Origin of the sequence: Hymenobacter sp., from assembly GCF_036388155.1 — a bacterium.
In the GTDB taxonomy this organism is placed as follows: domain Bacteria; phylum Bacteroidota; class Bacteroidia; order Cytophagales; family Hymenobacteraceae; genus Hymenobacter.
This window is the reverse complement of record NZ_DASVSI010000094.1, coordinates 1-50,602: the sequence shown is the minus strand read 5'-3', so window position 1 is coordinate 50,602 and position 50,602 is coordinate 1. Positions and strand designations below refer to the sequence as shown.

49 protein-coding genes are annotated in these 50,602 nt (G+C 60.4%); 33 read left to right on the top strand and 16 right to left on the bottom strand.

Features of this window, described 5'->3' with window-relative positions:
- The 5 genes from VF629_RS13145 to VF629_RS13125 all read right to left on the bottom strand — a co-directional run.
- A partial coding sequence (locus tag VF629_RS13145; protein WP_331058942.1) for a LytTR family DNA-binding domain-containing protein occupies positions 1–695 on the bottom strand: 695 nt, incomplete at its 3' end.
- A 6-nt stretch (positions 696–701) separates the two neighbouring features.
- Positions 702–1,463, bottom strand: coding sequence for a sensor histidine kinase (locus tag VF629_RS13140; protein ID WP_331058941.1), 762 nt, complete (start codon positions 1,461–1,463; stop codon positions 702–704).
- The gene (locus VF629_RS13135) at positions 1,438–2,013 is read right to left on the bottom strand and encodes a sensor histidine kinase (RefSeq protein WP_331058946.1); all 576 of its coding nucleotides are present in this window, start codon (positions 2,011–2,013) and stop codon (positions 1,438–1,440) included. The genes VF629_RS13140 and VF629_RS13135 overlap by 26 nt, the downstream gene beginning before the upstream one ends.
- Positions 2,014–2,064: 51 nt before the next feature.
- On the bottom strand, positions 2,065–2,193 hold the full coding sequence (locus VF629_RS13130; RefSeq protein WP_331058940.1) for a hypothetical protein: 129 nt from the start codon (positions 2,191–2,193) through the stop codon (positions 2,065–2,067).
- An 8-nt stretch (positions 2,194–2,201) separates the two neighbouring features.
- A complete protein-coding gene (locus VF629_RS13125) occupies positions 2,202–2,420 on the bottom strand; it encodes a hypothetical protein (RefSeq protein ID WP_331058939.1) in 219 nt (72 codons plus the stop codon).
- A gap of 443 nt (positions 2,421–2,863) precedes the next feature.
- On the opposite strand from VF629_RS13125, the gene VF629_RS13120 reads away from it, so the two are divergent.
- A complete protein-coding gene (locus VF629_RS13120; RefSeq protein ID WP_331058938.1) occupies positions 2,864–3,229 on the top strand; it encodes a hypothetical protein in 366 nt (121 codons plus the stop codon).
- Between the two features lie 103 nt (positions 3,230–3,332).
- Here VF629_RS13120 and VF629_RS13115 read toward each other — a convergent pair whose 3' ends face one another.
- From VF629_RS13115 to VF629_RS13105, 3 genes are all read right to left on the bottom strand, one after another.
- Entirely contained in the window at positions 3,333–4,577 is a 1,245-nt protein-coding gene (locus VF629_RS13115; protein WP_331058937.1) for a BamA/TamA family outer membrane protein, read from the bottom strand.
- A gap of 113 nt (positions 4,578–4,690) precedes the next feature.
- Positions 4,691–5,002 carry a (2Fe-2S) ferredoxin domain-containing protein gene (locus tag VF629_RS13110; protein ID WP_331058936.1) on the bottom strand — a complete coding sequence of 104 codons (312 nt, stop codon included), beginning with the start codon at positions 5,000–5,002 and terminating at the stop codon, positions 4,691–4,693.
- A gap of 95 nt (positions 5,003–5,097) precedes the next feature.
- The gene (locus tag VF629_RS13105) at positions 5,098–5,505 is read right to left on the bottom strand and encodes a metalloregulator ArsR/SmtB family transcription factor (RefSeq protein WP_331058935.1); all 408 of its coding nucleotides are present in this window, start codon (positions 5,503–5,505) and stop codon (positions 5,098–5,100) included.
- A 100-nt stretch (positions 5,506–5,605) separates the two neighbouring features.
- On the opposite strand from VF629_RS13105, the gene VF629_RS13100 reads away from it, so the two are divergent.
- Complete coding sequence (locus VF629_RS13100) at positions 5,606–6,292, top strand: carboxypeptidase-like regulatory domain-containing protein (RefSeq protein ID WP_331058934.1); 687 nt, start codon at positions 5,606–5,608, stop codon at positions 6,290–6,292.
- A 205-nt stretch (positions 6,293–6,497) separates the two neighbouring features.
- Positions 6,498–7,877, top strand: a complete 1,380-nt coding sequence (locus tag VF629_RS13095) for an NAD(P)/FAD-dependent oxidoreductase (protein ID WP_331058933.1) — start codon at positions 6,498–6,500, stop codon at positions 7,875–7,877.
- 285 nt (positions 7,878–8,162) lie between these two features.
- Here VF629_RS13095 and VF629_RS13090 read toward each other — a convergent pair whose 3' ends face one another.
- The 5 genes from VF629_RS13090 to VF629_RS13070 form a co-directional block, all read right to left on the bottom strand.
- Positions 8,163–9,449 (bottom strand): pitrilysin family protein, encoded by a 1,287-nt coding sequence (locus VF629_RS13090; protein ID WP_331058932.1) that lies wholly within the window; start codon positions 9,447–9,449, stop codon positions 8,163–8,165.
- Positions 9,450–9,640: 191 nt separating this feature from the next.
- Positions 9,641–10,894 (bottom strand): type IX secretion system outer membrane channel protein PorV, encoded by a 1,254-nt coding sequence (gene porV, locus VF629_RS13085; protein WP_331058931.1) that lies wholly within the window; start codon positions 10,892–10,894, stop codon positions 9,641–9,643.
- 49 nt (positions 10,895–10,943) lie between these two features.
- Positions 10,944–14,990 carry a type IX secretion system sortase PorU gene (porU, locus tag VF629_RS13080; protein ID WP_331058930.1) on the bottom strand — a complete coding sequence of 1,349 codons (4,047 nt, stop codon included), beginning with the start codon at positions 14,988–14,990 and terminating at the stop codon, positions 10,944–10,946.
- A gap of 139 nt (positions 14,991–15,129) precedes the next feature.
- On the bottom strand, positions 15,130–15,825 hold the full coding sequence (locus tag VF629_RS13075; protein ID WP_331058929.1) for a CDP-alcohol phosphatidyltransferase family protein: 696 nt from the start codon (positions 15,823–15,825) through the stop codon (positions 15,130–15,132).
- A 115-nt stretch (positions 15,826–15,940) separates the two neighbouring features.
- Positions 15,941–16,582 (bottom strand): MBL fold metallo-hydrolase, encoded by a 642-nt coding sequence (locus VF629_RS13070; RefSeq protein WP_331058928.1) that lies wholly within the window; start codon positions 16,580–16,582, stop codon positions 15,941–15,943.
- A gap of 320 nt (positions 16,583–16,902) precedes the next feature.
- Here VF629_RS13070 and VF629_RS13065 point away from each other — a divergent pair, with 320 nt between their 5' ends.
- The 10 genes from VF629_RS13065 (at position 16,903) to ccsA (VF629_RS13020) (ending at position 28,425) form a co-directional block, all read left to right on the top strand.
- Positions 16,903–17,979, top strand: a complete 1,077-nt coding sequence (locus VF629_RS13065; RefSeq protein ID WP_331058927.1) for an FAD-binding oxidoreductase — start codon at positions 16,903–16,905, stop codon at positions 17,977–17,979.
- Positions 17,980–18,161: 182 nt separating this feature from the next.
- Complete coding sequence (locus VF629_RS13060; RefSeq protein WP_331058926.1) at positions 18,162–21,509, top strand: hypothetical protein; 3,348 nt, start codon at positions 18,162–18,164, stop codon at positions 21,507–21,509.
- A gap of 170 nt (positions 21,510–21,679) precedes the next feature.
- Complete coding sequence (locus VF629_RS13055; RefSeq protein ID WP_331058945.1) at positions 21,680–22,348, top strand: ABC transporter permease; 669 nt, start codon at positions 21,680–21,682, stop codon at positions 22,346–22,348.
- 21 nt (positions 22,349–22,369) lie between these two features.
- Positions 22,370–23,125, top strand: a complete 756-nt coding sequence (gene ccsA / locus VF629_RS13050) for a cytochrome c biogenesis protein CcsA (RefSeq protein ID WP_331058925.1) — start codon at positions 22,370–22,372, stop codon at positions 23,123–23,125.
- Positions 23,115–23,357, top strand: coding sequence for a CcmD family protein (locus tag VF629_RS13045; RefSeq protein WP_331058924.1), 243 nt, complete (start codon positions 23,115–23,117; stop codon positions 23,355–23,357). Before ccsA (VF629_RS13050) ends, VF629_RS13045 begins: the two co-directional genes overlap by 11 nt.
- A gap of 40 nt (positions 23,358–23,397) precedes the next feature.
- Positions 23,398–23,826, top strand: coding sequence for a cytochrome c maturation protein CcmE (locus VF629_RS13040; protein WP_331058923.1), 429 nt, complete (start codon positions 23,398–23,400; stop codon positions 23,824–23,826).
- A gap of 3 nt (positions 23,827–23,829) precedes the next feature.
- Positions 23,830–24,990 (top strand): hypothetical protein, encoded by a 1,161-nt coding sequence (locus VF629_RS13035; RefSeq protein ID WP_331058922.1) that lies wholly within the window; start codon positions 23,830–23,832, stop codon positions 24,988–24,990.
- 61 nt (positions 24,991–25,051) lie between these two features.
- Entirely contained in the window at positions 25,052–25,471 is a 420-nt protein-coding gene (locus VF629_RS13030; protein ID WP_331058921.1) for a nucleotidyltransferase substrate binding protein, read from the top strand.
- A gap of 4 nt (positions 25,472–25,475) precedes the next feature.
- Positions 25,476–25,808 carry a nucleotidyltransferase domain-containing protein gene (locus VF629_RS13025; RefSeq protein WP_331058920.1) on the top strand — a complete coding sequence of 111 codons (333 nt, stop codon included), beginning with the start codon at positions 25,476–25,478 and terminating at the stop codon, positions 25,806–25,808.
- Between the two features lie 16 nt (positions 25,809–25,824).
- Positions 25,825–28,425 (top strand): cytochrome c biogenesis protein CcsA, encoded by a 2,601-nt coding sequence (gene ccsA / locus VF629_RS13020; protein WP_331058919.1) that lies wholly within the window; start codon positions 25,825–25,827, stop codon positions 28,423–28,425.
- A gap of 331 nt (positions 28,426–28,756) precedes the next feature.
- Here ccsA (VF629_RS13020) and VF629_RS13015 read toward each other — a convergent pair whose 3' ends face one another.
- A complete protein-coding gene (locus VF629_RS13015) occupies positions 28,757–32,359 on the bottom strand; it encodes a T9SS type A sorting domain-containing protein (RefSeq protein WP_331058918.1) in 3,603 nt (1,200 codons plus the stop codon).
- Positions 32,360–32,712: 353 nt separating this feature from the next.
- On the opposite strand from VF629_RS13015, the gene VF629_RS13010 reads away from it, so the two are divergent.
- From VF629_RS13010 to pruA, 8 genes are all read left to right on the top strand, one after another.
- Entirely contained in the window at positions 32,713–33,507 is a 795-nt protein-coding gene (locus VF629_RS13010; RefSeq protein WP_331058917.1) for a Rossmann-like and DUF2520 domain-containing protein, read from the top strand.
- 69 nt (positions 33,508–33,576) lie between these two features.
- Entirely contained in the window at positions 33,577–33,912 is a 336-nt protein-coding gene (locus VF629_RS13005; protein WP_331058916.1) for a 2Fe-2S iron-sulfur cluster-binding protein, read from the top strand.
- 119 nt (positions 33,913–34,031) lie between these two features.
- The gene (iscX, locus tag VF629_RS13000; protein WP_331058915.1) at positions 34,032–34,268 is read left to right on the top strand and encodes a Fe-S cluster assembly protein IscX; all 237 of its coding nucleotides are present in this window, start codon (positions 34,032–34,034) and stop codon (positions 34,266–34,268) included.
- Between the two features lie 142 nt (positions 34,269–34,410).
- Positions 34,411–34,605 carry a cold-shock protein gene (locus tag VF629_RS12995; RefSeq protein WP_068188929.1) on the top strand — a complete coding sequence of 65 codons (195 nt, stop codon included), beginning with the start codon at positions 34,411–34,413 and terminating at the stop codon, positions 34,603–34,605.
- Positions 34,606–34,738: 133 nt separating this feature from the next.
- Positions 34,739–35,671, top strand: a complete 933-nt coding sequence (locus tag VF629_RS12990; RefSeq protein ID WP_331058914.1) for a geranylgeranylglycerol-phosphate geranylgeranyltransferase — start codon at positions 34,739–34,741, stop codon at positions 35,669–35,671.
- 135 nt (positions 35,672–35,806) lie between these two features.
- Positions 35,807–36,499, top strand: coding sequence for a YjjG family noncanonical pyrimidine nucleotidase (locus VF629_RS12985; protein WP_331058913.1), 693 nt, complete (start codon positions 35,807–35,809; stop codon positions 36,497–36,499).
- A 140-nt stretch (positions 36,500–36,639) separates the two neighbouring features.
- A complete protein-coding gene (locus tag VF629_RS12980) occupies positions 36,640–37,188 on the top strand; it encodes a hypothetical protein (protein ID WP_331058912.1) in 549 nt (182 codons plus the stop codon).
- Positions 37,189–37,670: 482 nt separating this feature from the next.
- On the top strand, positions 37,671–39,338 hold the full coding sequence (pruA, locus tag VF629_RS12975) for an L-glutamate gamma-semialdehyde dehydrogenase (protein WP_331058911.1): 1,668 nt from the start codon (positions 37,671–37,673) through the stop codon (positions 39,336–39,338).
- Between the two features lie 75 nt (positions 39,339–39,413).
- Here the strand turns inward: pruA and VF629_RS12970 are convergent, their stop codons facing one another.
- Positions 39,414–40,040 (bottom strand): Uma2 family endonuclease, encoded by a 627-nt coding sequence (locus VF629_RS12970; RefSeq protein WP_331058910.1) that lies wholly within the window; start codon positions 40,038–40,040, stop codon positions 39,414–39,416.
- A 129-nt stretch (positions 40,041–40,169) separates the two neighbouring features.
- Here VF629_RS12970 and VF629_RS12965 point away from each other — a divergent pair, with 129 nt between their 5' ends.
- The 11 genes from VF629_RS12965 (at position 40,170) to VF629_RS12915 (ending at position 48,948) form a co-directional block, all read left to right on the top strand.
- Positions 40,170–40,562: an NADH-quinone oxidoreductase subunit A gene (locus tag VF629_RS12965; protein ID WP_331058909.1), complete on the top strand. Its 393-nt coding sequence runs from the start codon at positions 40,170–40,172 to the stop codon at positions 40,560–40,562.
- Between the two features lie 76 nt (positions 40,563–40,638).
- Positions 40,639–41,193 (top strand): NADH-quinone oxidoreductase subunit B, encoded by a 555-nt coding sequence (locus tag VF629_RS12960; RefSeq protein ID WP_092674994.1) that lies wholly within the window; start codon positions 40,639–40,641, stop codon positions 41,191–41,193.
- A 96-nt stretch (positions 41,194–41,289) separates the two neighbouring features.
- Complete coding sequence (locus tag VF629_RS12955) at positions 41,290–41,850, top strand: NADH-quinone oxidoreductase subunit C (RefSeq protein ID WP_331058908.1); 561 nt, start codon at positions 41,290–41,292, stop codon at positions 41,848–41,850.
- Positions 41,851–42,047: 197 nt separating this feature from the next.
- A complete protein-coding gene (locus VF629_RS12950) occupies positions 42,048–43,235 on the top strand; it encodes an NADH-quinone oxidoreductase subunit D (protein ID WP_331058944.1) in 1,188 nt (395 codons plus the stop codon).
- 21 nt (positions 43,236–43,256) lie between these two features.
- Entirely contained in the window at positions 43,257–43,829 is a 573-nt protein-coding gene (locus tag VF629_RS12945) for an NAD(P)H-dependent oxidoreductase subunit E (protein ID WP_331058907.1), read from the top strand.
- Positions 43,830–43,833: 4 nt separating this feature from the next.
- Positions 43,834–44,052 (top strand): hypothetical protein, encoded by a 219-nt coding sequence (locus VF629_RS12940; protein ID WP_331058906.1) that lies wholly within the window; start codon positions 43,834–43,836, stop codon positions 44,050–44,052.
- A gap of 12 nt (positions 44,053–44,064) precedes the next feature.
- Positions 44,065–45,405 carry an NADH-quinone oxidoreductase subunit NuoF gene (nuoF, locus tag VF629_RS12935; RefSeq protein ID WP_331058905.1) on the top strand — a complete coding sequence of 447 codons (1,341 nt, stop codon included), beginning with the start codon at positions 44,065–44,067 and terminating at the stop codon, positions 45,403–45,405.
- Between the two features lie 118 nt (positions 45,406–45,523).
- Positions 45,524–46,540: a 2Fe-2S iron-sulfur cluster-binding protein gene (locus tag VF629_RS12930; RefSeq protein ID WP_331058904.1), complete on the top strand. Its 1,017-nt coding sequence runs from the start codon at positions 45,524–45,526 to the stop codon at positions 46,538–46,540.
- Between the two features lie 146 nt (positions 46,541–46,686).
- Positions 46,687–47,781 (top strand): NADH-quinone oxidoreductase subunit NuoH, encoded by a 1,095-nt coding sequence (gene nuoH, locus VF629_RS12925; RefSeq protein ID WP_331058903.1) that lies wholly within the window; start codon positions 46,687–46,689, stop codon positions 47,779–47,781.
- 5 nt (positions 47,782–47,786) lie between these two features.
- Positions 47,787–48,371, top strand: coding sequence for an NADH-quinone oxidoreductase subunit I (locus VF629_RS12920; protein WP_331058902.1), 585 nt, complete (start codon positions 47,787–47,789; stop codon positions 48,369–48,371).
- Between the two features lie 61 nt (positions 48,372–48,432).
- Complete coding sequence (locus VF629_RS12915; protein WP_331058943.1) at positions 48,433–48,948, top strand: NADH-quinone oxidoreductase subunit J; 516 nt, start codon at positions 48,433–48,435, stop codon at positions 48,946–48,948.
- 137 nt (positions 48,949–49,085) lie between these two features.
- Here the strand turns inward: VF629_RS12915 and VF629_RS12910 are convergent, their stop codons facing one another.
- Positions 49,086–49,271, bottom strand: coding sequence for a hypothetical protein (locus VF629_RS12910; protein ID WP_331058901.1), 186 nt, complete (start codon positions 49,269–49,271; stop codon positions 49,086–49,088).
- 230 nt (positions 49,272–49,501) lie between these two features.
- Between VF629_RS12910 and VF629_RS12905 the strand changes: the two genes are divergently transcribed.
- Entirely contained in the window at positions 49,502–50,317 is an 816-nt protein-coding gene (locus VF629_RS12905; protein WP_331058900.1) for an IS5 family transposase, read from the top strand.
- Positions 50,318–50,602: the final 285 nt, after the last annotated feature.

Here is a 50,602-nt window from a genome sequence, read left to right as displayed (position 1 = left end):
GGGCGGAACAGCGGGCCGATGGGCAGCTCTTGCTGGGCAATTTCGATGTGGCGGGCGCTGTAGGTCCGAATCTTGTCCAGGGCCACGATGAAGGAGCGGTGAATGCGCAGGAAATTGCTGACCGACCGCTTTTCCCCCATGCCGTTGATGGTTTGCTTCACCACCAGCGGCGGGCCCGCCAGGCGGTGAATCTTCACGTAGTCCTTCAGCCCTTCCACGTACAGGATGTCGCGCAGCACCACCTTCACCATCTTGCGGTCGATGCGCAGGTACAGAAACGCTTCGGGGTTGGCGGCGTAGGCCGGGGCCGGGGTGGCGGCCGCAGCGGCGGGCGCGGCCGGGGCAACGGGGCTGGCTTTGGCCACGGCTTTGAGGAAGCGTTCGAGCGAGATGGGCTTGAGCAGGTAGTCGGCGGCGTCGAGCTCGAAGCCCTCGTAGGCGTACTCGCGGTAGGCGGTGGTGAAGATGACCTGCGGCGGGTGGCGCAGGCTGCGCAGGAGGTCGGTGCCCAGCACCTTGGGCATCTTGATGTCGAGAAACAGCAGGTCGATGGGCCGTTCTTGCAGCACGTGAAAAGCCTGCACGGCGTTGCCGCAGCAGGCCACCAGCTCCAGGTGGGCCACTTCCCGGATGTGGGCGGCGAGCACCTCCAGGGCGGGGGGCTCGTCGTCAACCAATAAGTATTGTAGTTTCATGGCCGTTCAGGAATCGGCGGACAGGAGCTGAGCTGGGCTCACGGGGACGAGGGCTGGCTTGGCGGGTGTTAAGCGCAGGTGCAGCACCACCAGGGTGTCGGGCTCGGTCATCACCCGCATTTCGTGCTGGTTGGGGTAGAGGCGCACCAGCCGCTCGCGGATGCTGCCCAGGTCGGCGGCGGCCACCTCGGGGCCCACGTTGGGGTAGCTGCTGCTGACTTTGAAGGCAAGGCAATGCGGCTTGGCCACCAAATCGATGCTCACCCACGAGCATTCCAGCGCGGGCTGAGTGGCGTGCCGAAACGCATTTTCCACGAAGGGCAGCAGCAACGGGGCCACGGCGTGCAGCTCGAGCGGCTCGCTGAAGTTGAGCGACACGTCGATGCCCGCGCCCAGGCGCAGGCGCTCCAGGGCCACGTAGTTGCGCATCATGTCCACTTCGTCGGCCAGGGGCACGGCGGCCTGCGGGCTTTCGTAGAGCATGTAGCGCAACAAGGCCGACAGGTGCAGCACCGCCGCGGGCGACTCCGGCGACTTCTGGGTGGTGAGGGCGTGCAGCGTGCGCAGCGTGCTGAACAGAAACGGCGGCTGCGGCTGCGACTTGAGCAACTCCAGCTCGGTGCGCAGCCGCTGCTCCTCAAGCTGCACGCGCAGCTGCCGCTGCCAGTAGTTCACCCCCTTGACGGCACAAGGCAGTCCACCCGTGGCCAGCACGGCAAAAACCCAAAGCTCAAGCTTCCTGTCAATATTTTCCACTGAAAGGGCCACGCTGGCTGCTCGCCAAATAAGCGCGGCAACCACACGTACTTGAAGGCCGCGTATAATAGCTCCGACAGCACCGCAGCCGATGCCGCGCGTTGCGCAAGCCAATGCCGGCGGAAGAAGCCAGAGCAAGGCCCGCGTTTTTGGTGTTGGTGATGCGGCACGTGAACCAACCTCTCTCCACGCCGAGCTCAAGGCGAATGCGGGCCAGCCCCACCTGCTCGGCCGAACCGTGCTTGAACGCATTTTCCAGCAATGGCAGCAGCGGCAGCGGCAGCGGCGCAATGCGGCCCGACGCCGGCAACTCGCCCACCGCTAGCTCCAGCCGCAGCCGAGAGCCATAGCGCAGCTGCTGCAAAGCCAAGTAGTTGCGCAGCAGGTGCAGCTCGGTGCGCAGGCCCACCCACGGGGCGTGGCCCTGCTCCACCACAAAACGCAGCAGGCCCAGCAAGCGGGCCACCACTTCGGGGGCCTCGTCGGCCTGCCGCAACGTTAGCGCATACAGGTTGTTGAGGGTGCTGAACAAGAAATGGGGATTAATCTGGGTTTTGAGCAGTTGCAGCTGGGCCCGATAATTCTCGCGGACGAGGCGGGCGTTGGCAAGGTCCTACTGCTGCCACTGCCGGTACACCCGCAGGCTGGCGGCCGCGCCCATGGTCACGAGCGGAGGCATCAGAGAACCCGAAGAAAACACCCGGTGAATGTCCGTAAAACCGCTCCTGAGGTCCTCGTTCATTGGCACGACTACCCAATACCGAAACGCGTAGTGCAACGCATAAGCCAGCCCGGACCGGCTACCAGCCGGTCCAGCAGGCGCCCCTCTCCCTCGCCTTGCCAGAGGGCGGGCGGCACGCCGTAGAGCAGCAGGTAGGTGGGCGGCATAAACGAGAGCTGCAGCACCACGGTGTTGCGCGCCGCCACGCGCCAGCCGGCGTGAGGTGGATGCTGTGCAGGAACGTCCACACCATGAAGCCGCCGCTGGTTAGCCAAAACAGCCCGTGGCGCAACCAGAAATGCTCGTCTATCGCGTGCAGGGCTTTGGCCAGCCCCCGTTTTCTCGTCTGTGCCATAGCCGATGGGTGTAGTAGCGCGAACTAAATGTACCGCTTTGCCCACAGGCATCATGCAACTAATCAGCTTTATAGACAAACGACCAGCCACCGTCGACCAACGACAAAAAGCACGATTTGTCTTCGGTGCCGCACCGTATTGGCGCGCCCGGCAGCCACTGGGCGAATAAGCAAGCGGACGCCGCCGGAAAAGCCCTCCTTTGCTTTCGTCAACGCCGCCAACCACTTCCTCGGTGCGCTCACCATCGCCGGCGAACGGCCTTAACCAAAGCAGCGGCTGCGCCCCCTCTCGCGTCTTTACACACCTTTCAATCACCCCTTTAACTCTCACATCTCATGAAAACGCGCCTCTTTTTCTGCATGTCCCTGTTTCTGCTCCTCAACTGCGGTACCGCGCTAGCGCAGACTGCTCCAAATGCTTCTTCAGCAACGGGCTACTGGAACACCGAGACCAACCTCACCACCCGCGACTACACCATCGTGCGCTTCTACAACGACCAGGACCACCTGTTGTACCAGGAGCGGCTCGATGGCGTCTGCCTCGACCTGAGCCGGCGCCGGGTGCGCCGCCGCACGTCGGCCAAGCTCAACGCGGCACTGCAGCAGGTGCTGCAAGACCCCAGCGCCAGCCGCAGCCTCAACTTGGTGGCCCAGCAATTGGGCACTGCCCAGCGCACGCCGCGGGCCTACGCGGCCCGCTGAGGCCGCCAGCAACCGACGCTTCACCCGCTGTTTTTCTGCACAAAAAAGCCTTCCTGCATGCAGGAAGGCTTTTTTGTGCAGCGCAATGCGTGGACCTGATTTTCTAGAAGGCCTCGCCAATGGCGAAGAGGAAGCCCGGGGCGCTGCCAGTACCGGCGGCGTAGTCGAGGCGCAGGTTTACGCGGTCGCGCCGCAGAAAATTGAAGCGGATGCCGGCCCCACCGGCGTACTTGGTGTTGCTCAGGCCGAAGTTGTCGATGGAGTTGGCCACGTTGCCCACGCCGCCGAACACGGCCCCGTCGATGCGCCAGAACAGCTTCTGCCGCAGCTCGGCCTGGAACATTATCATCTGGCGGTCGCGGAAGCGCTGCTCGTAGATGCCGCGCAGCAAGTTGGCGTTGTTATAAAGCGTGCCGCCCAGGTTGGCGCCAATGCCGGCCAGCTCCCGAAACGGCACTTCGCCGGTGTGTAACTGCCCCAGAAACTGGGCGGCCAGAATGGTGCGGTTGGAACCGATGGGCTGGAAGTGGCGGGCGTCGAGCTGGTAGCGCACAAAGCGGTAGTCGGAGCCCAGCCCGGTTCCGTTGAACGTGACGCCAAAGTCGAGCAAATCACCTTTGAAAGCTGCTAGGGGCACGTCGCGCGTGTCGTAGGTGATGACCGGGCCCAGGCCCGACACGCGGGTGTCCTGCCGCTCGCGGGGGCTCACTTCCGGGTCGCGCAAAAACACGTTCACGTTGGTGCCCACGGCGTCTACTGTGCCGTCCGGCACCGAGATGTTGCGCACGTTGGTGAGGCGGTATTGCGCGCCGAAGAACAGCTTGGGCGCAATCTGTTTCTGCAGGCGTTGGTTGATAATGAACAGCTTGTACTCCGTTTCCGACTCGTCGTCGCGGGAAGTGTTGGGCCCCACGCCGTAGTAGTACAGCAGGATATCGTACGCGCTGATTTCGCCGTTGAGGTAGAACTTCTCGCCGGGCGTGTACACCGTGTGCACCAGCTGCGTCAGCGACTGGCCCTTTTGGGTTTGCCAATACTGCACCCGGGCGTTGGACGGCCGCGTGAGGGTGTCTTCGGAAAACCGGCCGCTGAGCAGCCCGCCGGCGCCGTAGCCCAGGCCGGTTTCGGCTTGGTAAAAAATAACCGGAATGGGTAGCAACGTCAGGCGCCCATCTTTTCCCAACTGACCGAACGATTTCGGTCCCCGCACCTGGCTGGCCAACGGGGCCAGCCCCGCGCCGGGCGCCTTGGCCGACGCCGCATAGGTGGAATCGGAAGGCGCGGCCGGCTGAGCGGCGGCGGCGAAAGTCAGCCCGGAAAGGACCAGAGCTGCAAAAAAGAGGCGCATGTGTAGGGGATAAGATTCTTTACGATAGCCTAACAACGGATTAGCTACCATTACGGTTAGAAACGGCCCGCCGCCGTTCTCGAATTACACGCTTCCGAGAATTTATTGCACCCTTAATCCAAGTGCAAGCGCTTGAGCACGCGGCCCCGGCCGAAGTGTTCGGTCACCAGTTCGGCCACGTCGCCGGGGCGCACGTTGCCATATTCTATCCCTTCCGGATACACGATGAGGGCTGCGCCGGGCCCCTTCTTACACTTCTTACACAGGTCCAGGCAATTGCAGGTTTGCACGTGGTTGCGCCACTTGCTGCCGTCGATGTCCTGGCTCTTCAAGCCCTGGGCGCGCAATTCCTTTTTCAAGGCTTTGGCCACGTCCTCCCCCACCCCAGACTTTTGCTTCACGCACACAAACAGGCGCCGGTCCATAGTTTATAAGTTTATGAGAGTAAGAGGGCAAAGGGCAGGCAGGGCTGACCATCGGGGTCTGCGGCAGATGAGGCTAATTACGACGCCTCTTCCTCCTACCCTCCTACCCTCCTACCCTCTTCGCCGGTCCAGTGCCGGTTTTGCAGCTTATACGCGGCCAGCTCGCGGTTCGACCACAGGGTCTGGTACACTTGTTGGTCACGCACGAGTTGCGGGTCCTTTTCCATGTAGGCAAGCAACTCCTGCAGCAGTTCCACCGCCTCTTCTTTCAGAAAGTAATACATCCAGTTATCCAGCCGGCGCATGCTCACCAAGCCGGCATTCTTCAGGTAGGCCAGCTGGCGGCTGGTTTTGGTTTGGGTGAAGTCGAGCACTTGCTCCAAATCGGCCACCACCATTTCGCGGTTGCGCCACAGCAAATGCAGGATGCGCACCCGGCTCTCGTCGCCCAAAGATTTAAAAAGTTGCTGCCCAAAAGCAACCGTGAAATGTTTCAAGCGCATCTGCTGTCTAGGAAGGGACGAACGTCCTTCGTTCTTTCCGTTCAAAGGTACCATCGGCCCCGAACCCGGCGCCGTATATTTGTCAACCTGCTCCTCGAACATGCCTGATTTCTTGCGCCTTCATCGCTTCTCCTTGTTTTTTACCGTGGCCCTGCTGGGCTTGCTGTTCCTGGCCGCTCCGGAGGCGCGTGCCCAGGGCAAGCGCAAGGTGATTCAGTTCACCGGCATCGTGGCCAGCGGCGACAGCCTGCTGGGCGTGCCCGGCGCGTCGGTGTACGTGCCCAAGGCCGGCCGCGGCACCACCTCGAACGCCTACGGCTACTTTTCGCTGGCCGTGCTGGCCGGCGACAGCGTGGTGATTCGCTCGCTGGGCTACACCAACCAAACCATCATCATTCCGGCGGACTACCAGCGCCAGAGCTACTCCGTCATCATTACCATGCAGGAAGACGCCACCCTGCTGGGCGAAGTGCGCGTGTTTCCCTACACCACCGAGCGCGACTTCAAAAAGGCGTTTCTGGCCCTGCGCCTGCCCACCGAGCGCGGCAGCGCCGCCGCGGCCAACCTGAACGAGGAGCTGATGAACCGCATTTTCCGGACCCAGCCCATGGGCGCGGTGGCCAACTTCCGCCAGGCCATGTCGACGCAGCAGTACGACTACGAGCGCCGCCAGGGCATGGCCCCCAACCAATACACCAACAACCCGCTGCTCAACCCCTTCAGCTGGCTGCAGCTGATTCAGCAGGTGAAAAACGGGGAGTTCAAGAAGAAAAACAACGACGACTGAGCCCACAGATTGAACGGATTTCAGCGGATTGAACGGATTTTTTGGGGTTGCCGGGCCACTACCGTAAGCCTTTTTAACGGCTTGATTGTTATTGGTCTACTGGATGCGCGGACTTTTTGCCCCGGCTGCTAGCGTCAAGCTGAAAGTAGTCGGCAACCACAAAAAATCCGTTCAATCCGCTGAAATCCGTTCAATCTGTGGTCCTATGGATACCAATCTCCCCGTTTCGTCACAGCCCCGCGTGGTTATCATCGGTTGCGGCTTTGGCGGCCTGCGGCTGGCCAAGTCGCTGCGCCACGCGCCGGTGCAAGTCGTAGTAGTCGACCGCAACAACTACCACAACTTCCAGCCGCTGCTCTACCAGGTAGCCACCGGCGCCCTCGAAGCCGACAGCATTGCCTACCCCATCCGCAAGATTTTTGCCGGCCAGAAGAACTTCTTCTACCGCATGGCCGACGTGCAGCGCGTAGACCCGGCCACCAACACGGTGCACACCAGCGTGGGCGACATTCACTACAACTACCTGGTGCTGGCCACCGGCTCGCTCACCAATTTCTTTGGGCTGGAAAGCATTGAGCGCAACGCCATGCAAATCAAGAGCATCCCCAATGCCTTGAACCTGCGAAGCTTCATTTTCCAGAACTTCGAAAAAGCTCTGCTCACCGAAAACCCCACTGAGAAGCAGGCCCTGATGAACATCGTGGTGGTGGGCGGCGGCCCCACGGGCGTGGAAATCAGCGGCTCCTTGGCCGAGATGCGCAAGCACGTGCTGCCGAAGGACTACCCCGAGCTGGACTTGCGGGCCATGCAGATTTTCCTGGTCGAGGCCGGCGGCGAGTTGCTGGGGCCCATGTCCAAGGCTTCGCAAGCCGACGCCAAGCGCTACCTCGACGAGTTGGGCGTGAAAGTGCTGCTCAACACCTCCATTAAGAAGTTCGAAGACTGCCGGGCCTACTATTCGGACACCGAGTTCATTCCGACCGAAAACCTGGTGTGGGCCGCCGGCGTGAACGGCGCCGAAGTCCCCGGCCTGCCTGCCGAAGTGGTGGCCCGCAACAAGCGCATCAACGTGAATCGCTGGAATCAGGTGCAGGGCTTTGCGAACGTCTTCGCCATCGGCGACGTGGCCAACATGATAACCGACGACATGCCCCGCGGCTTGCCCATGCTGGCGCCCGTGGCCCAGCAGCAAGCCGACCACCTGGCCGACAACCTGCAGCGCCTGCTGCGCGGCGAAACCCCGGTGGACTTTGTGTACAAGAACAAGGGCTCGATGGCCATCGTGAGCCGCAACAAAGCCGTGGTCGACCTGCCCGGCAACGTTCACTTCAACGGTATTTTCGGGTGGGCCACGTGGCTATTCGTGCACTTGATGACGCTAGTAGGCTTCCGCAACAAGGTTGTCGCCTTCGTCGACTGGGCCTTTAGCTACTTCAGTTCCGACCAGGCCCTGCGCCTCATCATTCGCCCCTTCAGCCGCAAAGACATGAAGGACGACCAAGGCAAGAAAAAAGCCGAACACCGCACCGCTACGGCGGAATACAACCCCACGCCGCCAGCCATTCAGGCCCCGGTGGGTGGTTGATGACTGCAGAAACTGCCGCTTGCGGTTGGTGTAGCAGGTAAGTTTCCTGTAACTTCAGTAATAATGGAAAAGCCCTCGCGACTACCGAGGGCTTTTCCATTGGTTGTTTTATTAAAGCGGTTTAGGATTGTCGCTTGCCGGTCCGACGCCCTAGGCGTCCGACCGGTCGTCGGTCCACGGTCCTGTGGGTATCGTGTTTGCGGCAACCGGTCCGACGCCTAGGGCGTCGGACCGGACGGAGCCGACTTGCTAAACAGCTCCTTAGTTATTATAATTCTTTGTGCCTTAATCGGCTGGGCCAGCAATGACTATTTGCATCGCATTCGGGTCGAGGTAATGCTGGGCTAGTTGGCGCAGCGTCTCTGCATCAACGGCTTCGGTTTGCTGCACGAATTGGGTGTAGTAGTCAGCCGGCAAGTCCAAGAACACGAGGTTTTTGTACTTGTCGCACTGCTCGAACACCGTGGATATCTCGTTGGCAAACTTGCCCAAGATGTAGTTCTTTACCGTTTCCAACTCCTCGGCCGGAATGAGTTCTTCCTGCAGGCGGCGCATTTCCATCTGGATTTCGCTCACCGCAAAGTCGGCACTTTCGCCTTTCACGTCGGTGCCGATGACTAACGAGCTGCCGTGCTCGCGCGGGGCCACGCTAGCGTAAATGCCGTAGGTCAAGCCCTTGTCTTCACGAATGTTGCGCATCAGGCGCGAGCCAAAATACCCGCCAAACACGTTCACCAACAGCTTGAGCCGGTGCGTGTCGGGGTGGGTGAGGCCGGGCCACAAACGGCCCATGCGGATGGAAGCCTGCAAGCTGCCCGGCACCGCCACCCGGTCGGGCCCGGATACCACGCTGGCATTTGCCGACTCGCTAGCCACCGCCTGCTTCGTGGGCTGCCCGTTTGTCAAAGGCGTACCGAAGGCAGTAGCCACCAAAGCCTGCTCAGCGGCGACGTCGCCGCACAAGAAAATTTCGGCATTGCTCAGCGCATAAGCAGCGTGGTGAAACGCTTGCGCCTCGGCAGCGGTGAGGGCTTGGTAGGTATCGGCGTCGAAGGGCCGGCCATACGCGGTATCGGCCCCAAAAAGCAACTCATTGAACCGCTCCGAAGCCAGGAAACTGGTTTTCTGACGTTCGACGCTTACGTTTTGAATGGTGCGGGTTTTCAGCTGCTGCAACTCCGCTTCGGGGAAGGCAGGATTGGCCGGCACATCGGTCACCAGGGGCAGCAGTACGGGGAGGTGCCGGGTGAGGCAATACAGCGTCAGGGTGGAGCGGTCGAAGCCCGCGTCGCACTCCAACGAAGCACCGTAAAAGGCCACTTCATCGGCAATCTGACGGGCAGTGCGGGTGGTGGTGCCCTCCAACAGCATGCGGGCAGTAAGGGATGCCAGGCCGGGGCGGGGCTCCACGGTTTTGCCGGCCCGGAAGACCAGTTGCAGGCGCACCACGGGTTGGGCATCGTTGGCCAGCACGTGCAGGCGGGCGCCGCTGGGAAGGGTGGTAACGTTGGCCGCTGGCAGGGTCACGCGGGCCAGCGGCTGAACGGGGGGAGCGACGGTGCGGTCGAGCATATGGAAATGCAGTGATGAGAGTGATGAGGTAAGGCGCTGTGCCGGAGCAAAGCCAGTTAAAAACAACGTCATGCTGAGCGCAGTCGAAGCATCTCGCCCGTGATAGTAAATGATTACTACTACGGGCGAGATGCTTCGACTGCGCTCAGCATGACGTTCTTGGGCCGCGGTGCGCAGCCCAGACAACCGGATTAGTTGGTGGGCGTTTCGCCGCTGGTGCCACCGACGCCGCTTTCTTCAAAAGCGTCGGCCAGCTTGTTGAGGTTGAAGTGCAGCGACACCCGGATGGTTTGAGCCAGGGGGTTGTTTTGGGAGCCGTCGCCGGTGGGCACCAGGTAGGTGCCGTCGATGCCGAATACCTGGTAACGCACGCCTAGGCCCAGGCTCACGTACTGGCGGTCGCCTTTGTCGGGGGCTTCGTAGAAGTATCCGCCGCGGGCGTAGAGCAGGTCGTTGTAATTGTACTCCAAACCACCCGAAAGGTTGATTTCGCGCAGCTCTTCTTTGAACCCGCCCGGCGCGTCGCCGAACGAGGAGAAGATGCCACTCACAATGTTTTGGTCGTTGCGCTCCTGGTTTCTCTGACGAATGCGCGCAAGGCGCGCGGTGGTTGCAGGCTGAAGTTCGTTGGCCGGGGCGTCCTCGTAGTATGGCGAGGGCACCAGCAGCTTCGAAGCGTCGAACACCAACGTAATTTTATTGTACTGGTCAATCTCGCGGGTGATGGCCGTGCCCAGCTTCAACGTAGTGGGCAGGAAGCTGGGATTGTTGGGGTCGACGTAAGTAATCTTGTTGCCGATGTTTGTGACCGACCCGCCAAAAGCCAGGTTGTAGAGGCCCGTGCCGATGGTGGCGTCTTTGGAATAGTAAGCGCCCAAGTCCACCGCCGCAGCTTGGCCAGGCCGGGCATCGTTGCCGTTGATGGCCCCAACCAAGTTGGAGCGGATGTAGCGGGCCGTCACGCCCACCCCAAAGTTGTCGGTCAGTTGCTGGCCGTACGACACTGCAAGGGTGTACTCTTTGGGGCTAAAGGTGCCATACGGCCGGTTGTCGGCGTCGCGGTAGTCGATGGTGCCCAAATCAAAATACATCATTGACACGCCCAGCGCCGAGCGCTGCCCAATCTTGCCGTAGCCGGAAAGGTAGGAAATGCTCATGTCGTCGGTGATGTTGCGCAGCCACGGCGAGTAGTTGAGCGACGCCGCGTACTTGTAGGGCACAAACCCCAGCTTGCCAGGGTTGAAGTACGACGAGTTGGCATCGGGCGAAGTAGCAACCCCGGCATCGCCGAGCGAGGACGAGCGAGCATCCGGCGCCAGCGTGAGCACGGGCACGGCCGTGGTGATGGTCCGGGGGTCTTGGGGACGTTGGGCGTGAGCCGCGGTCGACACGGCTAACGAACCGGCGAGCAGCGCCCAGCGCGAACGGGAAGAGAGAGGTTGCATAGAAGGAGAAAGAGAGCCATGCGCGGCTCCGGGCGCAAATAGAATCGAATTAATTGAGAATGACGAGTTTTTCGTACTTCGAAGCCGTCGTCCCTTTTTGCGGCGACCGCACGCTGAGGCGGTACACGTACACACCGCGGGCGAGTTGGTCATTGAATTCGTCGCGGCCGTTCCAGGTGATGCTGCGCTGCTGCACGTCGGACGTGGGCACCGTGGCGGTGAGGGTGCGCACCAAATGGCCGGCTACGGTAAATATCTGCACTTGCACGTCCAGGGTGCCGGGCTCGGCGCCGCCCTGGTTGTGTTCGAAGAAGAACGTAGTGGAGTTGGCAAACGGATTGGGGTAGTTCAGTACGTGGCTCAGGGCCAGCTTTTCGTCGTTGGCCACCACGAACTCAATTTGCCGCTCGGCCGAGTTGTTGTACGTATCCCAGGCCTTCAACGTGAGCGAGTGCGGCCCGGTCGGCAGGTCTTTGAAAAGATTGTTGACCCGGCCCGAGCGGAAGTCGCCCACCTCCGACACGTAGCTCTCGTTCAGTACCAACAGCTTGCTGGGGTCGTTGTCGAGCACGGCCGTAATGTCGTGGCCAATGCCCGTGCCTGTGGTATTGATGCCGCTCTCGTCGGTGAGCTTAGCGAGCAGCGTGGTATTTTGCCCGGTCAGGCCGCCAAACGCAAACGACTCACTGTCCATGAACAAGTTGATGACTGGCGGAATGCTGTCCAATGGCACCCCGCGGGCGGCGCCGCCCACCGGCTTAAACTGGTAGCCCTGGGCGTCTACCCGGCGGGTACCGTCGTAGGCATACAAGCTGATTTTGCCCAGGCCGGCGTTGTAGTTGATGTCTTTCGGCACCACAAAGGTCAGGTTGAACTCGCCGTTTTTCACTTCGGCCTGACCGCCGTAAATAACGCTTTCCTGAATGACCACCGGCCGCGGGGCGTCGGCAGCGCTTTTGCTCGCCTCGTCGCCAAGGGTCATCACGGTCGTCGGCTTGTCGAAAATCGTGACCTGGGCGCGGCCGGTAAAGTTGGCGTTCAGGGTGCCATTGTTCAGCAAGCGCCCGCGCAGCCGCACCCGGGCCAATGCCCGCAGGGTGTCGGCCGGCTCCCAAGCATTGTTCACACGCTGGTTCACGCTGTCGAGTACCACCGACTGGTTGGGATAGGCCAGCGTCATGCTCGGGTCGGCCAGCAGCACGTAGTTGCGGTTGTTGATGACGCCCGGCTGGCCGGCGCCAGGGTAGTCGTTTTTGCTGAGCATCACCACCGTACCAATGTTGGGCATGGCCCCGTTGATGGGGCGCAGCACCCGGTTGATGTAGGCCTGGTTCAGCCCGGCATTCTGGCCGGCGTCTACCACCCGGGTGGTGGTGAAGAGGCCCACGGCGCCGCCGGTAGCATTGTCCGTCAGGGCTTGCTCACCGGCCGAGGTGAAGTCGGGGTTGTCGTAGGTGCTAAAATCGCAGGTGCCGGTGGTGAAGAACGTGAGGTTGTTGGGGTTGCGCAGCCCCAGCACCGACTCATTGGTGATAATCTGCTCGTCGGTCCAGCCCTTTGGGCCCCCGTGGCCCAGATAGTTCACAATCAGCGAGCCTTGCTCCACCGACTGGTCGATGGCCCGGCTGGCGCCAGGCGACCGTTGGCCCGCCGCTACGCTTTGCTGGGGGTACAAGTCCAGGTACACCTTGTGCACGTTGTAGGCCGGGTAATCGCGCTGAATTGTCCGGGCAATTGGTTCGGAGCCTTGCCCTACAAACAGGTCCCCGTTGCCATCGTCCGACACCAGCGTAATGCGGTTGCGCCACTTGCCATATCCCGCCGTCGCGTCGTAGCTGATAATCTTGTCGACCACCACTTTGGCTTGCTCCGAATCGGTGGGCTTGCCTTTGGGCGTGCGAACGGGCAGCCGGCCCACCCCAATGTCGAGCAGCTCGGTGCCGGGCCGCTGCTCGTCCCACTCGCCTTCGTTGTCGTCGAGCAAGGCGTAGTAATCATCGGAGGCATAGGAGGCCTGCCCAAAAGCACCGCCGTAGAACGGCGCCAGCGACTCGCGCGACTGATAAGTCGGCACGAAGTTCTGGTTGAATTTGTCGAAGTCCCCGTCGTTTTTGAACGGCACCCGCGTCCTCCACCACGCGGGCCACAAGGCGTCTTGGGGCGGCGGGTTGTAGTAGTCGGACTTGTAGTCATACGACGCATCGCCGAACAGCAGCAGTTGCAGGGGCTTGCCACTCGTCCGGTTGTCGCGCGAATACAGCTGCCGCATCAGGTCGCGAATGGCCGTCACGTCCTGCCCGCCCGAGCCGTACTCGTTATACACTTCGGCGGTGGTCACCACGGCCGCCCGAATGTTGTCGCGGCTGATGCGGTGGTTGGCCAGGCGCAAGGCTTGCCCTTTGAAAGCCGGATAGGTCACAATCACCAAATCGAGCAGCGCGCCGGGGTTGCTGTTCAGGGCGTGCAGGTCCTGGTTTTGCACCCGGCCGAAGTAGCGGGGAGCTTTGAAAGTCCCGGTGGGTTGGAAGGCCACAAACTCGCGCACCGTGTCGGCCGGCGCCACAAAGCTGCCCGCATTGAGGGGCCGAGCCACCGGGCGGCGCGGATTGGTGACGTCCCACACCACCACGCCCGCGGTGGCGTTGTCCAGCACGTATCGGTTCAGGGCTGCGGGGCCGATGTTGGCCAACGTGCGAAACTCCAGCTGGGAGCCGCTAAAGCGCAGCTGCCGCTGGGCGTTGATTTCGAGGTAGTCGAGATAGCCGCTGCTGATGGGGTCGGTGCTGGCAAAGGTTAGTCCCACTTTCAACTCCGTACCAGGGTTGGGAAGCGCCGCCTGCTTAGTAGAAGTATTAACGGTAGCAACTGCGCCAAAATCATAGTTTGGCCGGGCGTCCAGCCCCTGGGACCCCAATGATACCCCATTCAACGTCAGCTGAAAAGAACTGGGATTGTCCGAGCGGGCCACTAGCGAAGCAGTCACGCGCACCGGAATATTGGGCAGCAGGTCGGGAATGTTAGCAAACTCAACTTCTTTCCGTTCGCCGTTACCAAAGGTTTCTCCCAGCCAATTACGCCCCGAACCAGCCCCTGCTGGTCCGTATTTATTGAGCATATTGATGAGGTCGTACTCGTGGAAAGCGCGGTAGTTGAACGTCGTAACGTTGGGAGTAGTTGGCGTGGCGGCGAGGGCAGCAGCTATGGGCACCCGCCGGCCCGCCGTGCCCTTCACGGTGACGAAATAATAAGTCGTGTCGGTGTAGATGTTGTTGCGGTGCCGGAACAAGCCGCCCTGCGCCTCCCAGGTGTGCGCCCCGGGCGAGTAGAACAGGAAGTATTCGTCGTCGTCGAAAACGTTGTTGTTGTTGCTGCTCACAAACAGCACGTTGTTTTCGGCTATGTCGTCGGGCCGGGTTACGGCGTTGGCCTGGGGCAGCACGCCCATGGCGTTGCCGTAGATGCGCAGGTTATTGGGGTTGAGGCCTTGTACGTTGAGCCCCATGGTGCGCAGCGTGGCCTTGTCGAGCTTGTAGATGCCGCTTTCGGCCACGCCCATCTTAAACCATTCGCCGGTGGCCAACTCGGAGTGTTGGGCGTAGACGTGCGCCGTGGTGGCCGTGTTTCGGGCCGCCACGGCGCCAGCGGTGGGCGAGTAGTTGTAGTCGAACGAAACCAGGCGTTCGGGCTGGCCGGTTTGGGGGCTGCGGCGTACCGGGCGCACGCTGAGGTGCGTCACCACGCGCTTCATCTCGACGCCGGAAGTCAGTTGGGGCTCGGGGCCGGCCGGCAGCTTGCTCACGTTGAACAGCTTGGCGTCGGCGGCCGGGAAGGGCTCGTACACCAGGTTTGCTAGCTCGCCCTGGCTCGCGCCACCATTCAGGCGCAGGCTGAACCAACCCACCTGGTCCTCATAGGCCTGGTGCGCTTCCTCGAAGGTGGGCACTTTTTGCTTGCGTGGGCTCAGCGTGGGCACTTCCGCATAGCCGCCCCACCTGATGACGCCGTGGGCCGTGGCCGTCCCGCCTCCCTGCGAACGCGCCGGAGTAGCCCCCAAAATCAGTCCTGCAAACGCAACAAAGAGAAAAAATGGACGCATACACGCGGAGTTTTGCACTGGACTGAAGGCCGGCCGGCAGTGAGTGGTCTCGCAACAGCCCAGCGAGGCCGCAGGTTCACCCATAGCTGCTTCTTAACAACCAACTAACCTATTTATTGTGGTGGCTATATCGAAGTGTTTAGCGCGCCGCCGTTTTGGGTACCGACAGCAGCACGTAGAGCAATACTACCAGCGGCACGGCCGCCGCCCGCAAGGCTAGCAATAATCCTGCCGCCAACAACAAAAATAAAAAGCGGCGGCGGTTATCGGCCCATCGCAGGGTCTTAAATTTCAGGGCAAAGAGCGGGAGTTCCGCAATGAGCAAGCCCGACAGTAAGACGGTGAGTCCCAGCAGCAAGCCGGGATGCAGGATGACGGAAGCCAGCCCGTATTGGTCGTGCGCGAGGATGAGCGGCAGCGAGGCCACCACCAGTGTGCACGCCGGCGTGGGCAGCCCAATGAAGGACGTGGTTTGGCGGGTGTCGTTGTTGAATTTGGCCAGCCGCAGGGCCGAAAAGATGCTGACCACAAAGCCGGCATACGGCACCCACTCGGGCAGCCCGCCCGGCCCCGCGCCGCGAAGCAGCAGCTCGAAGAAAATAGCGCCCGGCACCACCCCAAACGACACCATGTCGGCCAGCGAGTCCAGGTCTTTGCCGATGGCCGACGACACGCGCAGGGCCCGGGCCAGCAGGCCGTCGGCAAAATCGGCCAGGGCGGCAAAGGCCACAAAGTAGGCGCCCATCTCCAGCCGCCCGGCAAATATGTGCGTGAGGGCCAAGCAACCGCACAACAAATTGAGGCAGGTAATGGCGTTGGGCAGGTGTCTTTTCATTTAAACAATTAACAGTTAACAGGTAACAATCAACCACTTCGTCATATCTCATGTCGCAGCATCACCCGGCGCCGCTGCGCGGTTGGATGAGCTGTTGACTGATAAATGTCAATTGTTAATTGAGAAAAGGATTTTCGCGCCGCTCTTCGCCCACGGTGGTGGCGGGCCCGTGGCCGGGGTACACCACCGTCTCGTCGGGCAAGGTCATCAGCTCGTGCGCAATGCTGTGCAGCAGCTCGGCGTGGTTGCCGCCCGGCAAATCCGTCCGGCCAATGCTGCGCTGAAACAGCACGTCGCCCCCGATGACGGTGGCCGTGGGCGCGTGATAGAACACCACGTGGCCGGGCGCGTGACCGGGCGTGAAGCGCACTTCCAACTCAGTTCCGCCGATGTGCACGGGCTGGCCGGCCACCAGCTCGCCGGTGGGTTCGGCGGGCTGGTACTGCGGGAAGCCATAGCTGCCGGCATAGGTGGGCACGGCCCGCAGGGTGGGCAAGTCGAAGCGGTGCAGCAGAAAGGGTGTGCCGGGCCAAGTGTCCAGCACAAACTGGTTACCGAGGACGTGGTCGATGTGGGCGTGGGTATTGAGGAGCAGCGTCACCCGCAAGTTGTTGGTGGTGATGTACTGTTGCAAGGCCTGCTGCTCGGCGGGGGCGTAGCAGCCGGGGTCCACCACCGCGCATTGCCGGGTGGCGTCGTCAATCAGCAGGTAGGTATTTTCGGAAAAAGCGTTGAAAGTGAATCCGACGACGGTCATACAAACGGGGGTAGCTGAGCAAGGCGGAAAGGTAAGGACGCTTTGCTTAATGACGAATGAGGAGTGAACAATGAAGAATTAGCTGGACGGGGATGGTCCCGCCCAGCGCAGCCAGAGCATCCCATTTGCCACCACCACTCTTTCACGATTGAGCGTGTGGATGAGCGGTGCCACCAACGCGCTGCGGAACGGCCGCGAATCATTCCACCACGTAAGAAGCTCCAGCCTCGCTTGGTCTGACTTTTTGAATAATTTTTCATTCTTCTAGATTGAGCAAATAGTCCTTCCTCATTAAGCGCAGCGTCCTTACCTTGCCCGGCATGACGGACTGTGACTTCCTCGTAGTTGGCCACGGGATTGCGGGCGCCACGCTGGCCTACGTGCTGCGCCAGCGGGGCCACCGCGTGCTGGTGTACGACCCTGGCCAGCCCAACTCGGCCTCCAACGTGGCGGCCGGCCTCATGAACCCGGTGGCCGGCAAACGCTTCGCCCTGAGCTGGCGCGCGGCTGAGCTGCTGCCGTTTGCGGGCACGTTTTACCGCGAGCTGGAGCAGCGCTACGAGCAAGCCTTCTTCTTTGAAACCCCGATTTTAAAAGTATTTGCCTCGCTGGAGGAGCAAAACTCCGTGCTGGCCCGCAGCGTCGACCGCCCCTGGGGCGACTTCGTGGCCGGTTTTGCCACCGCCGACCCTGGCTTAGTGGGCGTGCACGCCCCATTTGGCGGGGCTTGGCTGCAGCACGGCGGGCACGTGGCCGTACGCGAGCTGCTGGCTGCGCTGACTGCCGAGGGCACCCGCGACGGCTGGCTGCGCCGCGAAGCGTTCGACTGGAACCAGCTTGATAACAGCTCTGGCGAAGCCGTCTACGCCGGACAAGTGCGGGCGCGGCACGTCGTCTGCTGCGAGGGCGCGGCGGCGGTGCGCAACCCGTACTTCAGCTGGCTGCCCCTCACGCCCAACCAGGGCGAGGTGCTCGACGTGGACTGCGCCGGGCTTAGCGCGGCGCAGGTGCTCAACCGCGGGGCCTACGTGGTGCCCGTGGGCGACGGAAAGTTTCGCGTGGGCGCCACGTACCGGTGGCCGCCGTTTGCGGATGGGCCCACGGCGGTGGGGCGCGAGGAACTGGCCGCCCGCCTCACCGTCATCACCGACTTGCCGTTTGCGGTGCGCGAGCAGCGCGCCGGCGTGCGGCCCGCCGTGCGCGACCGCCGACCGCTGCTGGGCCCCCACCCTACCGTGCCGGCCCTGAGCTTCTGCGGGGGCTATGGCTCTAAAGGCGTGATGCTGGCGCCCCGATTGGCCGTGCTGCTGGCCGATTTCCTTGAGGGCCAGGACGAAATTTGGCCCGACGTGAGTGTAGAACGATACAACGCGTTGCGGCCAGTTGGCGTAATTTGAGTACTATTGGTACGGCCTCGGCGGCGGTGCGCATTCGTTTGCGGCTGCCGGCATACGCGGCTGCAACCTTTGCTCGTTAATTGCCTTTAGTACAGTACCGCGGGAGGGCCGAACTTTTTGCCGCGCGCCCAACCTTGTAGCCTTACTGCCGATTTGTTTTCGTCTTTGCTCGTTGCCTCTCTATGACCATTTCACTATTCACGAAACGCGCGCTGGGGGCTCTGGCGTTGCTGTTGCCGGTGCTGGGCTCGCCCACGGTCCAAGCCCAAACGGCGCAGGAGCCGTTCGGGCGGGTGCGCATTCAGTACAAGCAGTTCCGTTGGCAGCAGTTTAGCACCCAGAATTTCAACGTGCTGTACTACGACGGCGGCGAAGCCAGCGCGCGGCGCGCGGCCGAATACGCAGAAAAGGAGCTGCAGCGCATTACCGCGCTGATTGGGTACTACCCCTACTCCAAAACCACCATGCTGCTCTACAACTCGGTGGGCGACCTGCGGCAGAGCAACATCGGCCTCACGGCCACGCAGCAGCAGATAAACGGCGGCGAAACCCCGCTGGCCCGCATGAGCAAGGTGCAAATTGCCTTCACCGGCCAGGAAACCGAGTTCAAGCGCGTGCTCAGCACCCAGATTACCGAGGTGCTGCTCAACGACATGATGTACGGCGGCTCACTCAAGGAAGTGCTGCAAAGCAGCTACTTGCTCCAGCTGCCCGACTGGTTCATTGGCGGGGCTTCGGCCTACGCGGCCGAGGGCTGGAGCGTGGACATGGACGGCTTCATGCGCGACATGAGCAAGCAGCACCCCACCGGCAACCGCACGGCGCCCTTTTTCCTGCGCAACTCCACGCTGGCCGGCCAGAGCATCTGGAACTACGTGGCCGAGCGCTACGGCTACACCACCATCCAGAACATTCTGAACCTGACGCGCATCACGCGCGACGTGGAAGTGGGCATCAGCTCGTCGTTGAACGTGCCGTTTAAGGTGTTTTTGAAAGACTGGCTGGCGTACTACCGCGAGCTCAACGGCCAGCCCGTGGCCACGCTGGTGGAGCCCGACAAGCAATTCCGCCAGAGCGGCCGCAACCGCCACGCCGACGTGTTCTCGCAGCCGGTGGTGAGCCCCAACGGCCAACTGGTGGCCTACGCCCAGAACGAAGGCGGCCGCTACCGCGTGATGGTGATGAACCGCGACGGCTCGCGCCGCCGCATTCTGAGCCGCGGCGGCCACAAAACGCCTGACCAACAGATTGAAACCCGCCTGCCCGTCCTGGCGTGGCGCGGCAACTCGCAGGTGGCCGTGGCGGAGATGAGCCGCGGCGAAAGCGTGCTGCGCCTCCGCGACGCCGACGGCCGCGGCTTGGTACGCCGGGTGCGCGAGGCCATTCGGTTTTCGCGGCCAGCCTCGCTGTTTGCCGACTACGACCAGGTGCTGAGCATGAGTTACTCGCCCGATGGCAAGGCATTGGTCTACAGCGCCGTGCGCAACGGCCAGAACGACATCTACCTGCTGCGCGCCGGCAGCCGCAAAGCCGAACAGCTCACCAACGACTTGTTTGACGATGTGCAGCCCGTGTTCTTACCGGGCGGGCAGGGCGTTGTGTTCAGCTCGAACCGCTACCTCGACTCGACGGGCCAGGCCCGGCCGGCCACGTTCCAGAACGTGGTGAATAACTACGACCTGTTTGTGTATCAGCTGGACGGGCGCACTACCCCGGTGGAGACGCTGGTGAGCACCATCTCGAACGAGACGCGGCCCCGGGCCATTTCCGACGACGAAATCATGTACCTGGGCGAAGAAAGCGGCGTGCGGGCGATGTACCGCTACAACATCAAGACCAAGGAACGCACCCTGCTGTCGAACTGGCTGCCCAACACGCAGGACTTCGACTACAGCCCCCTGACCTCGGCCTTGGTGTTTGTGGCTCCGGCTCAGGCCCGCGACATCCTGTACGTGTACCCCACCTATCCGCTGCCCACGGCCCTGCCCCTCACCAAAACGGCCCGCCAGCAAACCCTGGAGGACCGTTCCGTGGCGCCAGCGCCCCGCACCGCTGCTCCCAAGCCAGCGCCCGCCCCCGCTCCGGCCCAAGTCATACCAGATACCACGGCGGCTGGCCGCGTGGCCACCACTCCCACGCCCGTACCCCCCGACTCGACTGCAACGGCTCCCGCCGTTGGCACGCCTGCGGCCCCAACCGAACCTGCCAAAACCAGCGGCACGGTGAACACCAGCGACTACCAGTTTGAAGAGGATGAGCCGGTGCAGGCGTCAGCCGCTAAGCGCCGGCGCCTCACGCCCACCGCGGCTTCCAACGCCGCCGCCGCTCAGGCGCAGGCCCAGGCCGCCGCACCGCCTCTGACGGGTCCTTTCCGCTACGACACGCGCTTTATGGCCGACAACGTGTCGACGGCCCTGTACGTGGACCCGCTGCTGGGCCTCGGCTTGCAGTTCAAAGCAGCGCTGACCGATGTGCTTGAAAACCAGCGCATCGACGCCAGCTTGTTCGGCCTGTTCGACCTGCGCACCAGCAACATCCGGGCGGCGTACACCAACCTCACCAAGCGCTACGACTGGGGCGTGGCTTACCAAAAGCAAGCCTACTTCTTCGATATTGGCACTGAACGCTACCGCTACGGCCGCCACGAAATAGCCCCCAACATTGCCTACCCGCTCACGCACAACCTGAGCGTGCGCGGCGGCCCCCGCTTCGTCAACATTTCCCGTACCCGCCTGGGCGATGCTTCCACCGTGTTTGACCAGAGTGAAAATTACATCGGCTACAACGGCGAGATTGTTTTTGACAACAGCGTTGCCACGGGCGTGAACATGGTGACGGGCACCCGCCTGAAAGCCAGCGTGCTCAACATGAGCGGCATAAACAACAGCAACCTGAACTACGGCAAGTTCGTGGTTGACTTGCGGCACTACCAGAAAATAAGCCGTTCCATCGTGTGGGCCAACCGGGCCAGCTACGGGCAGTTTTTTGGCCCCCGGGCGCAAATTTTCCGCATCGGCGGCATGGACAACTGGCTGAATGCAGACTACGAAGGCCCTCGCTTCGCAAGGGGCCCGGACAACATCACCTACGATGCGCCCGACCAAGTATTCAATCAGGAATTTGTTACCAACCTGCGGGGATTCGACTACGGAGTTCGTCAGGGCCCGCGTTATGTGCTGTTCAATAGCGAGCTGCGCATTCCCATTGTGCAATATTTTGCTCGAAAGCCCATTTATTCCGGCTTCTTCCGCAACCTGCAGCTTACCGGCTTTGCCGATGCGGGCACGGCATACTCGGGCAGTTCTCCTTTTGGCACCGACAATTCCTCGAATACGCAAGTCAAATTTCCGCCCGGCAACTTTTTCTCGGCCACGGTGGTCAACTTTCGCAACCCCTTCCTCATTGGCTACGGCGTGGGCGCCCGCACCACCTTGCTGGGCTTTTACGGCAAAGCCGACGTGGCCTGGGGCCAACGAGACGAACAGGTGAGCGGCCCGAAGTTCTATTTCACGCTGGGTTACGACTTCTAACCGCAGTTACCAAGCTTTCACTCAGCGCCACCGGAGATGCTCCGGTGGCGCTGTTGTTTGAGGTGGGTGCGTAGCCCTCCCGAGGCTGGACTTTACTGCTGGTTATTCATCCGTCCCGGGCGGGTTCGGTCGTATCTTTGCGGCCTGAAACCAACCCTTAGCCTGTGGCGCTGCTCCGCGAAATTTCCACCTTGTTAGCCAAAGACTTCCGCCTCGAATGGCGGCAGCGCGCGGCGCTGGGCGGGCTGTTGCTGTACGTGGGCAGCACGGTGTTTGTGTGCTTTTTGAGCTTCAGTTTGCGCGGCGGCGTGCCCCCGGCCCCAGCCTGGAACGCGCTGCTGTGGGTTATCCTGCTGTTTGCGGCCATCAACGCGGTAGCGAAGGGGTTCATGCAGGAAAGTGCCGGGCAACGGCTCTATTACTATACGCTGGTGCGGCCCCAGGCCATCATTCTGGCCAAGATGCTCTATAACGCCCTCCTCCTGTCGGTGGTGGCGCTGCTGGGCCTGTTTCTCTACACGGTGTTCCTCGGCAACCCCATTCAGGACGGGCCGCTGTTTGTGGGCAACCTGCTGCTGGGCGCCGTGGGGTTTGCCACCACGCTCACGCTGGTGTCGGGCATTGCGGCGAAGGCCGGTGGCAACGGGGCTACCCTCATGGCCGTGCTTGGCTTCCCGGTGATGGTGCCCATGCTCCTGCTGCTCATTAAGGTGAGCAAAAACGCACTGGATGGCCTGGATTGGAGCGTGAGCCAAGGCTCGGTGCTCACGCTGGTGGCCCTCAACATGATAGTGGGCGCCACGTCGTACCTGCTGTTCCCTTTTTTATGGCGCGGCTAATTTATTATTACTAAATACATTATGAGTACAGCAGCAATCATCGGCAGTATATCGGGCGTGGCCATGACGGTGGCGGGCGTGTGGGGCGGGCAGCGGCTCATCGAGCAGCGCACGCCCGGGCTGGTGTGGAAGGCCCTCACGGTACTGCTCCTGCTTGGGGCGTCGGCGGTGGGCATTCTGATTTCGGTGCCGCGGCTGCCCATCGTGAACGAAAGCATTCGGAACCTGTTTTTCCACGTGCCGATGTGGTTTTCGATGATTATGGTGCTGCTGGTGTCGGTGTGGTATTCCGTTCGCTACTTGCGCGCGCCCAGCGAGCGGCTGGATGTGCTGGCTCATGAGGCGGCCAAAACCGGCATTGTGCTGGGCATGCTCGGCTTGGCTACTGGCAGCGTGTGGGCCAAGTTCACCTGGGGTGCCTGGTGGACGCCCGACCCGCGCCTGAACGGGGCGGCCGTGGCCATGCTCATCTACGGCGCCTACCTGGTGCTGCGCGGCTCCTTCCGCGACGAGCAGCAGCGGGCCCGCGTCTCGGCCATCTACAACATTTTTGCCTTCGCGGCGGTCATTCCCTTGCTGTTCATTTTGCCGCGCCTGAGCGGTCCGTCGTTGCACCCCGGCCAGACCGGCAACCCCGGCTTCAGCCAGTACGACCTCGACAACACCATGCGGCAGGTGTTTTACCCCGCCGTTCTTGGTTGGATTTTGTTTGCCTTCTGGCTTACCCAGGTTAGCAGCCGCTTTGCTTTCCTGAAATTGAAACACGATGAAAATTAAGTTCTCGCCGCGCTTCGCGGCCCTGCTCCTGCTGCTGACGACCTGCTTGCTCAGTGCCCCCCGCGCCTTCGCCCAAGCCGCCACGGAGCCCGAGATGGCCGACAACCTGCGCGCCAACGGCAAAATCTACGTGGTGGTGGCCGTGGTGGTGGTCATCGTGGCGGGCTTGCTGGCTTACCTCATTATGCTCGACCGCAAAGTGAGCCGGCTGGAGCAAGAAATAAAGAAATAATCGGGCACCCTGCCCCCGTTTACGCTGTTACCTAGTTGATATGAAGAAGTCGCACATTTTCATCATGGCCATCATTGCGGTGGCCGCCGCCATCATCCTCAGCACCACTGCCGATGCCAGCGTGTACGTAGGTTTCGGCGAGGCCCGGCAGCGCGCCGCCGAGGGCAACACCACCAAGGTGCACGTAGTAGGCAAGCTGCTGCGCGATGGGCAGAAGCGCCCCTTGGGCTTGGAGTACGACCCCATGAAAGACCCCAACTATTTTGCCTTCACGCTGATTGACACCCTGAAAGTGGCCCAGCGCGTGGTATACAATAACCCCAAGCCTCAAGATTTCGACTCTTCCGAGCAAGTGGTTATCACCGGCAGCATGAAAGGCAACGTCTTCATGGCCGACAACATTTTGCTGAAGTGCCCCAGCAAATACGTGAAAAAGGACTTGGACGGGGCCACGGCTTCCATCAACTAATCATTGACAAGCACGCACCTGATAAGGCCACTGGTTCCCGAAACGATATTTCGCTTCTGGCACTGCGTGCTCTTCCAGGTGCTGATGCTGGCGGCGCTGGTGCCGGCCGCCACGGCCCAGGTTGCCAACGACAACATTGAAAACCGGCGGGTCATCAAAGCCGAAGAAGTAATAACATCTACCACCACGGGCTGCACGGTGCAGCGCAATTGCGTGGACGAGCGCCTGACCGGCAAGTGCATCGAATACCACAACGACCAATGGTTTGAGTTCACCCCGCAGGCGGCGGGCCGGTATTTTGTCAACATCGGCGGGCAAAAATGCCGCGACGTGCGTGGCGTGCAACTGGTGGTGCTCACGGGTACGCCCTGCCAGACGGCTACCTACCGCGTGCTGAGCTGCACATCGCTGGGCAACCAAGACGACGTGTTTGTCACGCTCGATTCGCTGCGCGCCGGCCAGCCGTATTTGCTGAACGTGGACGGCTACTTGAAAGACTTTTGCCAGTTCTCTTTGCAAGTGAGCCGCTCGGCGGTGGGCATGCCGGTTAGCTACTTTCCGCCTAACCCTACCCGCGTGCTGCCCACTGCCAGCCACGTGGTTGAGCTGCAGTGGACGCTGCCCGACTCGTTGGCAGCTGCTCCTTCCTTCCGGGTGTTGCGGCGCGAGGTGCACCAGTACCGAAGCAGCGAAGTGCAGCTGGTGCCGGTGCGCCGCGATACCTACGGCAAGCCCACCACTGCCTACACGGCTACCGACACCCTGCCGGGCCCCGGCATTTACGATTACCAAGTGGTGACGGCTGCGAGCGAAGCGGGTCCTGCTCCTGTCCGCTTGCGGCAGTGGTGGTACGGGTACGGCGAGGCAGCCGCCCTGCCGGGCACGGCTCCTGCCGCTGCGATGGTGGAGCTGCCGCTACGCAAATACCCTACCAACGCCCGCCTTTCCGTCGTCATCACCGACCCGGCCAATGGGCGGGTGCTGCTAGCTCGGCAGCTCATCAACCAAACGGCCAACCGGCGCCAAAACCAGCTGGCGGTGCGCCGGTGGCAAGAGGCCGGCCTAGAAAAAATTGCCGTTGAAATCACCTGTCACCCGCCGCGCGGTCACTTTTTCACCGACAAGCTGTTATTAGCACTGCCACCTCTGGCGGCGCAGCGGTAAATTTGCCTTTTCGCTTCGGCGAACGACGATTTATTCAGTTGAGTTTTCTGCATCCCGCTTCATGAACACGCTCGATACAACCGCTCTGGAACGCTGCTTGGCTACGCTGGAGCGTGCGCATGGCAGATTGGTTGTAACCAGCCCGGCCGATGACGACCACGACCTGTTCAGAGCGGCTTGTGTGAAGGAATTTGAACTGATACTGGAAATCGTGGTAAAGCTGCTGCGCAAAGTGCTGCGCGAATACGTTACGTCGACCAGCGAATTAAATAACCTGCCCTTCAAACACATCCTGCGGCTGGCGGCGCAGCACGGTTTACTTAGCCTTGATGAAGTGGACCGGTGGCTGCTGCACCGCGACAACCGCAACACGTCAGCGCACGAGTACGGGATGCAGTTTGCCGAACAAATCATAAACACCCTGCCTTTGTTTATCGCTGACACTCACGCGGTACTGACCACGTTGCGCAAACAAGCCTGACCCCATGCTCACCTTACGCCCCAAAGACTTCGCTGTAGTGCACGAGCTCATTGCGCGGCACCTGCCCCCGGCGGTGGCCGTGTGGGCCTACGGCAGCCGCGTGAACGGGAACAACCACGAGGGCAGCGACCTCGACCTCGTGCTGCGCGGACCCGACCTGACTGCTCTGCCGGTGGGCCTGCTCAGCCGATTCCGCGAGGCGCTGACGGACAGCAACCTCCCCATTTTTGTGGATGTGCACGACTGGGCCCTGCTGCCCGCGTCGTTTCACCCGCGCATTTTAAACCGCTACGAAGTGGTGCGCCCCAGCGTGGCCATCACAGCGGCCACCGCCTGATTTTTACTTGTTGCTTATGAACTTATTAATTGGAAACATCGGCCATTTGAGCGTCATCGTGGCGTTTGCGGCGGCGCTGGTGGCGGCGTACGGCTACTTCCAAGCCACGCGCGGCCGGGCGCTGGGCGACACCGATGCCAGCTGGATGCGCATTGCGCGGGGCGCGTTTTTCGTGCACGGCGCGGCGGTCATGGTCGTGGTGGGGTGCTTGTTCAACATCATCCACGCCCACCGCTACGAATATTATTACGCCTGGAGCCACAGCTCCAACCACCTGCCGGTGGAGTACATGATTTCGTGTTTTTGGGAAGGTCAGGAAGGCAGCTTCCTGCTCTGGATTTTCTGGCACGTGGTGCTGGGCCTGTGCATCATGCGCTTCAACCGCAAGTGGGAGGCGCCCGTGATGGCCGTATTCAGCGGCGTGCAGCTGTTTTTGGTGAGCATGATTCTGGGCGTGGTGCTCGGCGGCGTCAAAATAGGCTCGTCGCCGTTCATCCTGCTGCGCGATTTCATGACCGACTTGCCGGTCTTCAAGATGAACCCCGACTTTGTGCCCAAAGACGGCACGGGCCTCAACGCCCTGCTGCAGAACTACTGGATGGTGATTCACCCGCCCACGCTGTTCCTGGGCTTTGCGCTCACGCTGGTGCCGTTTGCCTTCGCCATTGCGGCCCTTTGGAAAAAGGAGCTAACCTCTTGGGTAAAACCCGCTCTGCCGTGGACGCTTGTTGGCGGCGGCGTGCTGGGCGTGGGCGTGATGATGGGCGCTTACTGGGCCTACGAAACCTTGAACTTCGGCGGCTACTGGAACTGGGACCCGGTGGAAAACGCCGTGTACATCCCGTGGCTGGTGCTGGTGGCCTCGCTGCACGGCATGGTGCTGTGGCAGAAGCGCCGCATGGGCCTGCGCACCGCGTTTGCGCTGGTGGTGGCCACGTTCGTACTCATTCTGTACGCCACCTTCCTCACCCGGAGCGGCGTGCTCGGCAACTCGTCGGTGCACTCGTTCACGGACTTGGGCCTGTCGGGGCAGCTATTTATCTACATGGCCGCCTTCACGGTGCTGGCTGTGGCGCTGCTGATTTCGCGCTGGAAGCAGATTCCGATTTCGGAGAAAGAGCTGAACGGCTACAACCCCGAGCTGTGGGTGTTTGTGGGCGCTACGGTGCTGTGCCTGGGCGCGTTCCAGGTGCTGTTCACCACCAGCATTCCGGTGTATAACTCCTTCATGGGCTTACTGGGCATTAAAACCAACGTGGCCCTGCCCGCCGACCAAATTGCGCACTACTCCAAAATGCAGCTCTGGATGGGCGTAGGAGTGGCCTTGCTTTCGGGCGTGGCCCAAATTATGTGGTGGCAGCGCAACACCAAGGAAACGGTGGTGAACTCGCTGACGGCTCCTACCCTGCTCACGCTGCTGGGCACGGCGTTGGTGGTGCTGCTGGTGCGCTACAATGGCCTCACCATTTCGCCCACTTATATAGTTCTCACGCTGGCGGGCCTGTTTGGCGTGCTGGCCAACTTCGGCACCATCTTCACGCTGCTGCGGCGTGGGGTGCGGCTGTCGGGCGGCGCAGTGGCTCACCTGGGCATTGCGCTCATGCTGCTGGGCATTTTGGCCTCGGCGGGCTACTCCAACATCATTTCGCGCAACGTGTCGGGCCTGCTCTATTCGCGGGAATTCGACGAGGACCTGAACCGCGACAACGTACTGCTGTGGCGCAACGAAACCACGCCCATGCAGGGCTACCAGCTCACCTACACCGGCCAGTTCTTCGAGGTACCCGGCGTGCCCGGCTACGTAGACAAGCAGTTGCTTTACCGCACCGATGACGAGTACAAGGCCCTGGCCCGCGCGCCCATCGTCAGCCAAGGCAAGACCTACTACAAGACTGGCGATACGGTGAACATCATGCCCGAGAACACCTACTATCGCATCAATTACAAGGATGTGAAGTCGGGCGAGCAGTTTGCGCTCTACCCCCGCGCCCAGGTGAACGAGGAGATGGGCAACGGACTCCTGGCCTCGCCGGCCATCAAGAAGTTCTGGGGCCACGACATCTACACGCACGTGAGCTCGGTGCTTGACCCGCGCAAGGAAAAGCCGTGGAGCGAGCCCAAGGAAACCATGCTGGCCGTGGGCGACACCATTTTCCTGAACGACTACTTTGCTGTGTTCCGCGCCATTGAGCCGGCCCATGAAACCGCCGGCCTCAACCTGCAGAAAGGCGACCTCGCCCTGCAAGCCGATATGATTGTGCACGGCGAAAAGCGCCAGTACCACGCCCACCCCGTGTTTGTGGTGCGCAACCGCATGGTAGGCCGCGTGCCCGACGAAGTGGAAGACCTGGGCGTGCGCCTCAGCCTCAACGCCATCGACCCCGTGGCTGGCAAATTCACCTTTGGTGTGAGCACCACCCAAAAGGATTACGTCATTCTCAAGGCCATGGAAAAGCCCTTCATTAACCTGCTCTGGAGCGGCACGCTGCTCATGGCCATTGGCTTCGGCCTGAGCCTACGGCAGCGCGGCGGCAAAGGCGGCGCGGTGGTCGAGACGGAAGAAACGGCCAGCGAAGCACCAGCAGCTCGCAGCACGAAGCCTCAGCCCGTGGCTTAAGATTCTTTAGATTCTATCAGCGAAACGGCTGCTTCCTAGCGTGGAGGCAGCCGTTTTTTATTGCTGCTCTTGGGTGATTTCGCTTTAGCCTATGCCCCACAGTTGTAGTGTGGTCGTGGTCATACCCGGAGGGACTTTGCGAGTCCGTGCATCCGTGAATCCCGCTCGTGTGCGGACTCGCAGAGTCCCTCCGGGACGACCACGCTACAGCCTTTCCAGCGTTCTGAGATGAGGCGGCGGTAGCCCGGTTCTGTCAAGAAACCATATGAAGCGCACAAAAAAGGGCCGCCCAACCGGGCGGCCCTTTTGCCTGAAAGGAAAAAGCCGAAGCTTACTTCACAATCGAAATCTGCTGCATGGTGTACTCCTCACCGTTGAGCACTTTGATGTTGTAAATGCCCGAAGCCAGCTTCGACAAGTCTACGGCGGTGCGCAGGTTGTCTTTGGCCATGCCGGTGTACACGCGCTGACCGAGCATGTTGGTCACCTCCACGTTCAGGGCCTTCTTGGCGTTAGCACCGTGAATTTCCAGGTTGAATACGCCCGTGGCCGAGGGGTTTGGGAACACGCTCACGGCGCGCTTCAGCGCTTCGGAAGTAGCCAGCGGGCCGGCAGTAATCATCACATCGTCCACGGCCAGGAAGCCTTGGTCGGCGAAGCTGGTGGCGTGGAAGCCCACGAAGAACGTGCCCGAAGCCGGCGTGATGTCGGCCACCACCGGGGTGCTGGTGTTGTTGGCCACCAAGTAACCGGCGTTTGAAATGGAGTTATTGGTGAACAGCGTGGTTGTTTGGCCAGCGGGCGTCGCCGCTGCGCCGTACTTCACCTCCAAGGCGTTGGTGTAGGGGTTACCAGCCGAGCCCACGGGCCCACGGTAGTAGAACGACAAGCGGTAGCGCTGCGTGCTGCTCAGGGCCAGGGCCGGGGTAAAGAACCAGTCGTTGGCGCCCACGGTCACGTCGTTGCTATTGAAGCCGTACACCATGGCATTCGGCGCCGAGCGGGCCACGTTAGCCGTCGCGGGGCTAACGGCGGAGCTGCGGGCCTGCCAGGTGAAGCCGTCGCTGTTGACGTCGCTCACCGTAACGCCGCAGGGCAAGGTCTGGCCCGTGGCCACCACGTCGAAGTTCTCGGAGTACGGGAACGAGCTAATGGTGGGTGCTACGCAAGCCGTGGTAGCGCTTACTGGGCCGGCCGGAGCGCTCTGGTCCGTAGCGCTGCAAATGGTGCGAACGTAGAAATCATACGCCGTGGCACCGGTCAGGCCCGTCAGCGTGTACGTCGTCCCCGTGAAGGTGGGCGAAGTAGTGCTGGTGGCGCTGGGCGTGAAGCCGCGCGGGCCGTACACAATCTGATAACCGGTAGCACCCGTCACGCCCGTGAACGAGAACGATACCGACGTGGCCGTGCTGCCAGTAGCGGCGAAGGCCGTAGGCGCGAAGCAAGTGGGAGGAGTAGCAGTTTCAGCACCAAAAGGAAACTTGAAAACCCCCGTTATGATGGTCGGGGTTGGAGCAGCTGCTATTAAAGAAGAGCCTGTGAAGAAAGTGCTCGGGCGAGTGGGAGTTTCGTTTTGAACACCGAAGGGGTAATAAGGCAGTGTGCCACTTGAGGGCGTTTGCGCCATGCCGATGAGCACATCCCCAGCTGGGACTATTACAGGCGCGCTAAAGGTGAAGGTATGAAATTGGTTGACGTCGGCGGTGGCAATGATATAGTCTGCGGTGCGGCCTAGCAAGGCGCCTGTGGAAGCATTTATCACTACACCATAAACCCTTTCGCCTACCGACGTTTTAGCTGCACCCGCTTGGTTGCCAGCGTCACTAATCAAAGCTGTGACAGAAGAAATGCTCCGAGCAGCATTCAGCGTAATCTTCGCAGCATAGTAGTTATTGGTACCCGTCGCTTGGAATACACTAGTACCACTAGAAGCACCTGGTGTCTCATACGAAAAGCGCGTGGCGCTCGTAGCCATCGCCTGCACCGCAGAGTTGTTAGCATTATTATCGTCATTTGCTACAGTCACTGTAACCGTATTAGCACCCACGTTGGCCAGGCTGATGTTAGTGAAGTTCACGACAGCCGTGCTGCTGACAGCCAGTGAAGGCAGGGTCTGGGTTTGTGAGAAAGTATTAGCTCCGCTGATGGTGAGCGTGACCACCGTGGGGGTGTTCACGGCAGCAATGCCGGCATTGCGCACCACGCCCCGTATGCTAAAGGGATTGCCTACCGGTACGGCAACGGAACCATATCCTTGAATTTCATTCACAGCCAAGTCGCTGTTAGCAGGTGCTGAGGTTACAGCGCCAAACGGAAATTTGAAACCAGTTTGGCCGGTTGCCGTCAGTGCCGCAGCGGGAGCGGCTCCTCCTATATCGCCGCCGAAGTAAGTATTCGGACGGTTAGGGTCTTCCAGTTGTACACCGAAGGGGAAGTATGGCAATGCACCACTCGAAGGCGTTTGCGCCATGCCGATGAGCACGTCGCCGGCTGGCACTGTAGCAGGAGCTATGAGAGTGAACGTGTGAAAGGTGTTAACGTCGGCTGTTGTGATAACATAGTCAGCCGAGCGGGCTAGCAGGGCACCAGTGGTGGCGTTTAATACCACACCATACACGCTTTCACCCACGGCTGTTTTGGCAGTAGCTTGATTGCCAGCATCACTAATCAGAGCACTAACAGAAGTTATGCTCCTGGCAGCGCTTAGTGTCATTTTTGCAGCATAATAACCGCCATCTGCGTTGAACACGCTGCTGCCGCTGGCGCCGCCCGGCGTAGCCAGGGAGAAGGTGGTAGCACTGGTTTCCATCGGCTGGGAGATGGAGTTGTTGCCGTTGTTACCGTCGTTGTCCACCGACAGGGTCACCGTGTTTTGGCCCACGTTGGGCAGCGTAATGCCCGAGAACGTAGCCACCCCGCTGGCGCCCACGGCCAACGCGGCCACGTTTTGCGTTTGGGTATAGGTGTTGGCACCGCTGATGGTCAAGGTAACGGCGGTGGCAGCGGTCAACGCGTTGGTACCCGCGTTGCGCACCACGCCCCGCAGCGTAAATGGATTATTGGCCGGCACAATCACCGAAGCGTACCCTTGAATGCTGGCAGCTGCGGCGTCGTTTGCCACCTGAATGGCAAAGCGGTAGGTGCGGCCGGGGTCGGGCAGCACAGTCACCCGAAAATTGTGGCCATTGCCCGTGTAGGCACCGGCGGCAAACACAGTGCCCGACCACGGCGTGGCCGAGGCCTTCGTGCCCAGAATCGACCCCGCAGCGGTGCTGCCTTTCAGGCCCACCGTGCCAAATTTCGGCGTATCGGCCGAGGCGGCACCGGGCGTGGCCGTGCCGTACACAAATTCAATCTGGTTGCTGGTTTCGTACAGCTTCACCTGGAAGGAGAAGTTGGCGTACTGTGTCAGAACGGCGCCCCGCGCTTTGTCCGACACGTTTTTCCACTGAATGGTGGTCACGCGGTTAGGCGTCGTGCCGGTAGTGGCCACCCGGTACTCGGCGCCCCCTGTGCCCGTGCCGGCCGTCAGGTCCTGGTTGAAGGGCAGCAGCAGGTTGGCATCGGCGCCGGTGATGGGGCCGTTGGCGGTGCTGGTGCCGCTGTCGGTGTAGGAAGGGCCGGTGGGTGCCGTGGTTCCCAGCTTGATAAAGCCGTTGGTGTTCAGCACAAAGTCGGTAAACGCCGTACCGTTGTAGTTGAACGTGAAGCCAATGGGAGTCGCGGCCGAGTTGGCGTCGTCGGTGTTGGGCGTGGCAATGGCAGTGCCCGTGGCCGCCAGGTCGGTGTACGTCCCGGTGGTGTTAACCGTGTTGGCCGCCACGTAGCCCAGCTGCGCGTGCGCCGTGCCAACGGCTCCTGTGGCCAGCACCGCCGCCAGGGCCACCTGCCGCAGACGCGCGGTGAGGCCCGGCCTATTGTAATGGTCTTTCATGAAAACGAGTAAAATGGGTGAATAAGAAAAGAAAAAGGGATGGCGGAAAAGCTTGCGCCTCAACCTGCCGCAGGCGGTTGACGCGTAGTTTTGAGGCTACAAGTTGCTAAACTTTTGGCACAATTGAGCGAACCCAGGCACAATGTGGTTAGCTCCGCAGTGGCTTGCTGCCCATGCGTGCGCTTTTCCGGCCCCGTTCATCGGCAAAGCGCGGCTTAGCGCGGTTTCGGCGTCCGTGTACGGTTGGGCAAGTAGCGCGGGCTTTTAGTCCGCGAGTACCAAGGGCCCCCACTCGCGGACTAAAAGTCCGCGCTACGGTGCAGCGACTCCGAAACCGCGCTAGTTCACTCGTCATGCCCCTTTCTTCCACCTCTTTTATGCGCATCGGTTTGTTGGGTTCGGGCCGGGTGGCCAGCCAGTTGGGCCCGGCGCTGGTCGCTGCCGGCCACCACGTCGTTTTTGTGTGGAGCCGTAGCTTGGCCTCGGCCGAAAGCCTGGCCGCGCAGCTGCCCCAGGCAACCGCCCTGGCGTCGGTCGCCGCCCCCCTGCCCCCGGCCGATGTCTACTTCCTGGCCGTGCCCGATGCGGCGGTAGCGCCGCTGCTGGCCAGCATTGCGTGGCCGGCGGGCGCACTCGTGGCGCACGTAGCCGGGGCGTTGCCCCTGAGCGTGTTCGAGCAGCACCCGGACGTGCGGGGCGGGGTTTTTTATCCGTTGCAAACCTTCAGCCCCGGCCGGGCCATCGATTGGGCCACCGTGCCGCTGTTCATCGAAGCCACGGGCCCGGCAGCCGAAGCGACCCTGCTCGGGCTAGCCGGCAGCCTCAGCCAGCACGTACGCCTACTCGGCTCGGCCCAGCGGCTGCAGCTCCACGTGGCCGCGGTGTTTGCCAACAATTTCACCAACCACCTGTTGGGCATAGCTGATGCCTTGCTGGCGGAGGCCAATTTGCCCAGCACCTTGCTAGCCCCGCTGGTGCGCGAAACCGTGGACAAAGCCCTGGCCAATTCACCCTTCACGGTGCAAACCGGGCCGGCCGTGCGCCAAGACGCGCCCACGCTGGCCGCTCACCAGGCCGCGCTGGCTGCCCACCCGGCCTGGCAGGCCCTCTACGAGCAGCTCACGGCCAGCATCCAGGCCCAGCTTTGATGCCGCGGGCCAGCGGAGTACCTTTGCGGCGGCAAATGCCGTGTTCTTTTCTCTTTTTTGCTTTACGTTTTGTCTGTTCCTGCCACCACCATCACCTTCCAGTTCAGCGACGGCCAGCCGGCCCAAACCCACGTGGCGGCGTCCGGCGAGTCGGTGCTCGACGTGGCCCTGAACAACGGCATTCAGCTGCAGCACAACTGCGGCGGCGTGTGCGGCTGCAGCACCTGCCACATCTACATCAACTCGGGCGGCGATGACCTGCCCGAAATCAGCGACAAGGAAGAAGACTTCATCGACCGCGCCGAAAACCCGCGCATCAACTCCCGCCTGGCCTGCCAGTGCGTTGTTGACACCGACATGCAGCTGGTCGTTACCATTCCCCCCCAGCACTTCCTGGGACATTAATTTTTAGGGTATGAGGGTGAGGGGATAGGAGGGTAAGAGTAGCAGAATTGCATTCTATATGCCCTCCCTCTGAAAACACCTACCCTCCCACCCCCATACCCGCTTACCCTAATAAAAGCATGAACCACTTTGAGCCGCCCATGCACTGGGCCGACCACGAGGACATTGCCATGGCCCTCTACGAGAAGTTTGGCGATGACTTCACCGAAGCCAAAATCTACCGCATCCGGTTCACCGATTTGATTGAGTGGGTGCTGGGCCTCGACAACTTCGACGGCACCCGCGAGCAAGCCACCGAAGGCCACCTGGAGCAGATTCAGGCCAAGTGGGTGTACGAGTGGCGCGACAACCAATAACAAAGTGGCAGCTGGCGGCCGGTGCCAACCCGGTGCCGGCTTCCCGCGTAAGCTGGCCTGAAGTGGGCGTTCACCTGCCATTTCAGGCATACCCGCAGCCTTTACCCGGGCAGTTTTCCATCTTTCCATTTTTGTTTTTTGCATGAAAACCGGCATCATTAAATTTTTCAACGAAGCCAAAGGCTACGGCTTCGTGACCGACGACCAAACGAAAGAAGATTTTTTCGTCCACGTAACCGGCCTGAATGGCGCCACGGTGCAGCAAAACGACCGGGTAGAGTTTGAAACGCAGGAAGGCCGCAAGGGCATCAACGCCGTGAACGTTCGCAAAGTCTAAGCACTCCTCATCCAGGGGCAACCCTTCAAAAAAGCTTCTCCCCACCGGAGAAGCTTTTTTATTGCCCTTCGGCGTTGGAGGGTGTACCCGCCCGTCACTTTCCGGCGACCTTTGCAGTCTGCCCGCGCCCCCCATGAACCAGCCCCCGCCCAAGCCCGCCGCCGTGCCCCCGCCCCCGGCGGAGCAGTTGCGCACGGCCCTGCCCACGCTGGTGCGCTGGCCCAACCTGCTCATTATGCTGCTGTGCCTTGTGCTGGTGCGAGCCGGCCTGTTGCTGCCAGAGGAGCCCTTGCGCGTGTCGCTGCTGGCCCCGCGCTTTGGGCTGCTGGTGCTGGCCGCGCTGCTGGTGGCGGCAGCCGGCTACATCATCAACGACTACTACGACGTCAAGATTGACGCCATTAACCGGCCCGACCGCCTCGTGATTGGGCGGGTGGTGCGGCGGCGCAAGGCCATGCTGGCCCACGTGCTGATGAGCGGCACGGGCGTGCTACTCGCCACCTGGCTGCACCCCGTGCTGGGGGCCGTCACGTTTGGTACGGCCTTGCTGCTGTGGGGCTATTCGGCGCGGTTCAAACGGGTGGCGCTGGCGGGCAACGCCAGCATTGCCACCCTTACGGCCGCGCTGGTGCTGCTCCCGGAGCTGCAGCTGCAGCTGGCCCGCAACGACAGCAACAGCGTGGTGTGGCCCTATGCGCTGGCAGCGTTTCTGCTCACGATGGTGCGCGAAATTGTGAAGGACGTGGAGGACATGCGCGGCGACTCCCAGCACGGCTGCCGCACGTTGCCGCTGGTGGTGGGCGTGGCCCGCACCAAATGGGTCACGGGGTTCTTTTTGGCTTGCCTGGGCCTGCTGACGGTGGGGGCCACGTACCGGGTGTTTGACAGCGGGCACTGGCCGCTGGGCACGTGGCTGCTGCTGTTGGTGTTGCTGCCCATGGCGCAGCTGGCGCGCCTGCTCATCCGGGCCGACCGCCGACGGCACTTCAGGCACCTCAGCGCGTGGTGCAAGGGCATCATGCTGGCCGGCGTGCTCAGCATGGCACTGGCCGGCAGCTTAAGCTGACGCGCCCGGGCAGGAAGGTGGTGTTCCTGAGCCAGCCAACGCCGCTGTGCCGTGCAACTAATTGTGAACGCCGCAGTAAAGCGGTTCAGCAAGCGCGGCAGGACGAGCTGTTAAATGTTAATTGATAACCGTTACATGAAGTACCGCCACCTCTTTTTCGACCTCGACCACACGCTGTGGGATTTCGAGAAAAACGCCGACGAAACACTGCGCACGCTGTACGACCGGCACGATTTCGCTCGCTTTGGCACCTTCACCGTGGAGGAGTTCATCCGCGTGTACAGCGACATCAACCACGCGCTGTGGCGCTTGTACCAAAGCAACAAAATCTCCCAGAAGCAGCTGCGCGAGGCCCGTTTCGCGCGCACGCTTGCCAAGCTCGGCGTGCCCGAAGCCGACATTCCGGCCACGATTTCGGAGGAGTTCACCGACATTCTGCCGCAGAAGTCGGCGGTGTTCCCCTATACCCACGAGGTGCTCGACTACCTCAAGCAGCACTACCGGCTGCACCTGATAACGAACGGCTTCAACGACATTCAAGGCATCAAGCTGGCCTCGTCGAACCTGACGCATTATTTCGAAGAAGTCATCACCTCGGAGCACAGCGGCCACCTCAAGCCCGACCCGCGCATGTTTCAGCACGCGCTGGAACGCACCGGCGCCACCGCCGCCGAAAGCCTCATGATTGGCGACAACCTCGAATGCGACGTATTGGGCGCCTACAACGCGGGTATCGACCAAGTATATTTCAATCCGGACAAGCGCCGCCATTTCAATCAAATCACGCACGAAATCAGTTGCCTGAGCGAGTTGAAGGCTATTTTGTAGAGCTTCAGATTCTCTAGGCGTCATGCTGAGCGCAGCCGAAGCATCTCGATTGCAACAGTAATTATTTACTCTCACGGTAGAGATGCTTCGGCTGCGCTCAGCATGACGGTTTACTGGCTTCAGTTAACCTAACGATTCCCATGATACACCTCATTGGCATGTCGGGCCGCCGGGGCAGCGGCAAAGACACCGTGGCGCGCCTGCTGCAACAGCTGCAGCCCGAGCGCACCTGGCAAATACGCTCCTTCGGAGATTCCATTAAATCGGTCTGCGCGGCTCTCACCGGCGAAACCGTAGCGCCCTACTACACCCAAAAAGGCAAGGCCGAGCTGGTGCCCACGTTCAGGCGCACCCGCGGCGAAATGCTGCAGCAAGTGGGCAGCGCCCTGCGCGCCTGGGAGCCCCTAGTGTGGGTAGACGCCTTTTTTGCGGCCCTGCCCAAAGACGCCTGCGTGCTGGTGCCCGACGTGCGCTTTGCCAACGAAGCCGACCCCATCCGGGCCCGCGGCGGCCTCATGCTCCGCATTGAAGGCGACCCGCTGCAGCAGCGCGGCGACGGCACCCGCGACGACAACCACCCCAGCGAAGTGGCCATGGACGACTACCGGCATTTTGACTTCACCATTCACAACACCGGCTCTTTCCAGGACCTGGAGCAGCAGGTGCGGGAGCTGCTGAAGCGGCTGTAGAGACGTTAGATAGTAGCAATGAGCATGGTAAAAAGTAGATGGAGGCTTTTTCTGGTAGGTGCAGGTCTGCTCTTGGTAACCTACGCCTTCTGGCCTACCCCAGTTCGGTCTGCCATTCTCTACGCGTATTCTGATAATGCTTTCAGTATGTGGGGACTGACGCTATTCAAGAACGGCCAGTTCGATATAACCCTACCTGCCGCGTACGAAAGCGGCCACTTCAAATTGTCTGGAGACACCGTTGTTCTGCAGTACGATGAACCCGCACGTGGTCTACCCCAAGCCTATTTGGTTAATCGGAGCAAAAAGAAAATCGACGAATTACAGCGAGTTGAGGGGCGCTGGGTATGTACGAAGAACCTAAACTGGGCTGAACTGCACATGGATTCTACCCAGTACTACGCTCGCTAATATGGTCCCTCTTTACCTATACCTTTGCCCCCTCCCACCAAAACTCCCACGTACCACCTAATCCGAACCCTATGGCCAACGGCTTTTTCAATGTTCCGACCCCGATTAACGAACCGGTAAAAAGCTACGCGCCCGGCTCGCCCGAGCGCGCCGAGCTGCACCGGGAGCTCAAGCGCCTCAAGCAGCTGGAGCTGGACATCCCCATGCACATCGGCGGCCAGGAAGTACGCACCGGCAACCTGCAACGCATCAGCCCGCCCCACGACCACCAGCACACCCTCGGCCACTTTCACCTAGGCGAGGCCAGCCACGTGCAGCAAGCCGTCGACGCCGCCCTGGCAGCCCGTCCGGCTTGGTCGGAAATGCCTTGGGAGCACCGTGCGGCCATTTTTCTGAAAGCCGCCGAGTTGTTGGCAGGCCCCTTCCGTGCCCGCATCAACGCGGCCACCATGCTGGGCCAGAGCAAAAACGCCTTCCAAGCCGAAATCGACGCCGCTTGCGAGCTGATTGATTTCTTCCGCTACAACGTGCACTTCATGCGGGAGATTTACGAGCAGCAGCCGCAGTCGTCGGCTGGCATGTGGAACCGCCTGGAGCACCGCCCGCTCGAAGGTTTCGTGTTCGCCCTCACGCCGTTCAACTTTACTTCCATTGCCGGCAACCTGCCCTCCTGCGTGGCCATGATGGGCAACGTGGTGGTGTGGAAGCCCGCCGACGCCCAGATTTACTCGGCCCAGGTGCTGATGGAGCTGTTCAAAGAAGCAGGTGTGCCCGACGGCGTCATCAACTTGGTGTACGCCGACGGCCCCACGGCGGGCGAGGTCCTGTTCAACCACCGCGACTTTGCCGGCATCCACTTCACGGGTTCCACGGGCGTGTTCCAGAACATCTGGAAGACCATTGGCCAGAACATTCACAAGTACAAGTCCTACCCGCGCATCGTGGGCGAAACCGGCGGCAAGGACTTCATCCTGGCTCATCCCTCGGCCCATGCCAAAGCGGTGGCCACAGCCATTTCGCGCGGTGCCTTTGAGTACCAGGGCCAGAAATGCTCGGCGGCTTCGCGGGTGTACCTGCCCAGCAACCTCTACGAGGAAGTGAAAGGCTACTTGGTGGAAGACCTCAAGTCCTTCAAAATGGGTGACGTGGAGGACTTCTCGAACTTCATCAACGCCGTCATCACCGAGGCCTCGTTTGATAAGCTGGCCAAATACATAGACGGCGCCAAGGCCGACCCGGAAGCCGAAATCATCGCCGGCGGCAACTACGATAAGTCGAAAGGATACTTCGTCGAGCCCACCATCATCGTGGCCAAAGACCCGAAGTACGTGACCATGTGCGAAGAGCTATTCGGCCCCGTTCTCACCCTGCACGTGTACGACGCCGACAAGTTCGAAGAAACCCTCGACCTCGTGGACAGCACCTCGCCCTACGCCCTCACCGGCGCCGTATTCTCGCAAGACCGGTACGCCATCGACCTGGCCAGCAAGCGCCTGCAAAATGCCGCGGGCAATTTCTACATCAACGACAAGCCCACCGGCGCCGTGGTGGGCCAGCAGCCCTTCGGCGGCGCCCGCGCCTCCGGCACCAACGACAAGGCCGGTTCCATCCTGAACCTGCTGCGCTGGGTGTCGCCCCGCGCCATCAAGGAAACTTTCGTGCCGCCCGTAGACTACCGCTACCCCTTCCTGGGCGCCGCCACCGGCGAAAACCTGGACGTAGCCGCTGGCGGTTTTTAAAGGCTTAACGTTTGAACAGAAAAAGGGCCACCCCGATACCGGGGCGGCCCTTTTGCATAAAAAAACTTGATGACTTTAGAAGCGCTGTGCTCCATAAGGAGCTAATGGCTCTTCGGCCGCGATTCGCAACGGAGCCACATCTGTACCCTCATAAACCTCGGCCACGGTGAGGTTGATGTTTAAATCAGGAATCACCAGCGTGTCTTCGGCTTCCACCAGTGGCGTAAAGCTCCAGATGTTATTAGCCTCGCGGCGATACCACTCTACCAACCAAGAAGTTTGCGACACCAACAGATAATGCTGCAAGGATGGCAGCTGCTTGTACTGATTGAACTTCCGGCCGCGGTCGTACTCAGCCGTGGAGTGCGAGAGCACCTCTATGAGCAACACCGGCGCCTTCAGTATCCGCTTAGCTCGCTGGTCTTCGGGGTCGCAGGTAATCATCACGTCGGGGTACGTGTAGTGACGGCCCTCTTGCACGGCCAATTGCACACCTTCCATCAATACCTTGCACGGCTGGTCACGCAACGCCTGACGAAATGAAGCGGCGAAGTTTAACCCGATTAAATTATGCGAAACATCGCCTCCGGCCATGGCAAAGATTTCGCCGTCAAAGTATTCGTGCCGGATTTCGCTCTGTTCTTCCAAAGCCAAATACTCCTCGACTGTATAACGGCGCGGCTGTTGTTCTTCCTGTCCCATCGGTTGTTGCTTTATAACCAAAGATAGGCACCAACGCCTTGGAAGATTTCAACATTGCGCCCCAACCCTGTGGGCGCTACCTTTGCCCTTCAGCGCCCTTGGGTGCTGCTATCCTCTAAATTTTCAGCTATGTTCTTAATTCAATCGGCTGCCAATTATCAGCCCTCCGATTACCTCCCCATTCTGATTCAATTCGGTCTGGCTTTGGCATTTGTGGCCTTCGCCATGATTGTTTCCCACCTCGTAGGCCCCAAGCGCCAAAGCGCCGTGAAGGATGGCGCTTTTGAGTGCGGCATCGAGTCCGTGGGCAACGCCCGCACCCCAATTTCGGTGAAATACTTCCTCACGGCCATTGTTTTCGTGCTGTTCGACGTGGAAGTAATCTTCATGTATCCATGGGCAGTAAACTTCCGCGCCTTGGGCAACGACGGGTTCATTGCCATGGTACTGTTTATGTTCTTCCTACTGGCGGGCTTCCTGTACATCATCAAAAAGGGCATCCTGCGCTGGAACGAAGCCTGATTCAGCCAAACTTTTGCGTCGCCGCTGGTGTTCGCAATGAGGCCATTAGGCCCTCCAACCAAGACTCCTTTCGACTATGGATACCCGAGTTCCGGAAATTAAAACTGTTGAGGCCCCCGAGGGCGTTGAAGGCGCTGGCTTCTTTGCCACTTCACTAGAGAAAGTGGTGGGCATTGCCCGCGCCAACTCGCTCTGGCCCCTGCCCTTCGCTACCTCGTGCTGCGGCATCGAGTTCATGGCCACCATGGGTTCTCACTACGACATCTCGCGCTTCGGCTCCGAGCGGCCCAGCTTCTCGCCCCGCCAGGCCGACTTGCTTATGGTGATGGGCACCATTGCCAAAAAGATGGCCCCCATCGTGAAGCAAGTGTACGAGCAAATGGCCGAGCCTCGCTGGGTGCTGGCCATGGGCGCCTGCGCCTGCTCGGGCGGCATTTTCGACTCGTACTCGGTGCTGCAAGGCATCGACCGCATCATTCCGGTCGACGTGTACGTGCCTGGCTGCCCGCCCCGCCCCGAGCAGGTGCTCGACGGCCTGATGCGCGTGCAGGACCTCGCCAAGAATGAATCATTCCGCCGCCGCAACGCGCCCGAGTATCAGGCCCTGCTGGCGTCGTACAACATTAAGTAACTTGGTTGTTAGTTGCTCTTTGTCAGTTGTTAGGCTTTATAAAAACTGACAACTAACAACGAGCAACTAACAACTAACAAAGAGCAACAACCCCGAATGAATCCTCAGGAATCTGCCGCCGCTCCCGAAGCTCCAGTTGCCGAAGACCCGAATAAGGTCCAGAATGCGCGGGTGTTGGCTTTGCTGCATAAGTTGTTTAGCGAGGCCGCTTTCACCGATGTGGAGGAGCCCTACGGCCTCTTGACGGTGACCACCACGCGGGAGCGCATCCACGACATCATTGCTGGCTTGCAGCAGGACCAGGAAATCAAATTCCATTTCCTGACCACGATGTGCGGCATCAACTACCCCGAGAACGAGGGCCAGGAGCTGGGCATGATTTACCACCTGCACAGCCTGACGCAGAACATCCGCCTGCGGATTAAAATCTATTTCCCCATCGCCGACCCGGTGGTGCCGACCCTGACCGACCTCTACGCCACCGCCAACTGGATGGAGCGCGAGGCCTACGACTTCTTCGGCGTCATCTTCACCGGCCACCCCAATCTCATTCGCATCCTCAACGTCGAGGACATGGACTACCACCCCATGCGGAAAGAATATCCGCTTGAGGACGGTACCCGCGAAGACAAAACCGACCTGTTTTTCGGCCGCTAGGCCATTTGTCGTGCTGACGAAGGAAGCATCTTATCACCGCTGCTTTCGCCAGAATTTATAGAAATAACCTGCGGCGCGGACGTGATAAGGTCCTTTGCTGCGCTCAGGATGACAATAATAAAATGGCAGTAAACGACACGCTGGAAGGCACCCATAAAATACACGAGGAGGCCGCCGCGCAGCGCCACGGCCAACTCATGCCCCTGCTCAACGACTTCAGCCAGGAGCTGACGACGCTGAACCTGGGCCCCACGCACCCGGCCACACACGGCATCTTCCAAAACATCCTGCAAATGGATGGCGAGCGGATTGTGTCGGGCGTGCCCACCATCGGCTACATCCACCGCGCGTTTGAGAAAATCGCGGAGCGCCGGCCGTTCTACCAAATCACGCCGCTCACCGACCGGATGAACTACTGTTCGTCACCCATCAACAACATGGGCTGGCACATGACGGTGGAGAAGCTGCTCGGCGTGACCGTGCCCAAGCGGGCGCAGTACATGCGCGTGATTATGATGGAGTTGGCCCGCATTGCCGACCACCTAATTTGCAACTCGATTCTCGGGGTTGATACCGGCGCCTTCACCGGCTTCCTGTATGTGTTCCAGGAGCGGGAGAAGATTTACGAAATCTACGAGGAGGTGTGCGGCTCGCGCCTGACCACCAACATGGGCCGCGTGGGCGGCATGGAGCGGGACTTCTCTCCCGTGGCGCTGCAGAAGCTGCGCGACTGGCTGAAGACCTTCCCGGCCGTGATGAAGGAGTTCGAGTCGATGTTCAACCGCAACCGCATTTTCATGGACCGCGTGGTGAACGTGGGCCCGATTTCGGCGGAGAAGGCGTTGAACTATGGCTTCACTGGCCCCAACCTGCGGGCGGCGGGCGTCGACTACGACGTGCGCGCCATGAACCCCTACTCGAGCTACGAAGACTTTGAGTTCGACATTCCGGTGGGCACCAACGGCGACACCTACGACCGTTTCATCGTCCGCAACGAGGAAATTTGGCAGAGCCTGCGCATCATCAAGCAGGCGCTGGACAACCTGCCCGAAGGCCCCTACCACGCCGATGCGCCGCACTACTACCTGCCCGCCAAGCAGGAAGTGTACAAGAACATGGAGGCCCTGATTTACCACTTCAAAATCATCATGGGCGAGATTGATGCGCCTGTGGGTGAGGTGTATCACTCGGTGGAAGGCGGCAACGGCGAGTTGGGTTTTTACCTGATTTCGGACGGCGGCCGCACGCCCTACCGCTTGCACTTCCGCCGGCCGTGCTTCATCTATTACCAAGCTTACCCGGAAATGGCCGTGGGTACGACGCTGTCGGACGCCATTGTCATTCTCTCGTCCATGAACGTCATCGCCGGCGAGCTGGACGCCTAGTTTTCTGTGAATCTGATTGATATGGAGCCGACCACCGCGCCGAACAAACCGCAATTTTCTCCCGCCGCGCAAGCGGAAATCAAGCGCCTGCTCACGCACTACCCGGAAGACCGGAGCAAGTCGGCCCTGCTGCCGATTCTGCACATTGCGCAAGCCGAGTTCGGCGGTTGGGTAAGCCCCGAAGCACAGGACTTGGTAGCCGAAACCCTTGGCATCAAGCCCATTGAAGTGTACGAGGTATCGTCTTTCTACACCCAATACAACCTGAAGCCGGTGGGCAAGCACGTGCTGGAAATCTGCCGCACGGGCCCCTGCATGCTGCGCGGCTCCGACGAGTTGACGGCGCACCTCGAGCGCATCACCGGTGCCAAAGTCGGTGGCACCTCGCCCGACGGTACCTTCACCCTGAAAGAAGTGGAGTGTCTGGCTGCCTGCGGCTTCGCCCCCATCGTGCAGGTGCGCGAGAAATACTACGAGCAGCTCGACACGCCGGAAGCGGTGGACGCCATGCTGAACGAATTGAAGAGCTTGGTGCACCGTCCCATTTTGCCGTGGGAAGAAACGGGTTTGCCCAACTCACTCAAAAATCACTAAGCTTATGGCTGACTGGGACGACAACTTATCGAGCATATTAGACGAAGTTTTGCGCGAGATTAGCCGGACCAGTGAGTTAGTCAAAACTTATATCGAAGAAAACCGCCGCAGCACAGAGACTCTTGTTGTAGCTTTTCGAGAATACAGCGCTTATGTGCGTCAGCACCTTGAGCAACAAGAAGTCCGCATCACGCGGTTAGAGAATAATCAACCCAACGCCTAACGAGAAGCTGGAATGGGCCGCAAGCTATTAACTGAACATATCAACGTCGAAGGCATTCACACTTTCGACGTGTACCGCAAGCACGGCGGCTACCGCTCCGTAGAGAAGGCGCTCAAAACCATGACGCCCGACGAAGTGGTGGAAGAAGTCAAGAAGTCGGGCCTGCGTGGCCGTGGCGGCGCGGGCTTCCCCACGGGCATGAAGTGGAGTTTTCTGGCCAAGCCCGAGGGCGTGCCGCGCTACCTCGTTTGCAACGCCGACGAATCGGAGCCGGGCACTTTCAAGGACCGTCAGCTGATGTCGAAACTGCCCCACCTGCTCATCGAGGGCATGATTACGGGCAGCTACGCCTTGGGCGCGCGCACCAGCTACATCTACATCCGCGGCGAGTTGTTGTACGTGCTGCGCATTCTGGAAAAGGCCATTGCTGAAGCTTACGCGGCCGGTTTCTTGGGCGAGAACATCCTCGGCTCGGGCTACTCGCTCGATTTGCATGTGCACCCCGGTGCCGGCGCCTACATCTGCGGCGAAGAAACTGCCTTGCTGGAATCACTGGAAGGCAAGCGCGGCAACCCGCGTAACAAGCCGCCATTCCCCGCTGTGCAGGGCCTCTACGCCCGCCCTACGGTGGTGAACAACGTGGAAACCATCGCGGCAGTCGTTCCGATTGTGAACGACGGCGGCGACGAGTACGCCAAGCTGGGCGTGGGCAAAAGCACGGGCACCAAGCTGATTTCGGCGTGCGGCCATTTGAACAAGCCGGGCATCTACGAAATCGAGATGGGCGTGCCGGTGGAAGAGTTCATCTACTCCGATGAGTACTGCGGCGGCATCTGGAAAGGGCGCGACCTAAAGGCGGTAGTAGCTGGAGGTTCATCCGTACCGATTCTGCCCAAGGAGCTTATCCTGAAAACCGCAGCCGGCGAAAACCGCCTGATGACCTATGAGTCGCTAAGTGATGGCGGCTTCATCACGGGCACCATGCTGGGCTCCGGTGGCTTCATTGCGATGGACGAAACCACGTGCATCGTGAAGAACACCTGGAACTTCAGCCGCTTCTACCACCACGAGTCGTGCGGGCAGTGCTCGCCCTGCCGTGAGGGTACCGGCTGGCTGGAAAAAGTACTGCACCGCCTCGAACACGGCCACGGCTCAATGCACGACATCGACCTGATTGTGAGCGTGGCCAAGCAGATTGAAGGCAACACCATCTGCCCGCTCGGCGAAGCCGCAGCGTGGCCAGTAGCTGCCGCCGTGCGTCACTTCCGCCACGAGTTTGAGTGGCACGTGACCAACCCCAAAGAGGCCACTGCTCCCGGCGCTGCTTATAGCGGCGCAGCGGTGCTGGCTTAACCAAAGAACGTCATGCAGAGCGCAGCGAAGCATCTCGCGTGCTACAAGTAATTACTAATCCGAGCGAGATGCTTCGCTGCGCTCTGCATGACCGCCAGAATTAAAAATCACAAAACCAATGGCTAAAATAACCTTCGACGGCATTGAGGTAGAGGTTCCGGACGGAACCACTATCCTGAACGCGGCCCGCCAAATTGGCGGGGGCGTGGTGCCGCCCGCCATGTGCTACTACACCCCGCTGAAGGGCACCGGCGGCAAATGCCGCGCCTGCCTGGTGCGCGTGGCGGCCGGTTCGACCAAAGACCCGCGCCCCATGCCCAAGCTGGTGGCCTCGTGCATCACGACGGTGCAAGACGGCATGGTGGTCGAAAATACCACCTCGCAGCAGGTGATGGACGTGCGCAAGGGCATCGTGGAAATGCTGCTCATCAACCACCCGCTCGACTGCCCGGTGTGCGACCAAGCCGGCGAGTGCGACTTACAAGACTTTGCCTTTGAGCACGGCGTGAGTACCACCCGCTACGAGGAAGAGCGCCGCACCTTCGAGAAAATCGACATCGGCCCGCTTATCCAACTGCACATGACGCGCTGCATCCTGTGCTACCGCTGCGTGTACACCGCCGACCAGCTCACCCCCGAGCGCGTGCACGGCGTGCTGGGTCGCGGCGATGCCTCGGAAATCGGCACCTACATCGAGAACATCATCGACAACGAGTTCAGCGGCAACGTCATCGACGTATGCCCGGTGGGCGCGCTGACCGACAAGACCTTCCGCTTCAAGCAGCGCGTGTGGTTTACGAAACCCGTGAACGCCCACCGCGACTGCGAGAACGAGAAGTGCTGCGGCAAAGTAACCCTCTGGTACAAAGGCAAGGACGTGCTTCGCGTAACGGCCCGCAAAGACCAGTACGGCGAAGTGAAAGAGTGGATTTGCAACACCTGTCGCTTCGACAAAAAAGAAACTTCGGACTGGACCCTGGAAGGCCCGGCGCACATCAACCGCGCTTCGGTTATATCGGCCAACCACTACGAACTGCCGGTCATCAACCCACAAGTGCTGGCCGACCTGCCGGAAAGCACCACCCGCGAACTAGAACGCAACCCGCCCCTCCGCTTGGGTGGCATTAATGGCTAGAACAGAACGATAATTAAAAGAACGTCATGCAGAGCGCAGCGAAGCATCTCGCGTGTCACCACTAAACCTGACGTGTGGGTTACTTGCGGCGAGCGAGATGCTTCGCTGCGCTCTGCATGACGGTTTAAAGACCTAGAAAACAACACATGGATTTTCCACCTTTGGCCTGGCAAGGCCTCGTCGTTCTGGTAGTTTTCGGCGTTTCGCTGCTGATTGCCACTTATTCAACTTATGCAGAGCGCGTCATTGCGGCGTTTCTGCAGGACCGGGTTGGTCCGGACCGTGCCGGGCCGTTCGGCTTGGCACAGCCGCTTGCTGATGCCGTGAAGCTCTTCACCAAAGAAGAGTTTTTTCCGGCTGGCGCCAACCGTGCACTGTTCGTTTTCGGACCCTGCTTGGCGATGGTCACGGCGCTGATGTCGTCGGCGGTTATTCCGTTTGGCAACGTGCTGCAGTTTGGCGAAACCGCCATTCACCTGCAAGGCATTGAAATCAACGTCGGCATGCTCTACGTGTTTGGCATGGTGTCGCTGGGCGTGTACGGCATCATGATTGGCGGTTGGGCTTCGAACAACAAGTTTTCCCTGCTCGGCGCCATCCGCGCCGCCTCGCAAAACATCAGCTACGAAATCGCCATGGGCCTCGCCCTGATTGCCGTGTTGATGATGTCGGGCACCCTGTCGCTGCGCGAAATCACCTTCCAGCAAGCTTCTGATGCACCGTTTGTGTGGCAGGACATTTTCAACTGGAACGTGATGAAGCAGCCGTTGGGCTTTATCATCTTCATCGTGTGCGCTTTCGCCGAGACCAATCGGACGCCCTTCGACTTGCCCGAGTGCGAAACCGAGTTGATTGGCGGCTACCACACCGAATACAGCTCTATGAAAATGGGTCTGTACCTGTTTGCCGAGTACATCAACGTATTCGTGGCTTCGGCCGTAATGAGCGTGCTGTATTTCGGTGGTTTCAATTTCCCCTTCCAAGCCGAGCTGCGCAGCTGGCTGGTGTCGTCGCAAGGCCTGGAGTTGGTGACGGCTCAAAACATCATTACCATTCTTGGTTTGGTGGGCCTGTTCGCCAAAATCTTCAGCTTCATTTTCTTCTTCATGTGGGTGCGCTGGACCTTGCCGCGCTTCCGCTACGACCAATTGATGCGCCTGGGCTGGACGATTCTCATCCCGCTGGCCATCTTCAACATCATGCTGACGGGCGGCCTGATTACGTTCGGCGTGATTAAATAACGACCATGGAATCCCTAAGCAAACGCGCCAAAGTTCTCGAAAAGAAGCCCATGACCCTGGCCGAGCGGGCTTACCTGCCGGCTATTTTCCAGGGCCTGACCATTACGATGCGGCACTTTTTCCGCGCCGCTACCAAGAAGCAAGTCACCGTACGCTACCCGGACGAAACCCGTCCCTTCTCCCCCGTTTTCCGCGGCCTGCACGTGCTCAAGCGCGACGAAGCCGGCCGGGAGCGGTGCACCGCATGTGGTCTTTGCGCCGTAGCCTGCCCCGCCGAAGCCATCACCATGGTGGCCGGCGAGCGCAAGAAGGGCGAGGAAAACCTCTACCGCGAGGAGAAGTACGCCGTGAGCTACGAGGTGAACATGCTGCGCTGCATTTTCTGCGGCCTCTGCGAAGAAGCCTGCCCGAAAGCTGCCGTGTACCTGCAAGCCGATAAAATGGCCCCGCCACGCTTCGAGCGCGACGAGTTCATCTATGGCAAAGACCGGCTGGTAGAGCCCGTGACGCCGGACAACCGCTCGAAGCGCGGCATCCAGCTCACGCCCGAGCAAGCCGACAAGCTGCGCGCGCAGTTGCAGAGCGCATAACGATAATCTTCAAGTCAAGTGCTTGAATCAACTAATAAGCGAAACACAAGCCGCCAATTTGATGCTTAATATTTCACCTTTTTACTTCTTGGCTTTTCTAACGCTTTTCTTAGCGTTGGGTGTAGTTCTTGCCAAGAATCCAATCTATAGTATCTTGTGCCTAATTGGCGTATTTGGATGTTTATCAATTCATTACGTACTACTAAACGCGCAATTCCTCGCAGCAGTCAATTTGATTGTTTATGCGGGAGCAATTATGGTGCTTTTCCTTTTTGTCATCATGTTCCTGAATCTGAATAAGGAGACGGAACCGCACAAACCGGCCTTAGCCAAGTTGGCAGCGGTAATTGCCGGCGGTTCTTTATTGTTGGTTCTGGTAACGGCCTTGCGTGATATCAACCCCACCGGGTATGACCCGGCCAGCTTCGATTCGCAAGTTGGGATGGTAGACCGCCTGGGGCTGGTGCTGTTTCAGCAGTATGCACTGCCGTTTGAGCTGGCCTCCATTCTATTGCTGGCAGCGATGGTGGGCTCGGTGATGCTAGGTAAGCGCGAGACGGGCGAGCGGAATTTCTAAGCCGTTTAAACAATCCACTTACAACGAAAAGAGCCGCTCCTAACTGGGGCGGCTCTTTTCAATAACAATAAATCCTAAAAATGAATAAGTCGAAGTCAATCGAATAATTGGTCCGACTATTCCTAGCAGGACCGTAATTAATTATAGCTAAATGTTGCGGCAGCCTTCGTCTGCACAGCAACAGGAGTAGAAATCAGCATTGAACGGTGAGTAGGTACACGCATCTTGTACACCGGCGACGACACGAGTTGCACACGCAGCAACGATGTGCTCAGCGTAACCCAAAACAGAACAATGGCGGCGAAGGTGTAAACTTTGGACACGTGCAGAAAAGGTTGAGGTGATTAATTAACCAAACTTACTGAGTTGAGCCTCCCAAGGATTTCCTTCTTCGCCGAGCCGGGGTGATAACACGTTGAACTGGGTGTTTTACAGCATCAATCTTTATAGTGTACAAACGAAAGCGGCGCCTGATGCATCAGGCGCCGCGTCGATTTTCATTGCGTCAAGTTCTCTAGACGGTGTTATGAACCTGTAAGCGAAATTAGCGGGTATGGAGACTACTCGCCGCGCCTATCCGAGCGACGTCACGGACGACGAATGGACCTTTTTGCTGCCGTATTTACTGCTGGTGCGCGAAGATGCCGGCCAGCGCCAATACCCGCTACGCGAGCTGTTTAATGCGTTGCGCTACGTGGTGCGCACGGGCTGCACGTGGCGCTACTTGCCGCACGATTTGCCGCCCTGGGCCACGTGCTACCAGCAATGGGCCCGCTGGCGCGACGCCCGCGTGTTTGAAGCCCTGACCGACGACCTGCGCCAGGTGTTGCGCCTGAACGAAGCCCGGCCCGCAGAGCCCAGCGCCGTTATTTTCGATTCCCGCACCTTGCAAAGCACGCCCGAGAGCGGCGCACGGGCCGGCTACGACGGGGCCAAGCGGCGCAAAGGCAGCAAGGTGCACGTGGCCGTCGACACGCTGGGGCACCTGCTGGCCGCGGTGGTCACGCCCGCCAACGAGCAGGACCGGGCCCAAGTAGGCGTGCTAGCCCAGGAAGCACAAGTAGCATCGGGCCAAAGCGTTACCCTGGCCTACGCGGACCAAGGCCACACGGGCGAGGCTCCGGCGCAAGCGGCCCAGGCCCAGGGCATCGACTTGCAGGTCGTCACATTGGGCCACACCAAGCGCGGCTTCGTGCTCTTACCCCGCCGTTGGGTCGTCGAGCGCAGCCTGAGTTGGAGCGCCCGCTACAAGCGCTTGGCCCGCGACTACGAACGCCTAGCGGTGAGCTTGCAGCAACTCCACTATCTGGCCTTTGCCGGACTCATGCTCGCCAAGGCGGCCTCATTGGAATTACTTACAAGTTCATAACACCGTCTAAGTCGTTTTGGTCTCGCGGGCGTCCAGCGGTGCGCTTAGCTTGCAGCAGGTGCTGATAATGAATCAGCCGCACAGTTACTCCGTCTTGCTCAACAATAGTGGCAGCGGCGTAGGCTTCTGAGAACTCCAGGCCTTTAAGTACTCGTGCAGAAGTAATCGTATAGATTTGTCTTCTATCTATTTTGCTTCGATGCTTGCTGCCACGCCCTTAACCGCCGCCGACTTGGCGGCCCTGGAACGCCATCGCCACCACGCTGACCACCACCGCACCCGGCG

Excerpts from the sequence above, each read along its gene's own strand:
- VF629_RS13130 (WP_331058940.1), bottom strand. The coding sequence starts at position 2,193 with ATGAACGAGGACCTCAGGAGCGGTTTTACGGACATTCACCGGGTGTTT.
- VF629_RS13120 (WP_331058938.1), top strand. The coding sequence starts at position 2,864 with ATGAAAACGCGCCTCTTTTTCTGCATGTCCCTGTTTCTGCTCCTCAAC.
- VF629_RS13115 (WP_331058937.1), bottom strand. The coding sequence starts at position 4,577 with ATGCGCCTCTTTTTTGCAGCTCTGGTCCTTTCCGGGCTGACTTTCGCC.
- VF629_RS13110 (WP_331058936.1), bottom strand. The coding sequence starts at position 5,002 with ATGGACCGGCGCCTGTTTGTGTGCGTGAAGCAAAAGTCTGGGGTGGGG.
- VF629_RS13105 (WP_331058935.1), bottom strand. The coding sequence starts at position 5,505 with ATGCGCTTGAAACATTTCACGGTTGCTTTTGGGCAGCAACTTTTTAAA.
- VF629_RS13100 (WP_331058934.1), top strand. The coding sequence starts at position 5,606 with ATGCCTGATTTCTTGCGCCTTCATCGCTTCTCCTTGTTTTTTACCGTG.
- VF629_RS13095 (WP_331058933.1), top strand. The coding sequence starts at position 6,498 with ATGGATACCAATCTCCCCGTTTCGTCACAGCCCCGCGTGGTTATCATC.
- VF629_RS13090 (WP_331058932.1), bottom strand. The coding sequence starts at position 9,449 with ATGCTCGACCGCACCGTCGCTCCCCCCGTTCAGCCGCTGGCCCGCGTG.
- porV (WP_331058931.1), bottom strand. The coding sequence starts at position 10,894 with ATGCAACCTCTCTCTTCCCGTTCGCGCTGGGCGCTGCTCGCCGGTTCG.
- porU (WP_331058930.1), bottom strand. The coding sequence starts at position 14,990 with ATGCGTCCATTTTTTCTCTTTGTTGCGTTTGCAGGACTGATTTTGGGG.
- VF629_RS13075 (WP_331058929.1), bottom strand. The coding sequence starts at position 15,825 with ATGAAAAGACACCTGCCCAACGCCATTACCTGCCTCAATTTGTTGTGC.
- VF629_RS13070 (WP_331058928.1), bottom strand. The coding sequence starts at position 16,582 with ATGACCGTCGTCGGATTCACTTTCAACGCTTTTTCCGAAAATACCTAC.
- VF629_RS13065 (WP_331058927.1), top strand. The coding sequence starts at position 16,903 with ATGACGGACTGTGACTTCCTCGTAGTTGGCCACGGGATTGCGGGCGCC.
- VF629_RS13060 (WP_331058926.1), top strand. The coding sequence starts at position 18,162 with ATGACCATTTCACTATTCACGAAACGCGCGCTGGGGGCTCTGGCGTTG.
- ccsA (WP_331058925.1), top strand. The coding sequence starts at position 22,370 with ATGAGTACAGCAGCAATCATCGGCAGTATATCGGGCGTGGCCATGACG.
- VF629_RS13045 (WP_331058924.1), top strand. The coding sequence starts at position 23,115 with ATGAAAATTAAGTTCTCGCCGCGCTTCGCGGCCCTGCTCCTGCTGCTG.
- VF629_RS13040 (WP_331058923.1), top strand. The coding sequence starts at position 23,398 with ATGAAGAAGTCGCACATTTTCATCATGGCCATCATTGCGGTGGCCGCC.
- VF629_RS13030 (WP_331058921.1), top strand. The coding sequence starts at position 25,052 with ATGAACACGCTCGATACAACCGCTCTGGAACGCTGCTTGGCTACGCTG.
- VF629_RS13025 (WP_331058920.1), top strand. The coding sequence starts at position 25,476 with ATGCTCACCTTACGCCCCAAAGACTTCGCTGTAGTGCACGAGCTCATT.
- ccsA (WP_331058919.1), top strand. The coding sequence starts at position 25,825 with ATGAACTTATTAATTGGAAACATCGGCCATTTGAGCGTCATCGTGGCG.
- VF629_RS13015 (WP_331058918.1), bottom strand. The coding sequence starts at position 32,359 with ATGAAAGACCATTACAATAGGCCGGGCCTCACCGCGCGTCTGCGGCAG.
- VF629_RS13010 (WP_331058917.1), top strand. The coding sequence starts at position 32,713 with ATGCCCCTTTCTTCCACCTCTTTTATGCGCATCGGTTTGTTGGGTTCG.
- iscX (WP_331058915.1), top strand. The coding sequence starts at position 34,032 with ATGAACCACTTTGAGCCGCCCATGCACTGGGCCGACCACGAGGACATT.
- VF629_RS12995 (WP_068188929.1), top strand. The coding sequence starts at position 34,411 with ATGAAAACCGGCATCATTAAATTTTTCAACGAAGCCAAAGGCTACGGC.
- VF629_RS12990 (WP_331058914.1), top strand. The coding sequence starts at position 34,739 with ATGAACCAGCCCCCGCCCAAGCCCGCCGCCGTGCCCCCGCCCCCGGCG.
- VF629_RS12985 (WP_331058913.1), top strand. The coding sequence starts at position 35,807 with ATGAAGTACCGCCACCTCTTTTTCGACCTCGACCACACGCTGTGGGAT.
- VF629_RS12980 (WP_331058912.1), top strand. The coding sequence starts at position 36,640 with ATGATACACCTCATTGGCATGTCGGGCCGCCGGGGCAGCGGCAAAGAC.
- pruA (WP_331058911.1), top strand. The coding sequence starts at position 37,671 with ATGGCCAACGGCTTTTTCAATGTTCCGACCCCGATTAACGAACCGGTA.
- VF629_RS12970 (WP_331058910.1), bottom strand. The coding sequence starts at position 40,040 with ATGGGACAGGAAGAACAACAGCCGCGCCGTTATACAGTCGAGGAGTAT.
- VF629_RS12965 (WP_331058909.1), top strand. The coding sequence starts at position 40,170 with ATGTTCTTAATTCAATCGGCTGCCAATTATCAGCCCTCCGATTACCTC.
- VF629_RS12960 (WP_092674994.1), top strand. The coding sequence starts at position 40,639 with ATGGATACCCGAGTTCCGGAAATTAAAACTGTTGAGGCCCCCGAGGGC.
- VF629_RS12955 (WP_331058908.1), top strand. The coding sequence starts at position 41,290 with ATGAATCCTCAGGAATCTGCCGCCGCTCCCGAAGCTCCAGTTGCCGAA.
- VF629_RS12950 (WP_331058944.1), top strand. The coding sequence starts at position 42,048 with ATGCCCCTGCTCAACGACTTCAGCCAGGAGCTGACGACGCTGAACCTG.
- VF629_RS12945 (WP_331058907.1), top strand. The coding sequence starts at position 43,257 with ATGGAGCCGACCACCGCGCCGAACAAACCGCAATTTTCTCCCGCCGCG.
- VF629_RS12940 (WP_331058906.1), top strand. The coding sequence starts at position 43,834 with ATGGCTGACTGGGACGACAACTTATCGAGCATATTAGACGAAGTTTTG.
- nuoF (WP_331058905.1), top strand. The coding sequence starts at position 44,065 with ATGGGCCGCAAGCTATTAACTGAACATATCAACGTCGAAGGCATTCAC.
- VF629_RS12930 (WP_331058904.1), top strand. The coding sequence starts at position 45,524 with ATGGCTAAAATAACCTTCGACGGCATTGAGGTAGAGGTTCCGGACGGA.
- nuoH (WP_331058903.1), top strand. The coding sequence starts at position 46,687 with ATGGATTTTCCACCTTTGGCCTGGCAAGGCCTCGTCGTTCTGGTAGTT.
- VF629_RS12920 (WP_331058902.1), top strand. The coding sequence starts at position 47,787 with ATGGAATCCCTAAGCAAACGCGCCAAAGTTCTCGAAAAGAAGCCCATG.
- VF629_RS12915 (WP_331058943.1), top strand. The coding sequence starts at position 48,433 with ATGCTTAATATTTCACCTTTTTACTTCTTGGCTTTTCTAACGCTTTTC.
- VF629_RS12905 (WP_331058900.1), top strand. The coding sequence starts at position 49,502 with ATGGAGACTACTCGCCGCGCCTATCCGAGCGACGTCACGGACGACGAA.